Source organism: Paenibacillus sp. 4624 (genome assembly GCF_050435065.1).
Classification (GTDB): Bacteria; Bacillota; Bacilli; order Paenibacillales; family Paenibacillaceae; genus Paenibacillus; species Paenibacillus amylolyticus_D.
This window is the reverse complement of record NZ_JBNDJR010000012.1, coordinates 1-57671: the sequence shown is the minus strand read 5'-3', so window position 1 is coordinate 57671 and position 57671 is coordinate 1. Positions and strand designations below refer to the sequence as shown.

Annotated in this window: 43 protein-coding genes and 1 riboswitch (1 of these 44 running past the window's edge); of the genes, 33 read left to right on the top strand and 10 right to left on the bottom strand. The window is 48.6% G+C overall.

Features of this window, described 5'->3' with window-relative positions; translation table 11 throughout:
• From ABIE27_RS24305 to ABIE27_RS24270, 8 genes are all read left to right on the top strand, one after another.
• Positions 1-1271 carry the 3' portion of an extracellular solute-binding protein gene (locus ABIE27_RS24305; protein WP_123066223.1) on the top strand. 364 nt of this gene lie to the left of the window's left edge, so the window shows 1271 of its 1635 coding nt (coding positions 365-1635); its start codon lies beyond the left edge, outside the window; the stop codon is at positions 1269-1271.
• A gap of 171 nt (positions 1272-1442) precedes the next feature.
• On the top strand, positions 1443-3668 hold the full coding sequence (locus tag ABIE27_RS24300) for a helix-turn-helix domain-containing protein (protein WP_429351709.1): 2226 nt from the start codon (positions 1443-1445) through the stop codon (positions 3666-3668).
• A 55-nt stretch (positions 3669-3723) separates the two neighbouring features.
• Entirely contained in the window at positions 3724-6039 is a 2316-nt protein-coding gene (locus tag ABIE27_RS24295) for a glycoside hydrolase family 3 N-terminal domain-containing protein (protein WP_123066263.1), read from the top strand.
• Positions 6036-9332: an alpha-mannosidase gene (locus ABIE27_RS24290; RefSeq protein ID WP_123066225.1), complete on the top strand. Its 3297-nt coding sequence runs from the start codon at positions 6036-6038 to the stop codon at positions 9330-9332. Before ABIE27_RS24295 ends, ABIE27_RS24290 begins: the two co-directional genes overlap by 4 nt.
• 318 nt (positions 9333-9650) lie before the next feature.
• Complete coding sequence (locus ABIE27_RS24285; protein ID WP_123066226.1) at positions 9651-10526, top strand: sugar phosphate isomerase/epimerase family protein; 876 nt, start codon at positions 9651-9653, stop codon at positions 10524-10526.
• A gap of 11 nt (positions 10527-10537) precedes the next feature.
• Positions 10538-11410, top strand: a complete 873-nt coding sequence (locus tag ABIE27_RS24280) for a sugar phosphate isomerase/epimerase family protein (protein ID WP_123066227.1) — start codon at positions 10538-10540, stop codon at positions 11408-11410.
• Positions 11411-11600: 190 nt separating this feature from the next.
• Entirely contained in the window at positions 11601-11828 is a 228-nt protein-coding gene (locus ABIE27_RS24275) for a DNA-binding protein (protein WP_090924231.1), read from the top strand.
• Positions 11829-12098: 270 nt separating this feature from the next.
• Positions 12099-12527 (top strand): VOC family protein, encoded by a 429-nt coding sequence (locus tag ABIE27_RS24270; protein WP_123066228.1) that lies wholly within the window; start codon positions 12099-12101, stop codon positions 12525-12527.
• A gap of 146 nt (positions 12528-12673) precedes the next feature.
• On the opposite strand, the gene ABIE27_RS24265 is transcribed toward ABIE27_RS24270, so the two are convergent.
• Positions 12674-13594 (bottom strand): hypothetical protein, encoded by a 921-nt coding sequence (locus ABIE27_RS24265; protein WP_123066229.1) that lies wholly within the window; start codon positions 13592-13594, stop codon positions 12674-12676.
• Positions 13595-13835: 241 nt separating this feature from the next.
• Here ABIE27_RS24265 and ytxJ point away from each other — a divergent pair, with 241 nt between their 5' ends.
• The 9 genes from ytxJ to ABIE27_RS24220 all read left to right on the top strand — a co-directional run bounded on the left by ytxJ (position 13836) and on the right by ABIE27_RS24220 (position 25694).
• Positions 13836-14375, top strand: coding sequence for a bacillithiol system redox-active protein YtxJ (gene ytxJ / locus ABIE27_RS24260; RefSeq protein WP_240037101.1), 540 nt, complete (start codon positions 13836-13838; stop codon positions 14373-14375).
• Positions 14376-14605: 230 nt separating this feature from the next.
• Positions 14606-15802, top strand: a complete 1197-nt coding sequence (locus tag ABIE27_RS24255; protein WP_429351708.1) for a helix-turn-helix domain-containing protein — start codon at positions 14606-14608, stop codon at positions 15800-15802.
• A gap of 321 nt (positions 15803-16123) precedes the next feature.
• On the top strand, positions 16124-16201 hold the full coding sequence (locus ABIE27_RS24250; RefSeq protein ID WP_090924284.1) for a potassium-transporting ATPase subunit F: 78 nt from the start codon (positions 16124-16126) through the stop codon (positions 16199-16201).
• Positions 16202-16296: 95 nt separating this feature from the next.
• Entirely contained in the window at positions 16297-17970 is a 1674-nt protein-coding gene (gene kdpA, locus ABIE27_RS24245; protein ID WP_429351818.1) for a potassium-transporting ATPase subunit KdpA, read from the top strand.
• 144 nt (positions 17971-18114) lie between these two features.
• Positions 18115-20208 (top strand): potassium-transporting ATPase subunit KdpB, encoded by a 2094-nt coding sequence (kdpB, locus tag ABIE27_RS24240; protein WP_429351707.1) that lies wholly within the window; start codon positions 18115-18117, stop codon positions 20206-20208.
• Positions 20209-20317: 109 nt separating this feature from the next.
• Positions 20318-20881 carry a potassium-transporting ATPase subunit KdpC gene (gene kdpC, locus ABIE27_RS24235; protein WP_429351706.1) on the top strand — a complete coding sequence of 188 codons (564 nt, stop codon included), beginning with the start codon at positions 20318-20320 and terminating at the stop codon, positions 20879-20881.
• A 143-nt stretch (positions 20882-21024) separates the two neighbouring features.
• Positions 21025-23358 (top strand): histidine kinase, encoded by a 2334-nt coding sequence (locus ABIE27_RS24230; protein WP_123066232.1) that lies wholly within the window; start codon positions 21025-21027, stop codon positions 23356-23358.
• A 17-nt stretch (positions 23359-23375) separates the two neighbouring features.
• A complete protein-coding gene (locus tag ABIE27_RS24225) occupies positions 23376-24992 on the top strand; it encodes an ATP-binding protein (RefSeq protein ID WP_240037103.1) in 1617 nt (538 codons plus the stop codon).
• Positions 24993-25694 (top strand): response regulator, encoded by a 702-nt coding sequence (locus ABIE27_RS24220; protein ID WP_429351705.1) that lies wholly within the window; start codon positions 24993-24995, stop codon positions 25692-25694.
• A gap of 121 nt (positions 25695-25815) precedes the next feature.
• Here the strand turns inward: ABIE27_RS24220 and ABIE27_RS24215 are convergent, their stop codons facing one another.
• Positions 25816-27114, bottom strand: a complete 1299-nt coding sequence (locus ABIE27_RS24215; RefSeq protein WP_429351704.1) for an alpha-glucosidase/alpha-galactosidase — start codon at positions 27112-27114, stop codon at positions 25816-25818.
• Positions 27115-27342: 228 nt separating this feature from the next.
• Here ABIE27_RS24215 and ABIE27_RS24210 point away from each other — a divergent pair, with 228 nt between their 5' ends.
• From ABIE27_RS24210 to ABIE27_RS24185, 6 genes are all read left to right on the top strand, one after another.
• On the top strand, positions 27343-28179 hold the full coding sequence (locus tag ABIE27_RS24210) for an AraC family transcriptional regulator (RefSeq protein WP_429351703.1): 837 nt from the start codon (positions 27343-27345) through the stop codon (positions 28177-28179).
• A 98-nt stretch (positions 28180-28277) separates the two neighbouring features.
• Positions 28278-28472, top strand: a riboswitch (cobalamin riboswitch).
• A 123-nt stretch (positions 28473-28595) separates the two neighbouring features.
• Complete coding sequence (gene nikB, locus ABIE27_RS24205) at positions 28596-29585, top strand: nickel ABC transporter permease (RefSeq protein WP_429351702.1); 990 nt, start codon at positions 28596-28598, stop codon at positions 29583-29585.
• Positions 29586-29588: 3 nt separating this feature from the next.
• Positions 29589-30422 (top strand): nickel transporter permease, encoded by an 834-nt coding sequence (gene nikC, locus ABIE27_RS24200; RefSeq protein WP_123066268.1) that lies wholly within the window; start codon positions 29589-29591, stop codon positions 30420-30422.
• Between the two features lie 18 nt (positions 30423-30440).
• Entirely contained in the window at positions 30441-32039 is a 1599-nt protein-coding gene (locus tag ABIE27_RS24195; protein ID WP_240037107.1) for an ABC transporter substrate-binding protein, read from the top strand.
• Positions 32040-32071: 32 nt separating this feature from the next.
• A complete protein-coding gene (locus ABIE27_RS24190; protein ID WP_429351701.1) occupies positions 32072-32860 on the top strand; it encodes an ABC transporter ATP-binding protein in 789 nt (262 codons plus the stop codon).
• The gene (locus tag ABIE27_RS24185; RefSeq protein WP_429351700.1) at positions 32853-33692 is read left to right on the top strand and encodes an ABC transporter ATP-binding protein; all 840 of its coding nucleotides are present in this window, start codon (positions 32853-32855) and stop codon (positions 33690-33692) included. Before ABIE27_RS24190 ends, ABIE27_RS24185 begins: the two co-directional genes overlap by 8 nt.
• A gap of 236 nt (positions 33693-33928) precedes the next feature.
• Here ABIE27_RS24185 and csaA read toward each other — a convergent pair whose 3' ends face one another.
• The 5 genes from csaA to ABIE27_RS24160 all read right to left on the bottom strand — a co-directional run bounded on the left by csaA (position 33929) and on the right by ABIE27_RS24160 (position 37961).
• Positions 33929-34258 (bottom strand): chaperone CsaA, encoded by a 330-nt coding sequence (gene csaA / locus ABIE27_RS24180; RefSeq protein ID WP_123066240.1) that lies wholly within the window; start codon positions 34256-34258, stop codon positions 33929-33931.
• 200 nt (positions 34259-34458) lie between these two features.
• Positions 34459-35091, bottom strand: a complete 633-nt coding sequence (gene udk, locus ABIE27_RS24175; RefSeq protein WP_429351699.1) for a uridine kinase — start codon at positions 35089-35091, stop codon at positions 34459-34461.
• A 191-nt stretch (positions 35092-35282) separates the two neighbouring features.
• The gene (locus tag ABIE27_RS24170) at positions 35283-36410 is read right to left on the bottom strand and encodes a DUF4179 domain-containing protein (RefSeq protein ID WP_123066242.1); all 1128 of its coding nucleotides are present in this window, start codon (positions 36408-36410) and stop codon (positions 35283-35285) included.
• Positions 36394-36930 (bottom strand): RNA polymerase sigma factor, encoded by a 537-nt coding sequence (locus ABIE27_RS24165; protein WP_123066243.1) that lies wholly within the window; start codon positions 36928-36930, stop codon positions 36394-36396. The genes ABIE27_RS24170 and ABIE27_RS24165 overlap by 17 nt, the downstream gene beginning before the upstream one ends.
• A gap of 347 nt (positions 36931-37277) precedes the next feature.
• The gene (locus ABIE27_RS24160; protein WP_123066244.1) at positions 37278-37961 is read right to left on the bottom strand and encodes a type 1 glutamine amidotransferase domain-containing protein; all 684 of its coding nucleotides are present in this window, start codon (positions 37959-37961) and stop codon (positions 37278-37280) included.
• A gap of 215 nt (positions 37962-38176) precedes the next feature.
• On the opposite strand from ABIE27_RS24160, the gene ABIE27_RS24155 reads away from it, so the two are divergent.
• On the top strand, positions 38177-38824 hold the full coding sequence (locus ABIE27_RS24155) for a TetR/AcrR family transcriptional regulator (RefSeq protein WP_429351698.1): 648 nt from the start codon (positions 38177-38179) through the stop codon (positions 38822-38824).
• A 176-nt stretch (positions 38825-39000) separates the two neighbouring features.
• Positions 39001-39468, top strand: a complete 468-nt coding sequence (locus ABIE27_RS24150; RefSeq protein WP_123066246.1) for a hypothetical protein — start codon at positions 39001-39003, stop codon at positions 39466-39468.
• A 97-nt stretch (positions 39469-39565) separates the two neighbouring features.
• Here the strand turns inward: ABIE27_RS24150 and ABIE27_RS24145 are convergent, their stop codons facing one another.
• Together ABIE27_RS24145 and ABIE27_RS24140 are read right to left on the bottom strand one after the other, a co-directional pair.
• Entirely contained in the window at positions 39566-42604 is a 3039-nt protein-coding gene (locus ABIE27_RS24145) for a DEAD/DEAH box helicase (protein ID WP_429351697.1), read from the bottom strand.
• Positions 42601-44346, bottom strand: a complete 1746-nt coding sequence (locus tag ABIE27_RS24140) for an SWIM zinc finger family protein (protein ID WP_161557008.1) — start codon at positions 44344-44346, stop codon at positions 42601-42603. The genes ABIE27_RS24145 and ABIE27_RS24140 overlap by 4 nt, the downstream gene beginning before the upstream one ends.
• Before the next feature lie 324 nt (positions 44347-44670).
• Between ABIE27_RS24140 and ABIE27_RS24135 the strand changes: the two genes are divergently transcribed.
• Positions 44671-45495, top strand: a complete 825-nt coding sequence (locus ABIE27_RS24135) for an endonuclease/exonuclease/phosphatase family protein (protein WP_123066248.1) — start codon at positions 44671-44673, stop codon at positions 45493-45495.
• Positions 45496-45758: 263 nt separating this feature from the next.
• Here the strand turns inward: ABIE27_RS24135 and ABIE27_RS24130 are convergent, their stop codons facing one another.
• Positions 45759-46586, bottom strand: coding sequence for a methyl-accepting chemotaxis protein (locus tag ABIE27_RS24130; protein ID WP_123066249.1), 828 nt, complete (start codon positions 46584-46586; stop codon positions 45759-45761).
• A 361-nt stretch (positions 46587-46947) separates the two neighbouring features.
• Here ABIE27_RS24130 and ABIE27_RS24125 point away from each other — a divergent pair, with 361 nt between their 5' ends.
• From ABIE27_RS24125 to ABIE27_RS24095, 7 genes are all read left to right on the top strand, one after another.
• Positions 46948-49260, top strand: coding sequence for a glycoside hydrolase family 88/105 protein (locus ABIE27_RS24125; RefSeq protein ID WP_429351696.1), 2313 nt, complete (start codon positions 46948-46950; stop codon positions 49258-49260).
• Between the two features lie 223 nt (positions 49261-49483).
• Positions 49484-50815, top strand: a complete 1332-nt coding sequence (locus tag ABIE27_RS24120) for an ABC transporter substrate-binding protein (RefSeq protein WP_429351695.1) — start codon at positions 49484-49486, stop codon at positions 50813-50815.
• Positions 50816-50948: 133 nt separating this feature from the next.
• Positions 50949-51899, top strand: coding sequence for a carbohydrate ABC transporter permease (locus ABIE27_RS24115; protein WP_240037110.1), 951 nt, complete (start codon positions 50949-50951; stop codon positions 51897-51899).
• Positions 51896-52744, top strand: coding sequence for a carbohydrate ABC transporter permease (locus ABIE27_RS24110; protein WP_123066251.1), 849 nt, complete (start codon positions 51896-51898; stop codon positions 52742-52744). The genes ABIE27_RS24115 and ABIE27_RS24110 overlap by 4 nt, the downstream gene beginning before the upstream one ends.
• A gap of 27 nt (positions 52745-52771) precedes the next feature.
• On the top strand, positions 52772-54661 hold the full coding sequence (locus ABIE27_RS24105; RefSeq protein ID WP_429351694.1) for a cache domain-containing sensor histidine kinase: 1890 nt from the start codon (positions 52772-52774) through the stop codon (positions 54659-54661).
• Entirely contained in the window at positions 54661-56265 is a 1605-nt protein-coding gene (locus ABIE27_RS24100) for a response regulator (protein ID WP_429351693.1), read from the top strand. The genes ABIE27_RS24105 and ABIE27_RS24100 overlap by 1 nt, the downstream gene beginning before the upstream one ends.
• Positions 56266-56450: 185 nt before the next feature.
• Positions 56451-57005, top strand: a complete 555-nt coding sequence (locus ABIE27_RS24095; protein WP_123066254.1) for a GNAT family N-acetyltransferase — start codon at positions 56451-56453, stop codon at positions 57003-57005.
• The last annotated feature ends 666 nt before the right edge of the window (positions 57006-57671 follow it).

The window sequence follows — 57671 nt, the reverse complement described above, 5'->3', positions numbered from 1 at the left end:
AAGACCTGATCAAGCAATATGGCCCGAACCTCACCAAAGTGATGGAAGAGAAGCCTTATTTTAAGGATGCCATAACGGCACCGGACGGTAACATCTATGCACTGCCTATTTTTAATGAATGTTACCACTGTACGTATGCGCAGAAATATTGGATCAACAAAGAATGGCTGGATAAGGTGGGGCTGAAAATGCCAACGACGACCGACGAACTGTATACCGTTCTGAAGGCGTTCAAAACCCAAGACCCGAACGGCAACGGCAAAGCCGATGAGATCCCGCTCACAGGTGCACCGAACAAGTATGTGTGGAACGGCAACATTGATGCTTACCTGATGAACAGCTTTATATACAACGATAACGATAAATACCTGATCGTGAACGACGGCAAGGTCAGCTTTGCCGCCAATCAGGAGGGATGGAAGAAGGGGCTGGAGTACATGCACAAGCTGTACGCGGATGGCCTGATCGACCCGGCTTCCTTCACACAGAATGACCAGGCGATTGGTCAACTGGGGAATAAAGAAGGCGACGAAGTGGTTGGCTCCATTACAACGGCACTGGTCAGCTATCTGGTGAATACGTATGACAAAAAGATTACCCGTCACCAGCACTGGGAAATCGTGCCTCCACTCAAAGGGCCGGATGGTGTGCAGACGACGGGAGCAACGCAAAGTGTGGGTGAATTTGAATTTGCCATTACCAACAAAGCGACCGAAGCACAGCAGATCGCAGCCATCAAAATTGTAGATTACATGTTCAGTGAAGAGGGTGCACTCTACGCAGAGTATGGCCCGACCGAAGGCAAGGGATGGAAGAAAGCAGACCCGGATGAGAAGAACATCAATGGGGAGCCTGCCAAGTACAGCTATTACAACCTGCCTGAACGTGATCCAAACGTGGTTGTGAACGAGAGCTGGTCACAGATCGGTGCGCATGACTTGTCCAACACGTTCCGTAACTTGTTTGCAGAAGGTCAAGACCCGCTGTCTGCTGAAGGATACGGTACAAGGCTTGCTCAGGCGACGAAAGTATATGCTCCATACGCTCCCAAAGAAGTATATCCTGCCAACGTATTTATTCGTCCAGAGGATACCGAGACCGCGGCTCAGCTGACCACCGCAATCAAAGATTATGTACAGACGAATATGGCTCAGTTCATCATCGGCAGCAAGAGCATTGATAAGGATTGGGACTCGTACGTGAAAGGTTTCGATGGACTTGGATTGAGCAATTATCTGGATATTTATCAGCGTGCAATTGAGAAAAAGTAGTATATACGGACTGTCCCGCCTGTCACCCGTGACCGGGGCAGTCTTCTCCTATGACAACCCCACGTCATTCGATATAATGAACGCATAATTATGAAAAATTTGTGAACAGAGGCAAGGTGCAAGTGGTTTGTCGTCATGCAACATGAAATGGATTGGTGGGGGGGCGCGGAGATGAACAACAATTGGTTCAGACGTTTGCTGTTATCGTATTTGCCTATTTTTTTTATTGTGACGACGATTTTATTTTTTATTTTCTTTCAGGTATTTAACGAACAGAACCGAAGGGAAGCACTTAAGGCCAATGAATTTTTGGCTTCACAGGTGACACAGTATCTGGATAATTCCTTGCGTTCCATTGATTTCAAGGTACTGCGCGAGATTTTGACCAACTCTAATCTGAAAAATTATTTCTCGGTATCTGGCAGCGAGGATGTCTATGCCGGCATTCAGGCAGTTAAGGTCATCGATGAATTGAAGATAGAATATCCGCTGATCGACTCGGTCTACCTGGTCAGGTACAGCGATAACACCGTTTTTAGCAATGGCAAGGCCGTTCCGATCAACGAGTTTCCCGATGCAGTCTTTATTGCAGACAGCCGGACGAGAGATGAGCAGAAGTGGGTCGGCGCACGGTCATTCAAGGCGTTTCCTTCCCAATCGGCGGAGCAGGTCATTACGATTGTGCGGAATGTCGGGAACGGTAGAGGTCTTGTAGTGACCAACGTTGAGTTGAACACGCTACAAAAATCTATTATGCAGATGTACGACCCTGAATTTACGTTTGTGAACATCTATAACCGATCCGGTGGAAGTCTCTGGCATGGTGGTGCGCCTGATGCTGAGATGCTTGCTTCCAAGCCAGTTTCCGCTTCGGGAGAGGTATTCTCTGAATTCACGTCCAGCTATAGTGGCTGGAAGGTGCAGACGGGGCTAAATAACGGGAAAATCATCAAGTTTACGCTGCAATTTTATAATATCTGGTTTATTTTCGCTGTCGCTGTTGTGCTGATCGGGGTTGTATGGGTCGTCTATGTGACACGCAGAAACTATAAACCGATCCAGCAGATTGTTACCTTAATTCAGACTGTATCTTCACAGAAACCGTCAGCATTGAACTATGGCAAGGAGAATGAATTCCGTTTCATTCATACTACACTGGAGCGCATGATCGACCAGACGAAGCAATATCAGGAGGAGCATGAAGAGAATCTGATTTTGCAGAAGAAGGTCTTCTTTCAGGAACTGCTGGAAGGTACGCGGGATTACACATGTCATGAGTTATCTGCGGAGATGAGCAAGTTCAAGCTGCCGGAATTAGAGCATCGCTGGGCTGTGATGGTGGTGGAGATGGATCGATACGATGTATTTATGGATGAGTATCATCAGCAGGATCAAGCCCTCCTGAAATTCGTGCTGTCGAGCATTTTGCAGGAAAGTGCACGGCAAGAAGGAACCGAGGTATGGGCGGAGTGGGTTTCAAGTCAGCGACTGTACGCCATCCTCTGGCTGCCTGAGACGGAACGGTCGGAAGAGACGGAAAAGCAGTTGCTCAGCGGATATCTGGATCGGGTTGGTCAGTATTTGAACTTTACCGTCACGATTGGTGTGGGCAGGGTTGCCGTGGATATTCGCGGACTTCGGGCTTCGCTTAAAGAGGCTGTGCATGCCCTGGAGTACAAGGCGGTTCTGGGCACCAATCGGATCATACCGTGCGGAGATGTACCGAGTTCGACAAATGATGTGTATGAGTTTTTAAAGACTATCTCCTTGCTAGTGCAGGCGATGCGGCTATCAGACGATGCTTGGGAACAGCATTTTGAACGGCTGTTTAAGCAGATTCGCGAGTCCGTTCTGTCTCGTCAGGAGATTATGAACACGGTCCAGCTGTTGTTCCAGCATTATAATCGTGAATTTGCCGAGCTTCCACGCGAATATCAGGAGTCATGGGCGGCGATATTTACGCCATTGCTGCCACGGCTGGAAGGTTGGGAGACGCTGGATGATCTGCGCGAGCTGTGCCTGGAAGGGTTCCGTGAACTGGCGCGGCAGATGGAGACACTGCAATGCTCTCGTAAACATCGATCACATATTCTGGAGATTCGCAAATATATCGAGGAGCATTACAACAATCCCGATCTGTCGCTGAATTACCTTAGTGATCTGTTCGATATCAATCCGAAGTATCTGAGCAAGCTTTTCAAAGATGAGATTGGCGAGAAATTCGTGGATCTGCTCATCAGTCACCGGATCGAAAAAGCGAAACAGCTCATGCAACAGACGGACAAAGCGATCCAGGAGATCAGTGAGGAAGTGGGATATACGAACTACAATTCCTTCAACCGTGCTTTTAAAAATGTCGTTGGCATGGCTCCAAGTGACTATCGAAAGGCGATGTAAGCTCCACGTATGACCAACTCACAGGCAGGAGGAGAATGTGCATATGCAAACGCAAATGGGCTACAAAGATGTATCACTTCCCATTCAGGAGCGGGTACAGGATCTGCTCGAACGAATGACCATCGCGGAGAAGATCGGGCAGTTGATCCAGCCTATGGGGTGGAAAACGTACAAGAAAGCGGCAGATGGCTCGGTGCAGGTGACGGAAGAGTTCGAGGCAGACATGGCGCGGGGTGGTGTCGGCTCATTGTATGGTGTACTCAGGGCAGATCCATGGACGGAAGTAACTTTGGGGACAGGGCTAACGCCCCGGCAAGGTGCGGTGGCAACGAATGTCATTCAGCAATATGCGATAGAGCGTTCCCGATTAGGGATTCCGATTCTGTTCGGAGAAGAGTGTTCCCACGGGCATATGGCAATTGGTGCAACGGTCTTCCCTGTGCCGCTCACGGTAGGAAGTACGTGGAATATCGATCTGTATCGCAGGATGTGCGAGGCGATCGCTGTGGAAACCCGGAGTCAGGGCGGTGCAGCCACGTATTCTCCGGTGCTGGATGTCGTTCGTGACCCGAGATGGGGACGAACGGAGGAATGTTTTGCCGAAGACGCTTATCTCATCGGGCAGTTTGCTGTGGAAGCCATTCATGGATTGCAGGGAGAGCGGCTTGATTCAGATCGAACGGTAGTGGCGACACTCAAACATTTTGCGGCGTACGGCAGTTCAGAGGGCGGGCGCAATGCAGCGCCAGTGCATATGGGAATGCGTGAATTGCATGAAATCGACCTGCTTCCGTTCAAACAAGCGGTGGAAGCCGGAGCCTGCTCGGTCATGACGGCCTATAACGAGATCGATGGTGTGCCGTGTACGTCCAGTACGTATCTGCTTCATGATCTTTTGCGGGAGAAGTGGGGTTTCGACGGATTTGTCATTACCGATTTTGGCGCGATCCAGATGCTGGTGAACGGACACAACACGGCAGAGGACGGAGAGCAAGCCGTGGCGCAGTCCCTGCGGGCAGGTGTAGATATGGAGATGTCCGGATTCATGTACCGCAAACATCTGGCACAGGCGCTTGAACAGGGTTTACTGGAAGAGGCAGAGCTGGATGTGGCGGTGCAACGGGTGTTGGAGATGAAATTCAGGCTCGGTTTGTTTGAGCAGCCATATGTTGATCCTGATTTTGCAGAACAGGTTATCGGGTGTGAGGAGCATGTCGGGGTTGCGCGGGAGGTGGCACAAGAGGGAATTGTCCTGTTGAAAAATGAAGGACATTTGCTTCCGCTTGCTGCTCAGGGAACCAAACTGGCTGTGATCGGGCCGAACGCCAACCATATCTATAATCAGCTCGGAGACTATACCTCGCCGCAGCCAAGGGAGCAGATTGTGACGGTGCTGGATGGTATCACGCGCAAACTCGGTGGGACGGATACTGCTCAGGTGCTGTATGCACCCGGATGCCGGATCAAGGGTAATTCGAGAGAAGGCTTTGCACAGGCGCTTGCATGTGCGGAGCAGGCTGATGTCATCGTTATGGTGATGGGCGGATCGAGTGCTCGCGATTTTGGCGAAGGTACGATTGATCTGCGGACAGGGGCATCCGTGGTAACCGATGATCCGTGGAATGACATGGAGTGCGGGGAAGGCATTGACCGTTCTTCATTGAACCTGATGGGTGTACAGCTGGAACTGGTGCAGGAAATACATAGACTGGGGAAACCGGTCGTTGTGGTGTATATTAACGGGCGCCCTATTGCCGAACCCTGGATCGATGAGCATATTCCGGCCATTCTGGAAGCATGGTATCCGGGGCAGGAGGGGGGCAATGCCATCGCAGATGTACTGTTCGGGGACGTGAATCCATCGGGACGACTGACCGTATCCATTCCTAAACATGAAGGTCAGCTTCCCGTGTACTATCATGCGAAACGGACGCGCGGCAAGCGATACTTGGAGATGGAGCTAACGCCGCAATATGCTTTCGGACATGGGCTTAGCTACACGGATTTCAAGTACGACAATGTACGAGTGACACCGGAAGTGATTGAGCCGAACGAGGAGGCACAGGTGCAGGTCGAAGTGACGAATGTGGGTGCCGTGGCAGGCAAAGAGGTCGTTCAGCTGTACATTAGCGATGTGTCGGCTTCCGTTACCCGGGCTGAAATCGCCCTGAAAGGTTTTTGTAAAATCCATCTGGAGCCAGGTGAGACCCGAACCGTAACGTTTCCTGTGCAAAAAGAACATCTCGCACTGATCGACTCCCGTCTTCAGTCTGTGGTGGAACCGGGTGAATTCAAGCTGATGGTCGGACGCAGCTCTGCGGACTGGACGGCTTGCAGTCTGCGTGTACAACAGGTGGAGGTGAAGGAATGATCCGAATTCAGCGGTTTATCGAAGATTTGAAGCAGAAGCAGTGGCTGGAAGTCGTTGAACTTCCCGAGTGGCAGATGCAGCGCGCTCGATATATTCGGCCAGGAGAATACGAGTATGAGCTGGAAGGAAACGGAGCGATCCAGCCTTTAAATCCCTTGAACAGCACGCACGGAACGACGTATTTTCTGAGCAAAAGAATTGAGGTTCCCCAAACATGGCGGGGTGAGGCTATCGGATTCATTTTTGAAGCGGGTGGGGAAGGGTTGTTGAAGGTCAACGGTGTTCCTTATCACGGGCTGGATCGCAACCATACCTTCGTTCCCCTACCGATAGAACGTGTGGGATTAGCGCCGAAGCTGGAGATCGAGCTGTATGATCCCATCCCGGAGCCGCATGATCCCTTGAATCGACAAGCGGTGATCCAGCCTCCGATCCAGGGGATACGAGCGGCACTGGTGCATGTGAATCAACCGTTGCAGAGCCTGATGTACAGCATAATGGTGCTTTCCGAGTCGTTACAGGCTTTACCGGAGAAGGATCTGAAACGTATAACACTGTTACGGACCATGCATCAGGTGATGGATGAGATGTATCATGATCCGGTACGCTGGCAGGATGGCGTGTGGTTGCAAGAACTGGAACAGAGGATAGCCCAGACTGTGGAGCGGGAAGACTCCGAGCAGCACCGAAGCGGGTTTATGCATCTGGTTGGACAGTCTCACATTGATGTGGCCTGGCTTTGGCCTGTTCGAGAGACCGTGCGCAAATCGAGCCGGACGTTCTCTACGATGTGTACGCTAATGGATACGTATCCGGATTTTGTGTACTCCCAGAGCCAGCCTCAACTATATGCTTTTGTAAAGGAGCATTATCCCGAGCTGTATGAACGGGTGAAGGCACGTATTGCCGAAGGGCGCTGGGAACTGGTCGGTGGCATGTGGGTGGAGCCGGACTTGAACATTCCGAGCGGCGAGTCCTTGGTGCGCCAGATTCTGTACGGACAGCAGTTCTATCAGTCGGAATTCGGCAAACGTTCAAATATTGAATGGCTGCCGGATACGTTTGGATACTGCGCTTCACTGCCTCAGATTCTGAGGCTTGCCGACATTCCTTATTTTATGACCACCAAATTGAACTGGAATGATACGAATGTGTTTCCGTATGATCTGTTCGACTGGGTGGGGATTGACGGTACCTCGGTGCTGTCTTACCTGAATCATGGTGTAAATGAACATACGCGTCCCAAAGATATGCATGAACACTGGCAGTCCTACAAGCAAAAAGACGTTCATGCGGAGCAGATGCTACTTTATGGACACGGCGATGGCGGCGGCGGTGTGACGAATGAGATGGTGGAGTTTGCGGAGCGTTCTCACCTGATGGCAGGGCATCCGATCAGTCAATTCAGCACGGCGGGAGCCTTTTTTGAAGGGATTGCAGCGAGTAAACCAACACTGCCGAAGTGGCATGGTGATCTGTATCTGGAGCTGCATCGCGGTACGTACACCACCCACGCGCGGAATAAACGCAGCAACCGCAAGGCCGAGGTGCTCTATCGCGAAGCAGAAATATGGAGCCAGTGGGATCAGAAACGCAGTCGGATGCTGGATCACAAGGAAGTGCTCGAAGAAGGCTGGAAGCTGATCATGCTGAATCAGTTCCATGATATTATTCCGGGTACGTCGATTCCCGAAGTGTATGTAACTTCTGCTGAGGAGTATACGAAGGTGTTTGCGCTTGGTGATGAAGTGCTGCAGGGGTCACTCGATGCTCTCACGGATAACATTGCAACGAATGAAGTACCAGGTAAGCCGTACGTTATATTCAACAGTCTTGGCTGGGAACGAAATGAAGTGATCTGCATCTCAGGTGGAGCCGAATTAGCTGCATTGAAGGCGTATGACCGTCAGGGGAAACGGTTGATTAGTGAAATTGAGCAAGGTGCAGATGGGGTTCGTCTGCATGTTCTTGTTCCTTCGATTCCTGCCTTTGGGTATAACACCATATGGCTGCGCGAGGCAGAAGATGAAATACTGCGTGTAGAAGTAGGGGGAGCAGAGCTGGAAGCCGAAGCAAAAGAAGAAGTAGAACGATATGCAAAAGAAGAAATAGCGGTAACCGTAGAACAGGGAGCGGATAGCGCATTAGGAGCAACAGGTGAGGTCGACATCCCAGTAGGGAAAAGAACAACAGATGCAGTTTTAGAAGTGGGTTCAGCGATCCCAAAGACGGCTAAGCTTGAGCAAATACCTGCATGTTGGGAAACCGAGTTCTATTTGCTTGAATTCAACGACTTGGGTGAGATCACAAGATGGTATGACAAGACCGTAGGGCGTGAATGGTTGAAGCCGGGCGACCGAGCGAATGAGTGGCAGTTTTTCCATGACAAACCGACGTACTGGGATGCATGGGATATAGACCCCCGGTTTGAATCTCAACGTGCGGGGGGTGTGCAGCTGATTTCCAGAGAGGTTGTGCAACGCGGCTCTGTACAGGATGTACTGCGGTTCCGCTGGAAGCTGAATGATTCCGAGATTAGCCAGGATATGATTTTAGTTCATCACCAGCGGCGCATTGATTTCAAAACCCGGCTCGATTGGAAAGAAAGTCACAAGCTGCTCAAAATAGCGTTTCCGGCAGATCTGGTGGCGGCCAAAGCAACCTATGAGATTCCGTTTGGCGCTTTGGAGCGGGCAACGCATAACAATACGAGCTGGGAACGGGCACAGTTCGAGGTGTGTGGGCACCGCTGGGCTGATCTTTCGGAGGGCAATAGTGGTATCAGTTTGTTGAATGATTGCAAGTATGGCTACGACGTTAAGGATCGCACCATTCGTCTTTCGCTGCTGCGAGCGCCAAAATGGCCGGATATACATGCCGATCAAGGGCAGCATGAATTCACATATTCCGTGTTGCCGCATGAAGGAGACTGGCGTCAGGCGAATGTGGTACAGCGTGCGATGGAACTGAATCATCCGGTACAGGTGTTTGCGTCTACACCACATGCGGGCGAGAAGTCTTCAAAACACAGCTGGGTTCAGTTCGACAGTGAGCATATTATTTTGGATACGATCAAGGTGTCGGAGGACGGATCAGGAACGGTACTGCGTTTCTATGAATCAACCGGAGGCCGGGAGACAATACAGGTGCAGTGGAATGAGCAAAATGTGAGTGCGTCTATCATCAATCTGTTAGAAGATGAACTGGAGTCGCTTTCTTGCGAGGGTGGAGCGTTTAAACTGACGTTTAAGCCCTATGAAATCAAGTCGGTAAAGCTTGTGCCATCAAGTTGATACGATATAAGTTGAACTATTCATTTACACTATAACGGAGAGGACAGAAAAAACCTGAAAAAGCGAAGCGCTCGCCTAAAAGCTTTCTGCAAGAAAGCTACATCGGAAGCATATGCTTATCACCGGATTTCCCCTTTGGAAAAGGGAATCAAAAAAATCTGGGGATAACAGCGATTGGAATGTTATTCTGTCATCGGAGTGTTCCGTGTAAAAACCTTTAGTTCAACTTATATAGCATGATTTTTGAATTCACGGATGCACGATGGATTGAAACGTCAAAGAGCGGCATAACTCATCTAATCTCATGGGAGGTACGACATGAAATTAACCAATAAGATCGGTGTAATCGTGGACAGTTTTGGCGTAGGTGTGCGGGAAGGACTGTTGAAAGCCAAGGATGCAGGTGCAGAAGGCGTTCAGATCTACGCGGTGAAGGGGGAGATGGACCCGGCAAATCTGTCGCTTGCGGCTCGTAAAGAGCTTCGCAGCTATATAGATGGTTTGGGTCTTGAGATTTCAGCCTTGGTTGGTGATCTGGGCGGTCACGGCTTTCAAGTGAAGGAAGACAATGCATGGAAAGTGGAAAAGTCTAAGCGAATTGTTGATCTGGCTCTTGATCTGGGCACAAATATTGTGACCACACATATCGGTATTGTCCCTCATGATCCTTCTTCCAAAGTATACGAAACACTGTACGCTGCCTGTGAGGAGCTGGGACAGTACGCCAAAAGTGTAGGTGCCTACTTTGCCATCGAGACGGGGCCGGAAACGGCTGCGGATCTCAAAGGTTTTTTGGATACCCTCTCTACGAACGGGGTATCGGTTAACTTTGACCCGGCGAACATGGTAATGGTGACAGGGGATGAGCCGGTGCAGGGTGTGAAGTTGCTCAAGGATTATATCGTGCATACCCATGTGAAGGATGGCTTGCGTCTGAAAGAGGTTGATCCACGGGACGTGTACGGTGCTGTGGGTTACGCTCCGATGGATCATGAGAAAATTGCCGAAATGGTAGCTTCCGGTGCTTTTTTCCGCGAAGTACCGCTCGGTGAGGGAGCTGTTGATTTTGATGCTTATTTTGCCGCGCTGCAGGAGATTGGTTACACAGGGTATCTGACCATTGAGCGCGAAGTAGGAGACCAACCGGAAGTGGATATTCGCAAAGCCGTGCAGTTCATCAAACAATATCGATAGGAGTGGAGCGGATGAAGGTAGGTTTGAGCACGTACAGTTTGTTGAATGATCTGAATTCGGGAGCCATGACGGTACTGGATGTAATCGACTGGATTGCAGCGAACGGCGGCGAGCACATGGAGATGGTTCCCTACGGATACACGGTGGAGGATAATCATGAACTGGCGGATGCGATTCGGGAGCGAGCCGCAGCAGCTGGGATTGAACTGTCGAATTATTCGATGCCGGCCGACTTTGTGCAGGAGACAGAAGAGGCTTTTGAAGAAGAGATGGCTCGGATTAAAAGACATGTGGATGTCGCACACCGGATGGGTGTCAGGCATCTGCGCCACGACGTTACTGCATTCAGGCTGCCCAAGGAGAGCACGACCATTGCCTGGTTTGAACAGCACCTGCCGCTGATGGTTAGGGGAAGCCAGATCATTGCCGATTATGCTGCACAGTACGGGATGATCACAACGATTGAGAATCATGGGTTCAGTGTGCAGGCTAGTGATCGGGTTCAGCGTGTGCTGCAAGCCGTAGATCGGCCAAATTTTAAAACAACACTGGATATTGGCAACTTCATGTGTGTAGATGAAAACCCGATTATCGGTGTGATGAAAAATCTGCCGTACGCTTCGCTTATTCATTTTAAAGATTTCTACTTCCGTCCGTATGATGAGCATCCGGGGGAAGGGGAGTGGTTTACCACGACCTATGGTAACTTCCTGCGGGGTGCGATCGTGGGTCAAGGGGATATCCCCATTCGCAAAATCGTCAAGCTGATCAAAGATTCCGGTTACGATGGCAACATCACGGTGGAGTTCGAAGGCATGGAGGAATGCAAAGCCGCTTCCAAAATCGCCATGGACAATTTGCGCCGTTTCTGGGATGAAGCATAGAGGGAACGTATACAAGGGATTAGGAACAGAGCCGTGTTTTTGCGGCTCTTTTTGTCATATACAGCATACGAATTAGGAGATCATTTCGTAGTGCCATAAAGAGGAATAAGTGACGATAATCACAAGTATGCTATACTGAATATACGCAGCCTGAAAATCACTGGCTATGGATAGGAGAGATCGTGAATCTATGCAGGTATTTGAGGACTGGAACCAAAAGGTAAAGAAGACGTTCAACGCAACGAATCCCGAAGTGGTATTGACGGTAACTGAGGCGGGCAGCCTGCTAGGGCTGAGTAAAGACCAGATGAAGTTATACGTGGATAAAAACAAACTCACCAAAGTACCTATTATGAGAAGTGTGCATCGATATCTTTTGTTAAAAAGTGAAATTGATCGCATTGTGCAGGCACAATAAATGAGTAGGAAAAAGGCAAACAGTCTTAGTTGACCGGGGTAATAACTGAATAGAACATTTATAGCCATTTGACCGACAGTTCTCGGGAGAGTGGCTTTTTTCTTGAATAGAGCAAAGAATGGGAGAAGAAGATGTTGGGAAATATAGCTCAGTAACGGTCACCGTATAGAGTGGAAGTTTGTGCTTGTCAAAGGGCAATTCGTTCCTATATACTCATGTCGAAAGTGGCCTGACCCATAAACTACACGAATCCAAGGAGATGAACAATCCATGGCAATTAGCTTGAGTGTGTACCTTGTAACCAACGGTAACGGGCGTGAAGCTGTCGAGTTCTATAAAAATGCATTTGGTGCGGAAGTGCTTGCGATGCAGACGTTTGGAGAAGGACCATCCAGCCCGGATCATCCGATTCCACCAGAAGCCAAAGACTGGATTATGCATGCGTCTCTGCAAATCGGCAGTTCGGTGCTGATGTTATCGGATACGCTACCTGGTATGCCTCACACCATTGGGGATAATGTCACAATTACGGTCAATACGGATACGGCTGAGGAAGCGAAGAACATTTTCGGTAAACTTGAAGTGGGCGGTAAAGTGCATTTGCCGATTCAAGAAACGTTTTGGAGCCCGGCTTACGGTAATGTAACCGATAAGTTTGGTGTGCTATTTCAAATCAGCGCAACTCCTGGACAAGCGTAGAGACAGTTATAGGCCGGGTATATGTGCTAAATATCAAGCATCGAACCATAAAATACGTAATAACTAAATAACTAGCTGAAAAAAACCTCCAGTCGCTACATAATGCAGCGTGGAGGTTTTTTGTGTACTTTTTTTATAAAAGAAAACTAATCTTCCTTCTGAATCTTGGACGGGTTATTGATTTTGTATGGTACCGGATTACGGGTTAGTTTCTTTTTGATGATTTTAGCTTCAAAGGTTAGCACGTCGCCAACTTCTAATTCCTGTTTCTTCATCGTTGCACTGTGACTGGACCAAGCCTCTCCAACCTCAATGACATCAGGCTCCGTAATGGTTACAGACTCATAAATGATAACTTCATCGTCATTGTCCGAGAAATGGTTGGGTACTGTCGTAAACTCCTTAACCACTCCGCTCATCTTCACTTTGCCTTCGGGCAGATCGATTTTAACGGCTTTTGTTTTCGGTGCAGCTTTGGTTTTGGGTTTGGTTTCTGAAGTCGCATTGGCATTGTTCCCTGCCTGAGGCCCAATGTATTCCTCCACCAATCCGTCAGGATCACCTTTGAGCTCGGAGAAGGAATCTAGCCCATCCATGTCATCCTCGGGATCAACCAGCTCGGCTGGCGAGCCGTCCTGAGCAGATGTTTCAGCGGGATCAGGGGCTTTTGCCGTTTTAGGTTTAACGCCTGCAGCAGTAGCCGGTTCTTCAACTTCATCTACAGCAGCTATCCCATTACTTTGCTCTGCGTAGCCCTGTTCCGTTCCCGTCTCTGCTCCCGCTCCGCTTAATCCTCTGGTGCTGTAGCCCGAAGCCTGCATTTCTTTGAGATAGGATGGGTGAATGCAATGTTTTTGCCCATGATCCAGCTCGATTACAGCTGTCATGTGATCCACAAAGCCTAGAATGGTGCAGGGCAGATTCAGCCCGTTGCCTTTATAGTAAAATGTTTTGAGCTTAGTCGCTTTGGCCGAAATTAGACCCCATTCCTGACACTTGGCAATTAACTCAGGCTCGTTCTCCAGTGAATAATATTCCGGTGGTTCAATTGTAAAAGCGTATGTCATATTGGATTTCCGCCTTTCAGTTGCTCTTATGTTCATCGTTTCCAAATTACCATCAGTGTAACACAATTATGTACCCGAAAGATGCAGATTCTGAAAGCTTGTGTGCAGGGCTGTGCTATAATTTGAACAAAATATCAGATAGAAACATGATCATTGGAATATTCAGAAAAAGCCTTTTTAGTCATTTGATTTATATAGCTTCGAATCGCTTGATTCATACGTAGAGAAAGGATGACTTGATGTGGAGAAAAAGGTAAATCATCAGGCACTTTGGCTCGGAGTCGGTGTGGCACTTGGTGCAAGCTTTGGTACAGCTACGGGACAGATTGGGCTGGGCATTGCTTTTGGCGCCGCTCTCGGCGTGGTGATCGGTTCCGTGGTCAGTAAACGCACAGGTGCCGATTCACATGAGATGTTAAGCGAGCATGTTCTGGAACTGCATAAAATGGAGGATTGGCAAGAGGTTCTTCATCGTTCGCAGGAGCATCCGGTGCTGCTTTTGAAACATAGCACGACTTGTCCTGTAAGTGCGCGAGCATATAGAGAGTTCATGGCTTTTGTCGGCACGAATGCATCTGATCCCAAACAGACGATGGAATATCGTATGGTGAAAGTTATCGAGAACCGTCCATTATCTCGCCGCATCGCGGAAGAGACCGAGGTTCGCCATGAATCGCCGCAGGTGCTGCTACTCGATCAGGGGCAGGTTATCAAACACGCTTCACATGGACATATCACCAAAAAACGACTGACGCAATGGGCGCAGAATCCGTTTGGGTAGGGATAACTTATTCCATAGGTCTATATAAGTTTAACGAATTTTTTACACAGAAACGGAGGGGACAGAAAAAACCTGGAAAAGCGAAGCGCTCGCCTTTATCAGCGGATTTTTCCCGTTAAAAAGGGAATCAAAAAAATCTGGGGATAACAGCGATTGGAAGGTTATTCTGTCATCGGAGTGCTCCGTGTAAACATTTTTGTTTAACGTATATATTAAAGGAGGAAAACCGTGTGTTCATGGGTGAAAATCTGACCAATCTGCGCATTATGCATGGTTATTCGAGAAAGGAACTTTCCGAAAAACTGGGTGTGACCGAGCAGGCGGTCTGGCAGTATGAAAATGCGTACACTTCCCCCAAAGTCCCTATCGTTAATGAATTGAAACGTATTTTCAGTGTAAAGAGCAAGTACTTTTACGAGAAGGACAAATTAACGGAGCGTAATAACCAGGGTAACATCAACGTGATGAACATTGCGTATCGATCCAAAGTGATGAATGTGATCTCCAAGACACAGACAGAGGCAAAACATGTGGAGTATCTGGATACCTTTGTAAACTATATTACTGCTCGGATCAGCCTTCCCACCTTGAAGATTATCCAGCTCAGGGAAGAAGCGATCCAGTACATGAATCACTCGCAGGATGATCGCAAAGCCCAGATTCAATATGTTGCAAAGCTTGCGCGGGAGCGACTGAATCTGGAGCAGACAACGAATGAAAACCTGATGTTCTGGATTGAAAAAAGCGGAGTGTACGTCTTCGAGAAGGCTATTGGCGAGGGGATCGATGCCTACAGTCTGTGGACAAAAGAGGATCGCCCTTTCATCATCTTAGGCAACATTAAACGCTCGGCCGTGCGTAGAAATTTTGATATCGCTCATGAGCTTGGTCATTTGTTGCTTCACTATCGTCTGGAGTTCATAAATCTGGATCGGAAAGAGCATAAGGCCATTGAAAATGAAGCCAATCTGTTTGCAGGTGCATTTTTATTACCAGAAGAAGAATTTACACAGGATATGCAGGCCATCTCCCAACTAACCAATCCCGACCAATATCTTGATTTAAAAAATAAATGGAAGACATCCTTGCAGGTGTTAGGATACCGTGTAGCGGATCTGGGATTGATGGATGCCAAAGCACGCCGTAATTTTTATGCTGCCATGCATCGAAGGGGATATTTGGAGAGAGAACCGTTTGATCAGACGATTCCTTTGCAGACACCTATGCGGGTTCGGACGATCATTGATCTTCTTGCTAATAAAGGCCTGGTTGATATTCGGAATATGGTCGAGCAGGATTGGAAAGTAGAGACATCTTTCTTTCATCATATGACCGGAATCAAGCCAGAGTTTTTCAACAAATATATGAAAAGTAGCCCGAATGCCAAGATTCGTGATATGCAGGGCAAGACTACCCGCAGTTCTTAAAAAAGGGATGACCTAATCCATGTAATCCTAGATGGATATGCATCCACGAAAGACCCGTTCTTTCAGCTGATCGCTGAGAAGAACGGGTCTTTTTTACGCTTTTTTTACAGCATCGGTAGCATTTCTTTACCCCCTTTTTACAGCGATTCGTATTACGATTTTACCTGTAGCAAACAAGGTGAACGGTAGAGAAGAGAGGGATGAAGGGCGCATGGTGAACGATGCAACGATGATTGGACTGATCGTACTGCTGTTTGCGGTGTTTTGGGCGTTTGTAAAATTTTGCGAGAAGGCCTGAGGGCAGGAAGGAAGGGCGAAAAGATGATTTTCATCGGCGTAATTGTCATGGCTCTGATTGTCTATCTCGGGTACGTGCTGGTGAAGCCTGAGAAATTTTAACGTAACTGTTCAGATAATGTGCTTTTAGCTGAGATAAATAGCAGGTTAGTAGGAAACACCAAGGTTGGAATTAGGGAGGACATGCAGATATGGGTATCGGTGTAGTGCAAGTAGCGGTCACGCTACTCATCATATTGCTACTGGTGAAGCCAGCAGGCGGTTATTTGGTGAAGGTATTTGACAGGCAGCGAACGGGACTTGATCGTGTATTTGGCGGGCCGGAGCGATTATTGTATCGGCTGATGGGTGTACGGGAAGATGAAACGATGGGGTGGAAAAAATATCTGTCTGCCGTGCTCATCTCCAATGCGGTCATGCTGATCCTGATGTTTCTGGTGTTACGGCTGCAAAAGTTCCTGCCCCTCAATCCGGATGGGATCGATAATATGCCGGCAGCGCAGGCCTTTAACACAGCCGCCTCGTTTATGACCAATACCAACTGGCAGTCCTATACGGGCGAGAACGCTCTGTCGTATCTGTCACAACTGCTGGCGGTAACGTTTCCGATGTTCACCTCGGCGGCAACAGGATTTGCGGTAGCGATTGCTTTTATTCGCGGATTAGTAGGCCGCCGGGATGATCTGGGTAACTTTTATGTCGACGTGGTTCGGTCGATTACTCGTATTTTTTTACCGCTCAGCTTCATCGTGGCCTTGTTCCTTGTATTTCAAGGGGTACCGCAGACGCTGGCCGGTGCGGTGAACGCAACCACGCTGGAGGGTGCACAGCAGACCATTACCCGCGGATTAGTGGCTTCGCTGGAGTCGATTAAACACATTGGAACCAATGGCGGGGGCTGGTTCGGCACCAATGCGGCGCACCCCTTTGAGAATCCAACCGCACTGAGCAATCTGGTGCATATCGTTTGTATGATGTTGTTGCCGACAGCGCTGGTGTATGCATTTGGCATGATGGTGAACAACCGAAAACAGGGCTGGGCATTGTTTGCCGCTATGGGATTGTTGTTCCTAGTGATGTTGACAACGGTGTTTGTATCCGAGTATCACGGAGTGCCTGCGCTGGATGCAAATGGACTACAAACCAATATGGAAGGTAAAGAGGTCAGGTTTGGTATTTCCGAATCGGCTTTGTTTACGGCTGTAACTACGGCGGCAACGACGGGGTCGGTGAACAACATGCATGAGTCACTCACTCCGCTTGGGGGATTGGTTTCTCTTGCTCAGATGATGCTGAACAATGTATTTGGCGGCAAGGGTGTAGGTTTGTTGAATGGTCTGCTGTATGTGATCATTGCGGTCTTTATCTGCGGGTTGATGGTCGGCCGGACACCGGAGTTTCTAGGCCAAAAGATTGAAGGCAAGGAGATCAAGCTGGCCTGTATCGCGCTGCTGATCCATCCGTTGATTATTCTTGCTCCAACCGCACTCGCTTTAATACGGCCGGAGGCCGTAGCTTCCATTTCCAATGGCGGTACACATGGGCTAACCGAGGTACTGTACGCTTTTGCATCAGGTGCGGCCAATAACGGATCGGCTTTTGCCGGACTGAATGCCAACACGGACTTTTACAACATTACTATAGGGATTGTCATGTTGCTGGGAAGGTATATCTCGATGATTGCCATGCTGGCGATCGCAGGTTCACTTGCCGTGAAACGGGTTGTCCCTGTCACCACAGGAACGTTGCGGACGCATACACCGCTATTCGCTGGCATTCTGGTCATGATGATTGTGGTCGTAGGCGCGCTGACATTCTTCCCTTCGCTGGCTCTTGGTCCTATTGCAGAGCATTTGGCGATGGTGCGATGAGTGGCAGGTGAACGATACGAGGTGGTGTTAGGTGAAAAAGCGGCGAATGAGTAAGCCAGCGGAGCGACAGCGACACACCCAATAAATATGGAAGCAAGGCAAAGGGTTGAAGTAAGCACGTATAGTATGGAGGTGGCATTCACAATGAATGCATTGAAACAAAACAAAGAACAAATTCATCAACGCCACAACCGCGTTCAGCATCATTCTGGGTCGAAACGATCTTTAAATAAACCCATGTTGCTCCAGGCCATGCGAGATGCATTCAAAAAACTGAATCCGATGGTCATGATCAAAAATCCAGTCATGTTTATCGTGGAAGTCGGCACATTCATTACCTTGCTATTATGTATTGACCCCAATCTATTCACCGCGTCCGATGCAGGGCGAGGATACAATGTGGCTGTATTTTTTATTTTGCTCTTCACGTTGCTATTTGCCAATTTTGCCGAGGCACTGGCTGAAGGGCGGGGCAAAGCACAGGCTGACACCCTGCGTAAGACCAAATCGGATACGATAGCCTATCTAATGCAGAAAGACGGAACTGTGAAACAAGTCGCTTCGACAGAGTTGAAAAAGGGAGACCTCGTCCGTGTGGAAGCCGGGCAGCTCATTCCAACGGACGGTGAGATTATCGAAGGTTTGGCCTCTATTGATGAATCGGCCATTACAGGGGAATCGGCCCCGGTAATCAAGGAAGCCGGAGGCGATTTCTCTTCAGTCACCGGAGGTACACGGGTGACCTCCGATTACATCATCATGCGGGTGCAGACCGATCCCGGCGAATCATTCCTGGATCGAATGATCTCTCTCGTAGAAGGCGCACAACGTCAGAAAACACCAAACGAGATCGCCTTGACTACCTTGCTAGCTGTTTTAACACTAATCTTCCTGATCGTCATTTTGACGATGGTTCCTATGGCAAATTATCTCGGCATCCGGCTCGATCTGGCTACCTTGATTGCTCTGCTTGTCTGCCTGATTCCAACCACCATCGGCGGCCTGCTGTCCGCCATCGGGATTGCTGGCATGGATCGGGTGACACAGTTTAACGTGCTCGCCATGTCAGGGAAAGCAGTGGAAGCGGCTGGCGATATCGATACGTTGATTCTGGACAAAACAGGCACGATCACATACGGCAACCGGATGGCTTCTGAATTTATTCCGGTTCAGGGCGTGACTGTACCTGAGATGACATTGACGGCACTTCAAGCTTCAGTGCGAGATGAAACACCAGAAGGTCGTTCCGTCGTCGAACTTGCAAGTAAGCAGGGGCAGAGCTGGGAGGAAAGCAACTACACAAATGCCGATCGTATCGAGTTTACTGCGGAAACACGTATGTCTGGTCTGAATCTGAGTGATGGAACGAAAATCCGCAAAGGCGCGGTAGATGCAATCAAGCGGTATGTGACCTCCGAAGGTGGACGTGTACCGGGTGATCTGGACGAAATCGCGACACGGATTGCAAAGGCCGGGGGGACACCGCTGGCGGTAGCGATCCATAACCGAATTTATGGTGTGATTTATTTGAAAGATACCGTGAAACCCGGTCTCAAGGAGAAATTTGCCGAGATGCGTGCCATGGGTATCAAGACAATAATGTGCACCGGTGATAACCCCCTGACAGCAGCGACGATCGCACTGGAGGCGGGGGTGGATGATTTTATAGCGGAAGCGAAGCCTGAGGACAAGATTGCGGCGATCAAAAAAGAACAGCAGGAGGGCAAACTTGTCGCCATGACAGGCGACGGCACCAATGATGCTCCTGCTCTGGCGCAGGCCGATGTGGGCCTGGCGATGAATTCTGGAACGATGGCAGCCAAAGAAGCGGCCAACATGATTGACCTGGACTCTGACCCGACCAAGCTGTTGTCGGTAGTCTCCATAGGCAAGCAACTGCTGATTACGCGTGGCGCACTGACCACCTTTTCCATATCCAACGATATTGCCAAATACTTTGCCATCATTCCAGCGATGTTCATTCTCGCCATGCCACAGCTTCAGGCACTGAACATTATGAATCTCTCTTCACCGCAATCTGCAATTCTGTCGGCATTGATCTTCAATGCGATTATTATTCCGTTGCTCATTCCGATTGCGATGAAAGGCGTGAAATATCGTCCGATGTCTGCCGAACGGCTGCTGAGCCGCAACGTGTTCATCTATGGTGTTGGCGGTGTGATTGTACCGTTTATCGGGATCAAGCTGATTGACCTGGTTTTGTCAGGTTTGATGTAAATTTCATTGTAGCTGTGAAGTACAGGTGAGATGTCATTCATTCATGGTGAAGATGCCGTGGTTGTCCCCTTTTGATAAATACATTAAATCCATTCAGGAAGTGATTTGTATGAAGATGTTATTGCCCGCGTTGCGGTTGTCTGTTGTGCTCATGTTAGTCTGTGGTCTGCTCTATCCGCTTGTCACAACGGGGGTGGCCCAGTTGCTGTTTCCTTCACAGGCAAACGGCAGTCTCATCATTCAAAATGGGAAAATCATCGGTTCATCTCTGCTTGCGCAGGAAGTGAAGTCACCGGAATTGTTCCAGCCCCGCGCTTCAAATGCGAATTATGATCCAACCGCTTCGGCAGGGTCTAATCGAGCTGTGGCCTCACCGGAGTATATCGCAGAGATGAACCAAAAGCTAGCCGCGCTCCGTCAGGAAAATCCTGCGTTGCCGTATCAGGTCCCTGCCGATCTGGTTACAAGTTCCGGTTCAGGACTTGACCCCGATCTGTCCCCTGAAGCGGCTGAGGCGCAGATTCCGCGGATTAGTCAAGCGACAGGACTCAGTAAGCAGAAGTTGGCTCAGCTCATTCAGAATCATACACAGGGTCGCCAGTTAGGCATATTTGGTGAGCCGCGTGTCAATGTGAACGAGCTGAATCTGGCACTGATCGCAGCCGAGAAGTAGAAAAGAGGAGTTTTCGGAAATGTGGCGGCCCACTTAATGCCTTCTTCCAATCTGGAAGGGGCTTTCTCCATTTATTGCGGTAGGGAATAGTACTACTACATCACATGTTTGGAAGTAAAGCTTGAGGGAAGGAGGACAGCGGCATGGAGGACAGCTTCAAACGTAAATCACCGGAAGAGATGCTGCGCATGATTTCGAAGCTGCAAGAGGGCACGTTTAAAATCTACATTGGCCCGGTCAGCGGTTCAGGTAAAACGTATCATATGCTCAGAGACGGCAATCATTTGCGCGAGCAGGGCGTAGATGTCGTCATTTGTGCAGTCTCCACGATGAGAAGGCCGGAAACAGTAGAACAGCTTGGTGAGCTTGAGCGTGTGCCCAGCATTCACTGGATTCGAAGCAGTGACGGAGCGGAGATGAAAGACTTGAATCTGGATGCGTTGCTAGTTCGCAATCCGGAGGTTGTTCTGGTCGATGGGTTGGCACATCGAAACCGTGAGGGGGCAAGACATACGACCAGATTGGAGGATATCCGTTTTCTATTGCACCATGACATCAGTGTCATAACTACCGTGAATGTGTATGAACTGGAGGGGTATACCGAACTCGCCAGACAGCTCACGGGAATTAAGGTGGCACATACCGTGCCGGCAGACACACTGGAACTGGCGGATGAAGTAAAGCTGATCGACGTTACGCCAGAAACCATTTTGAGTCGTCTTGCGGAAGGTCATCTGCAAGGTCACGGGAGTGCGGACGTTTTCCGCCAGGGTAATCTCGGGATTTTACGTGAGCTGGCACTGAAACTTGTTGCAGAAGGGGTTAACGAGTCTTTACGTGAACATCGCGAGGAAATGGGTCTTCCGCCCGCAACAGGCATTATGGAACGTATTCTTGTCTCCGCGCAGTACCACTGGAACGGTTCGATCTACATCCAGCGCGGACAGCAGATTGCCCGTCGGTTGAACGGGAGCTTGCATGTCGTTGTCTTCCGTCCAATGAAACAGCCACTAACGAGGGAAGCGACGGTATTCCGCCGCAACATGATGAAACTGGTGGAGAAAATCGGCGGACACATGGAGGAACTTCCTGTCATACATCACCGCTATATCCCGGCAACATTGGCACAGTATGCGATCAAACAGCAGATTACCCGGATTGTTATGGGGCATTCGCGTCGTACACGCTGGCAAGAGTTATGGCAGGGCTCCCTCATTAACTCACTACTTCGCAAACTGCGGGGTGTAGATTTACTACTTGTTGCGGATCGGTCAGCGCGGGAGGGCGAACGGGTTGTGCCGGCAAAAGTAAATGACACGGAGCAGAAAAACTATCGCAGACTCAGTGAGCAGGAGATGAAGGAACAGATTGGACTGATTCGGCGTGGTACGTTCAAAATCTATATTGGAGCTGCTCCGGGGGTGGGCAAAACCTACATGATGCTACGGGAAGGTAATGATCTGTTGCGCAAAAGCATCAACGTGCATATCGGGTTGCTGGAAACCCATGGACGAGCGGACACGGTGGAACAAATCGGCTCCTTGTCCATCATCCCGCGAGCGCAGCGTGTATATCAAGGCACATGCTTAGAGGAAATGGATACAGAAGCGATATTGCAATTGCATCCCGAGGTGGTGCTTGTGGATGAGCTTGCGCATACCAACGTGCCTGGAAGTGCGCGGCAAAAGCGTTACGAGGATGTACTGCAGCTGCTGGACGCCGGCATATCCGTCATTACAACCGTGAACGTACAGCATCTTGAAAGCTTGAATGATGCCGTTGAGCATATTACGGGTGTTCGGGTGCGAGAGACGGTACCTGATCGGATCATGCAATTGGCGGACGAGGTGCAGCTGATTGATGTCGCTCCCGAGGCCTTGCGGCAGCGCATGCGAGAGGGTAAAATCTATGCAACTGCCAAGGTGGAGCAGGCGCTTGCGAATTTTTTTAAAATGGGTAATCTGATCGCACTGCGTGAACTGGCTCTACGCGAACTTGCGGACGATGTGGATGAGCGGCTTGAATTGCAATCATCCGCGCGTACATTACGGGGCCCGTGGCGCCGTGAGGAGTCCGTTTTTGTGTGTGTCAGCAGCGACCGTCACGCCGAGCGGTTGATTCGCAGAGGTTTTCGCATGGCTTATCGACTGAAGGCATCCTGGCATGTCCATCATGTACACATCGGCACAGGCATGGCAATGACTCCCGAAGTGAAGGAGCACCTGGCAGGTTTGGAGCGGCTCACTGTGCGGCTGGGGGGTCATTTTCATATCCATCAAAGTGCAAAGTTGCGGGAGGTACCAGGTATTTTGGATGCAAAGGCTACGGAAGCGAAGGCGACACAACTGGTGGTGGGGCAAGCGAAACGAGTATGGTGGCTGAATGGTCATCGCGGCTCAGGCTCGGTGGTTAATCAGCTTGTCCGTCTTTCGAGACATCGCGATGTGTTGATCGTAGCTGATGATGATTATAAATAAAGCGGGTGGAATTAAATTTGTCTGAACATATGGAAGAGGGCAAAGATCAGGAAAGCTTACAGGTAATCTCTCGTTGGAAAAGGGTTCCCGCCTATATATGGGTAACACTTGCCATCATCCTGTTAACCTTACTGCTTCATATCATTGGGATGAGTGATGATTTGGTCAATGTTGCTCTGGTGTACCTGTTTCCCATACTGATCAGTGCTGTATATTGGGGAATGGGGCCAGCAGTATATGCAGCGACCCTCAGTGTTGTAATGTTTGATTTCTTTTTTGTGCCACCTTATCTCAGTTTTACGGTAGAGGATTTGCGATATCTCATTTCGTTTGGGGTGTATTTGGCTGTTGCCATCATGACGGCAAGTCTCGCCGGACGTTTACGGCAACAGCTGGGTCGGGTTAAATCTCGTGAAGCCACAACGAATGCCCTGTATGATCTTAGTCGACAGATCACTGCAATTACCGATCTGGATAACTTATTGGATAACATGACGAGCCAGATATCCCTTATGCTCGGAAGTCCAGCTGCCATATATCTGCCAGATCAGCAGGGTGAACTGAAGCTTTGGACGAAACAGGGATCCGCGTCTGAGATCGGGACAGAGAAGAGTGCCTGGGGAAGTCGTTCTTCGGAGCTGGCTATCGCCGATTGGGTCTATAAACAGGGGCAGATCGCAGGTAAAGGATCACCCAAGCTTGGGGAGTCGGCGGGGCTGTATGTTCCGCTGCGAACAGAGAATCATATTCACGGTGTACTTGCCGTGCACATGACAACCAATGAGCCGGAGAAGCAGCAGGAACAGCGCCAGCTGCTGGAAGCCTGCGGAAGTCTTGCGGCAGGTGCGATCGCCCGGGTGAAGCTGGCTGAGGAAGCGCGTCTCGCTCAAGTTACCGCCGAATCAGAGCGCATCCGAACTGCGCTGCTGGATTCGGTATCCCATGAGCTGCGTACGCCGTTAACCGTCATTATCGGTTCAGCCACAGGGCTGATGGAGAATGATACTCTTTTTACACCCGAGGATCGCCTAGAATTGACAGGAAATATTCGTGATGGCGCGTTGCGTATGAATCGTCTCGTGACCAACTTGCTTGGCATGGTGCGGCTGGAGAGCGGTATGCTGCAACTAAATCGCAAATGGTGTGATGTAGGAGATATGATGAGCATTGTTTTGGCAAAAGTCAGAGAATTCAGCCCTCACCGTGAAGTTACGGTGCAACTGCCGGAAGACCCCGTCTTTTTTGACGGAGATGAGGTGCTGCTCGAGCAGGTGCTCGTGAACATCGTCAGCAATGCAATCAAATATTCACCCGATGAGAGCATGGTGATCATAAGGGTTAAGAATGAACCGAGTCAGAGTTGTGTGACCTTCATCGTAGATGATCAGGGTGTTGGTATTGAGGAACCGGAGCGCACTCGCGTGTTTGATAAATTTTATCGCTCACCCTCCACGCAGCATATTACGGGAACCGGACTGGGCCTCGCGATCTGCAAAGGGATTGTGGAAGTTCACGGAGGAACGATCCAAGCTGAGGGGAATCCGGATGGAGGAACAAGAATACGTATAGAGTTGCCTGTGGGAAGGGATGGAATGCCATTTTCCTATACAGTGCAAGGAGAGGTTGGAGATTAAATGAATGCCGCATTAGGGGCTCGCATTCTGGTCATTGATGATGAACCACAGATTCGCAAACTGTTAAAAGTGACCCTCCAGGCTCACCAATATGATCATTATGAGTGTGCTGATGGAGAAGAGGGTATTATGCAGGCAAGTATGGTGCATCCCGATCTGATTATACTGGACCTGGGTTTGCCGGGCATATCTGGTATGGACGTGCTTCACCGCATTCGGGAGTGGTCACAGGTGCCGATTATCGTGCTGACAGCGAAGGATCAGGAGGCTGATAAAATTGCCGCACTGGATGCAGGTGCAGATGATTATGTGACGAAGCCGTTTGGCATGGGTGAACTGGTTGCCCGAATTCGGGTGGCGCTGCGGCATGTGGCCAAAACAACGGATGAACCCATTTTACGATTTGGCTCACTGGTTATCGATTTGGCTCTCAGGCAGGTTGAACTGGATGGAGAGCAGATCAAATTAACGCCGACAGAATATGAGATGTTAAAGGTACTTGCTTCAAATGCAGGCAAAATCATTACCCAGCGCCAGCTTTTGCAACAAGTATGGGGTGCGCATCATCATGAGTCGGACAGCCACTATTTGCGGGTGTATGTGGGTCATTTGCGTAAAAAATTGAAGGAAGATCCCACACGGCCATCCTATATTCAGACGGAACCGGGGATTGGATATCGTTTTCTGCTGCCTGCGGAGTAATCTGAACTAAGTGAAAAAGAGCACCGTCCCCTTCCATTTCGAAAAGCACGGTGCTTGGTTTGTATATTTTGGTCATATATCTTGGATATAATCTTTGTTTGTATATGTCTTGTTGGTTATATTATGAGAATTTTGGCAGCCAGTCGCCATGAGCTTCAATCAAATCGTCGCACATCGCCACGATGTCGTCCATGGACAGCTCGGCAGCCGTATGCGGATCAAGCATAGCCGCGTGATAGATATGCTCCTTTTTGCCTGTAATTGCGGCTTCGATGGTGAGCAATTGGGTGTTGATATTGGTACGGTTCAGCGCTGCCAGCTGTGGCGGCAGGTCACCAATATACGTCGGGCTGATGCCGGAGCCATCGACCAGACAAGGAACCTCGACACAAGCTTCGCGTGGCAAGTTGGTGATGAGCCCGTTGTTCATGACATTTCCGCCAATTTTATACGGACGGTCTGTCTCCATCGCTTCCATAATGTGCGAAGCATATTCATGGCTGCGGGTATGCTGAATATTTTCACTCGCGAACAGCTTCTCTCGCATTTCCTTCCAATCAGCAATCTGGTTTACACAGCGGCGTGGATACTCATCGAGCGGGATGTTGAAGCGTTCGATCAGTTCCGGGTAGTTGCGTTTGATAAAATACGGATGATATTCTGCACTATGCTCAGAAGACTCTGTGACATAATAACCGAAGCGATGCATGAGTTCATAACGTACCATATCGTCGTGAGTCTCCTGCTGTTTCTGTCTCGCACGACGTTTGATCTCAGGATACAGATCGACGCCATCTTTTGTTACTTCCAGGAGCCATGCCATGTGGTTAATGCCAGCAATTTTGGCAACGACACCAGTCTGGTCAATCCCCAGCGAATCGAACAGATGTGGTACGCAGACTTGTACACTGTGACACAGACCAACCGTTTTAATTCCGCCATGCACGTTCATGACATTGGTGAGTACAGCCATCGGGTTCGTGTAGTTCAGGAACCAGGCGTCCGGGCATACTTCCTGCATATCCTTGGCGAAGTCCAGCATCACCGGAATGGTACGCAAGTTACGGAAGATTCCGCCAATGCCGAGCGTATCGGCAATCGTTTGACGCAGGCCATATTTCTTCGGAATTTCAAAATCGGTAATCGTACACGGGTCATACCCGCCCACCTGGATGGCATTGATTACATATTTAGCTCCGCGGAGTGCTTCCTTGCGATCAACGTATGTTTTAACAGAACAGCGGCTTCCGAGCGACTGGGCCAAGCTTTGTAACAAACGCTCCGAGTCACTTAGACGTTCAGCATCAATATCAAACAAGGCCAGTTCGAAGTCCTGCAAGGCCTCCGTCATCATCACATCACCCAATACATTTTTTACAAAAACGGTGCTGCCTGCACCGAGAAACGTAATTTTGTTCATCTCAAGTTCATCCTTCCCGAAAAAAATGTTGTACCCCAACTATAGGCCGAACAGGCTCATATCACTATGGCTCAAACCCTCTCGAATATGGCATAATCCCATTTTTGTTTTCGTTTTCAGCAAGATTTCCTTTCTTCCACCTGTTATAATTTATTGTATGAACAGATAAGAGAATATGTGGGCTCGCCTTAAGATGTCTTTAACCTCATCGTCGAAAGGAGGGGAAACATGAGTCGGAAAGTTGAAATGAATGTGGTCTCTGCCGGCTGGACGCAGATGGAACTGGTTTTGTTATTTTACGGCTGGGAGGCATGTGATCCTGCCCACTATTGGGGGCCGGGAGTGCGTGATTCCTATATCGTGCATTACGTACATGAGGGTCATGGTACGGTTTATATGGGAGATCGTGAATATCCTCTGAGCGAGGGCCAAGGATTCCTCATTTTACCCGACACGGTCATTCATTATGAAGCCGATGCAGAAGAGCCTTGGACATATTCATGGTTTGGCTTCAGAGGTGTACAGGCGAAGGCTTTTATGCAGCGTGCGCAGTTAAGTGAGGAGCACCCGGTGTTCACTGCTCATGAACCGAATATGATGGCAGCGCTGTATGACGAGATGCTTCAGGCTGGAACGAGTTCCCTTCCAGGAGGGGATGTAATGCATCAAAGCCTGTTATATCGACTTATGGCAGCATTAATTGCATCCTCACCGATCAAAGAAGAAGAAAACCCCCTCCTGTCGACGAAAGAGACTTATATTCGGCAGGCTGTGCGGTTTATGGAGAATCGGTATAGTCAGCGTACCACTATTCTGGATATCGCACAGGCTGTCGGGTTAGATCGAACGTATTTATCGGGGTTGTTCAAAGAGCGATACGGCAAGTCGCTACAAGCCTTTTTCCTGGAGTATCGCATGAATCGTGCGGCGGAACTGCTTCGCAACCCGATGTTGTCTGTGAGTGAAGTAGCCCACTCCGTTGGATACACTGACCCGTTACTCTTTTCCAAAATGTTCAAACGTGTGACAGGGGTGTCACCCAAGGGTTCGCGAGTACGGTATTAGCCGCATTTATGATTTCAATTTTAAAAGAAAAGTTTTGAACATTATTCCGTATGCCGCTATACTGATACAGAAGTGTAACAGATACCAACTTTTAGTGAATTGAATACGTGGAACTTGGTGCTCTACCCGCTGGGGTAGAAGCTTAAAAGGGAAGTCCGGTGTGATGCCGGCGCGGTCCCGCCACTGTAACAGAGGAGTCAGGCAGCATATCCACTGGTCTGGAGAAGACCGGGAAGGAGCTGTTATGGCAATGATGCTGAAGCCAGGAGACCTGCCAGGTTGGACAAACACAGCAGTACCCTACGGGAGATAGGAAGGTGTTTAAAGAGCATGATTTTTTCTGAAAATCTGTTTATTTAAGGCGTCCTTATCCCGTGAAACGGAGAAGGGCGCTTTTTTGAATTGGATTGAAATAAATGAGAATGATGGCGTACACGCGCATTAAACCGGGGAAGGGCGTTTTATTATTGGGCAGATATATCGTTAAACGGTTAGTACAACTGGTCGCCGTTCTGTTTGGAATCACCTTCCTGACATTTCTATTAACGTATCTGTCTCCTGGAGATCCCGCCAGACTGATGCTGATGTCCACTGGAGTTACACCTTCGGATGAACTGGTCAGACAGGTGAGGTCAGAGCTCGGGTTGGACAAGCCGTTTCTTGTTCGGTATGGAACCTGGCTAGGGCAAGTGGTCACCGGAGACTTTGGTACGTCGTATAAATACGACCGTCCCGTACTGGATGTGTTAATGGCCCGCCTTCCAGCAACGCTCAAGTTAACCGGGAGTGCGATGTTTCTGGTGATTTTGATTTCCTTTCCGCTGGGAGTTCTTTCGGCTGTACGCCGGAATCGATGGCTCGATTATGTCATTCGCCTGTTTTCGTTTGCCGGTCTATCCATGCCAAGCTTTTGGCTGGGCATGCTGCTGATGCTCGTATTTGGTGTACAGCTGAAGCTGTTACCCGTTATGGGTAATTCCGGCTGGCACAGCCTGATCCTGCCTGCGGTCACACTGGCTATTCCACTGATCGCCCAATACAGCCGGCAGATTCGTGCAGTCATGCTGGAGGAGATCGGCCAGAATTACGTGGTGGGAGCAAGAGCGAGAGGTGTGAAGGAATCGATGATCATTTGGCAGCATATTTTGCCGAATTCACTGCTGCCGATTGTGACACTTCTGGGCATGACAACGGGAGCATTACTTGGCGGAGCAGCGATTGTGGAAAGTTTATTCGTATGGCCGGGGGTAGGCCAGATGGCGGTGGATGCCATTTTCACTCGGGACTATCCCCTGATACAGGGGTATGTGATTTGGATGGCAGTCATCTATGTCACCCTGAATCTGATCGTGGATCTCTGGACACATCTGCGTGATCCGCGCATTCAACTGGATGTGGATGTGTAGATGATGATGAAGATTCGAGCATACCTGACACAACGTCGTCTATTTATTTTTTTGCTATCCCTGACTGCGGGTTGGATCGTTCTGGCTTTGATTGCGCCGCTTCTGGCACCTCACGATCCACTTGCCACGAATTTTGCCAAAGTGTTGCAACCATCCAGCCCCGAATATCCACTCGGCACGGATCAGCTTGGGCGATGTGTCCTGTCCCGACTTTTATATGGAGCACGCACATCTCTGTTGCTCACCTTTATGATGATCGGTATTGTTTTCAGCTTAGGTGCAGCGGTTGGTGTCGTTGCAGGTTTTCTGCGAGGACTGGTGGATACGATGCTGATGCGGCTGTGCGATACGTTGATGGCATTTCCTGGTTTGATTTTTGCGATTGCCGTAGTAGGGATGTTAGGGCCGGGACTATTTAACACGGTGGTTGCACTCTCCGTCGTCTGGTGGGCAAAGTATGCACGGATGGCCCGAAGCCTGGTCATTTCTCTTCAGCAAAAAGAGTTCGTCACTGCCGCTGCATTCAGCGGTGCGCGTAAAATTCAAATCATTAGCAGAACGATTCTGCCGAATATGTTGCCCCCTTTGATTGTCATGGCAATGATGGACGTGGGCGGCATGATGTTGTCGATCTCGGGACTGTCTTTTCTCGGGCTGGGTGCACAGCCGCCTGATCCTGAGTGGGGAGCGATGTTGAATGAAGGCAGAAGATATCTGCAAACAGCGCCTTGGCTGCTAATCTATCCGGGGCTTGCGATATTTAGCACGGTTATCATATTTAATTTGCTGGGGGACAGTCTGCGAGATGTGCTTGATCCCAAGAAAAATACAGTGTAACTGAAGGGAATGGGAAGCATGAGCAAGGTTCAAAAAACATGGTTGCTGGCTATCATATCAATGATGATTATTCTGTTGCTCGCGGCTTGTGGTAAAGACAACAATTCAACACCTTCATCATCAGATGCTGCGGGGAAACCTTCTGGTGTGGATGCGAGTGGTGCGGCTGGTGAGGGCAAGAAATCACATCTGAATGTGGCCTTGTTCTGGCTGGGCAGCAGTCTTGATCCTGCCGATGAATGGAATGGCTGGACGCTGACGCGCGCGGCTATTGGGGAGACGCTGGTTCAGTTTGACGAGCAGATGAAGATGGTTCCCAAACTGGCGGACAAGTGGGATCGGATCGATGATACAACTTGGCATTTTCATATTCGGGACGGGGTAACGTTCCATAATGGCCATCCCGTGACTGCGGATGCGGTGAAAAAATCAATCGAACGCTCCATCTCGCTGAATGAGAGAGGCCAATCCACACTGCCAATTAAGTCAATGACTGCCAAGGGGCAGGATCTGACGATCAAAACAACACAGCCAGATGCCTCACTGTTAGGCAATATTGCAGAGCCGCTGTTTATTATCGTGGATACGAGTGCAGATACGTCAAAATTCAAGAGTGAGCCCATCGCTACCGGGCCATTCATGGTTACAGGATATAAGCCCGATCAGGAGATACAGGTCAAGAAGTACGATAAATACTGGGGCGGCGCGGCCGATCTGGATACGATGACACTGAAATACATCAAGGATGATAATACACGGGCGCTGGCGCTGCAATCAGGGGAAATCGATGTAGCGAGTAATGTGGGACGCAGCCAGATGCCTCTTTTTCAGGATCAAACACAATACACCATTGACGAAATTCCGAGCCTCCGTACGCAGTTTGTGTGGTTTAACACGACCCATTCACTGCTAAGTGATGTAAAGGTTCGGCGCGCCATTTCTTACGGAATTGACCGCGAAATGTACGCGAATACGCTGGTGGGTGGACAAGCAGCCAAAGGGCCGTTTACCTCTGCATTACCTTTTGGGTATGACAAAATTACCGGATATGATTACGAACCTGCGAAGGCAAAACAATTGCTGGATGAGGCTGGATATAAGGATACAGATGGAGATGGCATTCGGGACAGGGATGGGAAGAAGCTATCGTTACAACTCATCCTTAACTCAGCTTATGAATCCGATTCCGTTGTGGCTGCTGCGATGCAGTCCCAGCTTAAAGAAATTGGGGTTGGGCTGGAGCTCACCTCATATGAGGATCTCACCGACCATCAGAAAAGTGGAAATTATGATCTGGCTCTGACGAGCATTAATACAGGCATCACAGGTGATCCGCAGTATATTCTCGACTTTTATTTCAAAACAGGTGCGGAGTGGAATGTTGGCGGATACAGCAATCCGAAGCTGGACGAGCTTATTGAGCGTCTTCACTCGGAGTTTGATGTGGAGAAGCGTTATGCCCTTGCGGCAGAAGCGCAGCAGATTATTCTGGATGATGCAGCTTATATGTTTTTGACATATACACCGATTAATATCGTCGGCAAAAGTAATGTAAAGGGTGCAACGATGTACCCGATCGACTTCTATCTGCTAGATCGCAACATTAAGGTCGAGTAGTGATGACGTCCTTGCGTGGGGGGAAGACATCTTTGCTTGTTGAGCTGAAGAATCTGTCTGTAAGTTATAAGGAAGGAATGCCTTCCTTGCAGGATGTATCCTTTTCGATGAAGCCGGGAGAAATCATTGGCATTGTGGGGGAAAGCGGCAGCGGGAAGTCGACCCTGATCCGGGCTTTGCTGGGACTACTGCCTGTAGGCGGACGATACACCGGAGGAGAGATTATTTTTCGGGAGCGGGTGTTGCTACGTAACTCGCAACAAGATTGGCAGGGGATGCGTGGCAAACGAATCGCGATGGTATTTCAGGACAGCGGTTCGTATCTGAATCCGATTCGTAGTATTGGAAGTCAGTATGTGGAGGCCATTCGTGCCCACCTGCCTATGTCCCGGAAAGAGGCTTGGAGATTGGCCGTTCACACACTGGCCCGTATGGGGCTGGATGATCCAGAGCGAGTCATGCGTGCCTATGCTTCTCAGCTTAGCGGGGGGATGAAGCAACGGACAGCGATTGCGATGACTGCTGCGTTGGAGCCGGAACTGCTGCTGGCGGATGAGCCGACGAGTGCGCTGGATGTTACGACTCAAAACGAAGTGATGAGCCAATTGAGCAGGCTCTGTGCGGACAAGGGAACGGGCATGATCCTCGTGACGCACAATATGGCGGTTGCGGCCCATATGGCTGACCGGATTGGTGTGATGTTAGACGGCAGGTTGGTGGAACTGGGAGATACACTGCCTGTCATATCGAATCCCACTCATGAGTATACTCGCAAGCTGCTGCATGCTGTACCTGAACTGGAGGTGAATGCGCATGACTGATGACAGATCACCAATTCTGAAACTGAGTAACGTATGTAAAACGTACGAGTTGAAAGGGCAACAGGCTGTTCAGGCATTACAGAATGTGGATCTGGCATTATATCCCGGGGAGTGTCTGGGCATTGTCGGGCAGAGTGGAAGTGGCAAAAGCTCACTGGCCAAGTGTGTAACCCAGCTGGAACAGGCGACTTCAGGAGAGATTTGGTACCATGGGCAGGAGATTAACCGTTTGAAAGGTGAGAAGCTTCGTCAGATGCGCAAGCAAATTCAGATGGTATTTCAGGAGCCTGCGACGATTTTTAACCCACGCATGAAGGTGGGCATGTTTATCGGTGAGCCTCTGTTGAATTATAAAATGATGAAAAGGCAGGCGGCTGCTCAGGAAACACGCAAATTGCTGGAGCGAGTTGGATTGTCTGCTTTGGATGCGAATAAGTATCCGCACGAATTAAGCGGCGGGCAACAACAGCGAGCCGTCATTGCTCGTGCGATTGGTGTACGGCCCGAGATCATTTTGTTTGACGAAGCTACCTCTGCCCTGGATGTTTCCATCCAGCAGCAGATTTTGGATCTGCTCATGGAATTGCGTAGGGAGACAGGAGTTTCCTCCATATTCATATCACATGATCTTGCGGTGGTGCAGCAGGTGAGTGACCGTATCGCAGTCATGCATCAAGGGAGAGTAGTGGAGGTTGTGAACAGTTCCAAGCTTACCAGTTTGGCAAATCATTCGTACACCCGAAGTCTGATGTCCTCCGCTCTGTCGCTTAGAGAGTTGAAGGGTGAGATGCAGATGCGGGAGCGTGTTGAGATTTTGGCGGGCAGCAGATGAAGTAGAAGACAAGCAGGGTTATGCATAAGTTATAAGAGAACAGGGTTATCTGTAGTGAATTCTTTTGATGGATGAATTCACACTCCGGATAACCCTTTTGATATTCTCATCTATACGGAAATGAGCTGGTCTGGTGAAATCCTCTAACTGCCACTGATTTATAAGTGAAGCATGGATATATTGTAGATGCGGTGCCTGTGTATTGCCGTTACGTAAACTTTCGATATTAGTTGAATTCAGGCAATCGGCGTTCCATTGGGTAACGGATGATCTGGGGAGAGCAGAACGACATCACCTTCGCCGGGAACACCGCCCAGTACAAGTACCTCGGACACGAAACCGGCAATCCGCCGAGGTGGGAAATTCACGACAGCAACGACCTGTTTGCCAATTATCATCTCGGGTGTGTAACGGTGGGTGATCTGGGCACTGGAATTTTTTAAACCGAGTGGTCCAAAATCTATTTTCATCTTAATCGCAGGAACACGAGCCTTCAGAAAAGGTTCAGCCTCCACCACGGTACCTACTCGAATATCATGTTGCATGAACTCTTCAAAAGTAGCCATAGATAAACTCCTCTCAACGAACGATGTCATATAGTATAGATGATATATCTGTCCCCGAAAACAAAAAATCCAGATTACGCTGTATCGTAACCTGGATTTCCGCCTAAAATCTTCTGATGGGATTTTTTCCAAAGAAATGCTCGAAGTCATATTTCCTAAAAACCCCTGAAAAACCCCTGTTATCCCTTATGCAACTGTGATTAAGATCTGTTCCAGTTTTCTCCCGTGAGATACTTCTCAGTAAGAATGGACAGCATCTGAATCCCTACTTCATTATGCCCGCCCTCAGGGATGATGATGTCCGCATACTTTTTGGACGGTTCGATAAATGCATCATGCATCGGTTTTACTGTTTCGAGATACTGTTTGTACACGGATTGAATCGAGCGTCCACGCTCTTCCATGTCCCGCAGTACTCTGCGCAGAATGCGTACATCGGAATCCGTATCTACAAATACCTTGATATCCAGCAGTGTACGAAGGTGCTCATCAATCAGTACGTGTAACCCTTCGACAATGACGATGTGGTTCGGCGCAAGCTCAATCGTTTCGCCTGCAATGCGGTTATCTATGGTGAAGTCATACACGGGAGCAAATGCTGGTTGGCCCTTTTTCAACAGGGTAAGATGCTCAATCAACAGATCGTTATCAAAAGCAAACGGGTGATCGTAATTCGTCAGTCTGCGTTGCTCAGGTGTGAGGTCTGACTGGTCTTTGTAATAATTGTCTTGGGATATGAATGTAACTTTGGCTGATCCCAGACGTTCAATAACGGAGCGGGCTACCGTTGTTTTGCCGGAGCCGGTTCCTCCGGCGATACCAATAATGAGCATGGTTGTTCCATAAACCTCCCTAAAGTGGCAGCATGATCAATCGATAAAGAGTGCCCAAAATGTTTTATTTTTAAGCGCGATCTGCATGTCTGTCTGCGAATACACAATTCCCTCATTGTACCACAGCTCGCTGACTTTTTCATCTTAAGGAACAGACCATGTTTTGCCTTTAAGAAGGAAGCTCATTTCTGCTATGGCAACTGAATTTTTATTTCCATCCCCTTAATGAATTGATCGTCTTTGACCACTTCGGCAAAATCATCTTTCACCTTAAAAGGTTTTACAACCAGGTATTTCACGTCCTTGGCTGTGGTGGCATAGATGCTTTCCCAGTTCAGCTGGTTTGCTTCATACATACCTTCACCGCTCAGTGCGGTCAATTGTCGGCCTTGATCATCATAGACAGCAAATCTGATTTCACGCAGCTGTTTCTCTTCTTTGTTACTTAACGTTTCTTTCCCTTTTAACGCGATCGACGCAGTTAGACGAGTCGTAATGGGTGTGACCTCGGCTTTGTTCACAGTGACCTTGTACAGATCATTTTCTATCGTACTATTCGGCTGAACGTTGTGAGTGTCCGTTGTAGATTTGGTAAACGGAACTGTCAGTTCGAACTCATGATCCATACCTTGTAGCGTCAACTTCACCTTAGCATCAAATTGATCCGGGATGACACCCGTATGGTCTGTAGGAAGGACCTGTTCAAAAAGCAAAGTATCAGGCTCGTTCGCCCCGGCTGAACTATAGAACAGACCGCTATCTGGACGAGAACCGTTCACATCAAAAAACACATTGTCAACACCGCTGCTTAGCTTCACGATGTCCTTGCCATTGTCATACATGCCCTGATGGAGATTAGGCGCAGTGACATGAACGAGAAACGCCGCACGTGTGCCGTCATAGACCGTTTCCAATACCTTGAATTTCACATCCTGATAAGCAAACGAGCTGTTCACTGGCGTAGTCAAACCTTCGTTACCCGCTGTTCTAAGACCCATATCGGCCTCAATGGAGCTGAAGAGACTGCCTACAAACGGAATACTACGCAGAGAATCAGCCATTGCTGGAGAGACAAAACCGGATGCAAATACCGTTAAACCCAGCACACCTGCGGCGACAGCGACTCCTGCAGTGCGGCGTAGTCCTTTATGAACACGTCGTGGATGATGAGACTGAAACGACTCCATGTTCATTCGGCTAGGTGATTCGGTAAGGGAATCTAGTGTAGCATCAATGCGGTTGCGCACAATTTCAGACATGGCAGGACGCTCCTTGGCTTGCTCTTTTAATTTTTGATCGAGATTAAACGGGTTTGACATGTAATTTTACCTCCCGATAGTTTTTGAATTTCTGATAAAGATCTTTCCTTGCGCGGCTCAGCCTCATCTTCACGGCGCTTTCGGACAGGCCCAGTGTATCTGCGACTTGACGCAGGCTCATATCTTCAAAGTAATGAAGTACAATCACAATGCGTTTGGCTTCTTCCAGCTGATCGACGGCTTCCCGCATATCCACCTCATCGTATGGACTGGGTTGTGCCTGATGTTCTGCGGGCACTTCTGCGTAAGAAGTGGAGAGAGAGCGGCGGGATAACAAGGTATTGCATTCATTGATGAGAATACGGAACATCCATGTTTTGAAATACTGCGGTTCTCGAAGAGTATGCATGGATTTGTAGGCTTTCAGGATCGTTTCCTGAATCGCGTCCGCGGCATCTTCCTCTTTGCGCAGCATGGATATGGCGGTATTGTATAGGGAATTTTCAATCTCTCGGATCAGCCTGATGAAAGCTTCACGATCTCCCTGGATAGCTTGTGTAATGAGATCGGGTAAATCCATAGTTAACAGCTCCTTTCGTAACGGTTTATATCGTGTTGGAGATACATCTCTTGGCCGGTTTTACATAGATTAGACTGCCGAGTGAGGCAGATGGTCACATGTATTTTGAGGGTTTGGGAAAAAAGTCAGAGTGTGCACCGAATACCAGACACTTCGTATGTTAGACGTGTAAGAGGATGGCCTACCCTTAACTCGAAACAGTATTAGGAGAGGAAGCGATGCCTTGACGCTCCTGGAGAACATAAGGAGCATCACAAAAAAGCACGTACCTGTCAGATCATGACGGGTACGTGCTTTTTTGTGAAGTACTCATTTATATAGAAAGCTCATGGGGGAGCTGAGATATCTTACAGACCAAGCAACTCTTTAACACTTTCAGCTACGGCCTTGCTAGATTGCGGATTTTGTCCCGTAACTACACGTCCATCCGTAGTTACATAGGAAGTGTATGGAGAAGATTTAACATACTCGGAAGCACGTTCGCGCAGAGCATCCTCCAGCAAGAAAGGAACATACTTTGTTTGTTGTGCCAGTTCTTCTTCCTCGTTCGTGAAGCCGGACACTTTTTTATCGTTAATCAGAAGCAAGCCAGTGGACAGCTTCACATTCAGCAGGGCAGTAACCCCGTGGCACACGCCGGATACCACGCCACCTTTTTCATAAATATCACGTGATAGCGCTTGAAGTTCGGCATTCTCCGGGAAATCCCACATTGTACCGTGTCCACCCGTGAAGTAGATTGCATCGTAGTCGCTTGCGTTTACTTCACTCGGTTTCAACGTGTTTTTCAATTTATTCATGAAGGATTCGTTTTCGAAATAAGCTTTGGTGCTGGCATCCAGAGAGTCACCCAGACTTTTCGGATCAAGTGGCACGTTGCCGCCGTTCGGGCTAACCAGATCCATCTGCACATTTTCGTTATGGTCGAACTCTTCGATGAAGTGAGTGGCTTCACTCAGCCACAGACCTGTAGGTTCATCCTTGGTTGCATATTTATCGACATTGGTCAAAACAACTAATATTTTTTTCATCGTAAAAAACCTCCTGCATATGCTCGTTATTTAAATTGTGTAAAATATAATTGTTAACAACTTCATGCAGACAATATATCATACCTGTCTTTCAAAGTAAACTAAATTAATAAAATTCGTATAGTTTGTTTATTACGTCTATTTTGTCCAGGCATGGTATACTCATTATATTGTCCAATTTGGAGCAATTGACGCAGCATGAAGGAGGCACCCCTTTGAAACGTTTGGAAAATTCACAAAAACTACTGACCAAAATCATTCCGGTTCTGCGTGCAAAGTCCATCAGTTCCCTGCGCATGGATGACATGGCGAAACATATGGATATTAGTAAGGCAACCCTATATAAATACTTCTCATCGAAAGAGGAAATTATCCAGAACGTTCTGAACGTATATATCGAAGAGATTCATGATTCCAGGGCGACAATGGAGGATGATATGATCTCGTACGAGCGTAGATTTCAGATTGCCTATGAGCATGCGATGACCCATGTGTTATATCTGCCCGAGTTCTTCTGGAGCGAGGTGAGGAAGCTTTACCCAGTACTATACCAAGAGATTGCTTCTGCTCTGCGGCATCATAGTGAACAGTTATGTTCCTTTTTTGAAAAGGGAATGGCACAAGGCACCTTTAATCGTATTAGTCCGGTGCTGTACATGATTCAAGATGAAGCGGTGATCCGCAGAATTGCTGAGCCGTCGTTTTCCATTACGCATGATATGACAATCCGTCAGGGCCTATTTGACTTCTACATCCTGAAGAAACATCAGTTACTCAGCCCGTCACGAATCGAGAATCTGGATGATCAGCCAGTAAAAGCCTACATTAGCGAACTGATTCAACAGTTATCACGGACGATGTAAAGAGCGGATTGGAGAGGGTTATTGGATGGTCAGCTCTGGATATAACAACGGGGAGTATATATTTCAGTTCAAATTTAAAATAAATAGATTTAAAGTCCTGGGTCTTCTGATATAATCATGTCGAAAGATGTCAATCTTCACCAGATGTCTTCTACATATTTTGGGAGGTCTACCCTATGAAAAAGTCAACAAAGCTTCTATCTTCAACAGCTATTGCTGCAATTGCAGCTGTATCGGTTGTTACTTCTGCATCTGCAGCAAGCAGTTATGCGGCTCAACCGATATCTTCGTTATCCAATGTAGACATTTCTTCAATGGATATTGAAACGGCATTGATGATGGTGCAGCAGGAGCGCACCAGATTGCTGGATGCTCAATTGCAAGCGCAAATTCAAGCGGTACAGAACCGCAATCAACAGATTGCTGATCTCAATGCAAAGTTGCAAGTGGCTCAACAGAACGGGGATCAAGCAGCGGTGCAAGCGCTGAAGTCTCAGATCGATGCGGCGAGTAATTCACAACAAATGGATATGCTTCGTTTGCAATCCATGTCTAACAAACGGAATGAAGCTTTTGATCTTATGACTAATTTCATAAAAAAAATGCAAGAATCCAGATCCTCCATCATCGGTAACATGCGTTAAGACGGGGATCACGAAACACAACGTTACAAAAGCAAAAAGAGCAAAGCCGGAATCCAAATTCCTAAGCTTCGCTCTTTTTTTATTTTGTCCGGCCAGCTTAACCCGACCAGTCCCGGCGACGCGTGAACAAATCCTTCAGCTCATCGGTCGACAGTTCGGTAATCCAGTTCTCGGAGCTGGTGATGATGTTGTCGCTAAGCTGCTGCTTGCTCTCCAGCATCTCGTCAATGCGTTCCTCCAGTGTACCGAGAGAGATAAATTTGTGCACCTGTACATCTTTGGTTTGTCCCATTCGATACGCCCGGTCAGTTGCCTGATTCTCAACTGCAGGGTTCCACCAGCGGTCAAAGTGAAAGACGTGATTGGCTGCCGTCAGATTCAGGCCAACACCGCCAGCCTTAATCGACAGAATGAATACCGAAGGCTGTTTCTCCGCAGGCAATATGCGAGACTGGAATTCCTCAATCATGCGATCCCTTGCTGTCTTCGACGTGCCGCCATGCAGGTAGAGTACAGGCTCTTGCAATTCCTGCCGCAGCACTTGCTGTAACATCTGCCCCATACCGATATATTGTGTGAAGATAAGGCAGCGTTCGCCCTCGTCACGCAGCTCACGAACAAGCTCCATCAGCCGTTCCAGCTTGGCCGAGCGGCTGATCAGCATCGCCATGTCCTGCGGGCTGTACACATCATAGGTTGATGTTGCCGGGTCGTCCGCAGGCAGCTCTTCAGGCAACGTTTCCTTAGTAAGCAACAGCGGATGGTCACACAGCTGCTTCAATTGGGTTAACGCGGAGAGAATCGCACCTTTGCGCTTGATGCCCTCCAGCTCTTTCATTTTATCCATCAGGGCTTGCACCGATTGATCATATAATGCACTCTGTTCACCTGTGAGGTGGATATATGTTTTCATCTCATTTTTGTCCGGCAGATCAAGCTGGATATTGGGATCTTTTTTCTTACGGCGAAGCATAAACGGTTTCACGAGCTGTTGCAGGTCCTGCATACGCTGCTCATCCTTATCCTTTTCAATCGCACTGATGAAGCGGGTTTGGAATGCGCGAGCACTGCCCAGATAACCCGGATTAATGAAATCGTAGATCGACCACAGCTCGGATAACCGATTCTCGATTGGTGTACCTGTGAGCGCAATGCGATGTTTGGCCGGGAAGCTGCGTACAGCCACGGACTGTTTCGTCTGGGCATTCTTGATGTTCTGTGCTTCATCCAGACAGATGGCAGACCACGTGTAGGTTTCCAGCAGTTCCTGATCCAGCGTCGCTGTGGCGTAGGAAGTAATGATAATATCCGACTGTTCGGCTTGCTCCCGGAATTCTTCTCCGTTTAACCGGCGTGCCCCGTAATGCAGACTGACACGGATGGAAGGAGCAAAACGGCTGATTTCCTTCTGCCAGTTCCCGAGGACTGACGTTGGACAGATCAGAAGGGCAGGTGCTTGTCCCGGCAGTCTTGGCTCATGATCCTTGATATGCAACAAATACGTAATGAATTGAATCGTTTTCCCAAGACCCATATCATCAGCAAGACAAGCGCCTAAGCCGAACCTGCGCAGAAAACCAAGCCAAGCAAAACCTTCTTTCTGGTAGGAACGCAGCTCTGCATGAAGTCCATCGGGGACAGGCAGGGAAGGGGCTCCCCCTTGTCCGCCGCCAAGCTGAGCGATGACCCGGTTCAGATGTTCATTCAATTCCACCTCAAGCCGGATACTCTCGCTAGTCTGAGATGACTCTGCTTCCTGTTCGCCCTCAGCCTGTTGACCTTCTTTCCATTTCTGCTTGGCATATTCTCGCTGTTCATTGTGAAGCAGATGCAAATGCAGAATATCTTGGAACGACAGTCCTTGCTCCCGATTCACACCGCCCATCGCTCTGCGAATTTGCTCCAGCAGATCGGGGTCAAGCGGCACCCATTCGCCGCGGAATCGAACGAGTCGTTCGTTACGGGCGACGAGATCCGCAAATTCTTCTTCACTAAGATCGGCATCCCCAATGGCGATACGCCAGTCAAAATGAATAATCGAGTCCAGTCCGAAGAACGATTGGCCTCGCTCGCTGCCTTCTTCCGCTTTCACTTTGGCTCGCAGCTTCGGTTTTTTCTTCCGGGCGGCTTCCCACCAGCCCGGCAACAGGACTTGCCATCCGGCGGCTAGCAAGCGACCGCTCTCCTGGGTCAAGAACTGCCAGGCTTGCTGATCATCCAGCGGATCGCTCAGGATATCCCGTCTGCCGCTGATGGAGCTGCCAAGACGCGGCAGTTGCGCACGGAGCTGATCCAACCAGCCAGCCGAGCGATCCAGAATAAATGGCGTCCAGCCGTCGGGCCACTCGCCCTCCAGTCGTCCGCGTGAATCGAGCATGACTGGCACGAGAACCGCAGCGTCCAGCTTGTTCTGCAATACCAAACGCAGTCGCCAGGAGAAGTCGTCCTCGTCCGGCTCCTGCAATTGCAGCATCGGGCGGAAGGGTGCGGCATCAGCTTTCCAGCCGATGGACACCAGCCATGACCGAGCATCCAGGCCTCCTGTCCGCGGAAGCACTCCGCGCTCGGGGAAGAGCTGCGGGAATTCCCGCCGCAGGTCGGTGGCTGCTTCTTCGGAGCTATACCAATGTTGGAACACAGCGGCGGAGTAAGCTGCGCCAAGTCCTTCAGCGAAACTCTCGTCCGTCTGCTGCATGGCTTGGTGAAGGGCAGCCAGATCTTGCTTCTTCAGACTATCCGAGTCCCACGTCCATTGCAGCTGTCCGGCACGATAAGCCTCAAAGCTGGGTACATACTTGCGATGATCAATAGACGAGGACAAAATTGGGGCTAGTCGGATCAGGTACTCAGCCTGCTCATCCCACTTCCACTCAATATGAATCAGGGTCTTCATCTCTGCAAAGAATGAGATAACCTCTTCCGCAGGCAGCACGACAAGCTCAATCTCTTCAATCTGCCGAATTTCAAGCTCCGTGCCATAGAAGGAAGGAGCATGCCAAGCGAAGAGGCGCTGTTTCAACGACTGGCCTGACACAAAGTGATGTGTATTCAGGGCGCCGTAAAATAGCGCATCGCCATAGCCGGTCAAAGCCACGTGTACCTCAATCGTTTCCGTGTAAGGGTGAATTAGACTCATGGAATCAGTTTACCTTTCCGAAGCTCCTCCTGCAGGGCGCGCAATCGGCTGTTGCGAACAGCCAGTGCAGTAATGAACTGCTCCCACGGCTCCTCTCGCTTCATTTTTTTATATATTTTGGACAGTCGTTTCAGCAGCTTCACAGCGGCTTTATAACCATCCCTGTTCTTGTGTGCGATATAACGCTCTACCGCCTGATGATAGAACGGCAAAAGCAACTCAGGGGCATCTTTCTCAATAGGTTGCAATACGGCTACTCGGAATTCGAGAGGCTCAGTGCCTGTACTCAGCTGAAAATCAATCCACCTGCGCCACTGCCCACGAGAATGCATGGCATCCTCATAAGCAGGCCTGGAGTGGGGAAGCATGCTGACGAGCGTGTCCCACATCCGGTGCTCAGCTTCTGGGACATGCTGGATCGCGATATCCCACAATCGCATGTAATCCTGTAAAGGAGCGTTGCGGCGATTGGCCAGCAGGGGGCCAAGCTGAACAAGCCATTCGGACAAACGTATCCATTCAGCTGCATCCGTTAGCGTATGGAGAAAGTACAGCAGGTATTCTGGAGGAATACCATAGGCTGAACTGCCATGGACAAGTTTCTGCCAAGCCGATGAATCTTGTTCCAGGTGGTAGTACATCCAGCTCTGTGCCAGAACAAGCGGTAAGGGTAAAGTTACTTTTCTGACGTTCTTCTCTGTGCCGGGCACACCTCCTGCAGACGAAACGATCTTCGCTTCTGCTTCGTTCAGTAGATTTAGTTCTGACTCCAACATCGCCTGTTTACCTTGAAGCCAGGGCACAATCCAGTTTAGCCACAGCTTTGAGTAAATAGGCGTGAAGAACATCATATTAGCTGTCTCCGGCAACATCTCTGTCCGCAAATAAGCCGAAGTTTCATCCAGTCTTGCCCAGACTTGTTCAAGTGCCGTACCTTTTAATCCGGACAAGTCCAGGGACTGGAGCAGCAAGGCTTCAATTCCTTTTTGGAGAGCGTCTACCGCCAGCTGGGCAGGGTAACTTAAATACACAGGAGTATGCGTAATAGAATTGCGCGCGGGCGGTATACAGTAACGCATGAGGTAAAGCTGAACATGCAGCTCAAACAGCTGATCCATCGCCGCTGACATCCTGGGTTTGATTGTGTACAGTTCATCCGCAGCTTCCTGAACGTAGGCCGTCGTTGCTGTTCCTGTGCCGAGTCGTTTGAGGCTCGCTCGAAATAGTTCGTGCCATTCAGTAATGTCCATTCCGGCGAGTTCGGCTGCCCGCTCTTTAATCGCGGTATACTGGTAGCTGTTTGAAGAGTTGTCTTGGAGAGCCTCCTCTTGTTCCGTAACTTCGCTGAAGCTATAAGCTCTCGCAGACGCCGAACCTGCCGGTTTGCTGGTTTGCTTCAAGGCAGTACTTGCATGTGCATTGACTAGTGCAGGAACGGGGCGTCCTTGCTGTTCAGCATAACTCATCAATACAGCGGCCATATGTTTGCATGGAGAGTTAACCGGGCAGGCACAATAACTGGTGGACAAGTCCTGCATACGGAGCACAACCTCGTAAGATTCTGATCCTTGTACCTCGGCAATAATGGCCTGAGCATCGTTGAAGCTTATTAATCCAACACGTTTCTGTTTATAATATTGGAATCCACGCATGATTGTCAGGTTGTTAAAAAGATCTGCAACTTCACGAATCAGTGCTTGCCACTGCGTGTCATCCATGATCTGATCCTTAGGTATGTTCATCATTCCATCTCCTGGGGTATACATGGTTAACTAATGATGACGTCCTCGACGTCACGGCCTAGATTTGTAATGCTTCTATCCTAGCTTCTATCCTAGCTTCTATCATATCAGTTCTGGAGATGCTCGTGCAGACGTCATCGCAATCTACATAGTCTTGCTTTGTGGAGAAAAGGGATGATTTGGTCCCTTTCATATCTGCACACATGCATGAATACTCCATATTGTGTATGCTTGTCTTATAACGTATGTATTCATTTCAGGAGCAGTACTGGCTGCGCGGCAGCCATGTAAAGACTATATTCAACAACAGGAGCGAGCATAGAGATGAAAATTCTTACATTAAACGTCCACGCCTGGGCGGAAGAAGACCAACGAAACAAGATCAGTCAACTGGCTGAATTTATCAATACACATCAATTTGATATCATATCGATGCAAGAGGTGAACCAGCCGATTCATGAATCGGCACTACCTCAAGAGGAACTGCAGACGTATGTAGCAACCGAAGCGGATGTGACGATCAAAAAAGATAACTACGCTCATGTCCTGCTACAGCAGTTAACCGAGACGTATTACTGGACCTGGATTCCAACACACATCGGATTTCGTACATACGATGAAGGGTTGGCGATTCTAAGCCGGACACCAATTACTCGTTCATTTAGCGAATACGTGTCCCACATGCGGGATTATAACAACTATCGAACACGCAAAATCGTCGGGATTGAGACGAGCCTGCAAGGAGAGTCCACATCCACATGGTTTGTGAATGGACATTATAACTGGTGGGATGATGCACAGGAACCTTTTAAGGGGCAATGGGATTTGACCGAGCGTGTGCTTGTACCTTATATGCACCAACCGTTGTATCTGATGGGGGACTTCAACAATGTCGCGGAGATTCGTGGACAAGGCTACGATTACATGATGGAGCATGGCTGGAATGATCTGTACACGACAGCCAGGCAAAAAGACGATGGAGCTACTGTAGTCAAAGCGATTGCTGGGTGGGCGAATAATGAACAACCGCTAAGGATTGATTATATTTTTTCTAATCGTCCTGTTCAGGCGCAAACCTCCAACGTTGTGTTAAATGGTACAAACGGGCCTGTCGTATCCGATCATTTCGGTGTTGCGGTAGAGATATAAGGATCTTCCGAGTTTAAGCTTTAGCGCACGCATTCTCTTTCTCGTGTAAGCCGGAATATTATATTCGATTAAGCAGATGAAAGCCTCCGCTCATTTCCTGGACAGGGAATGACAGCGGAGGCTCTTGGTGTTTCCTTAGTTGTGATTATTCCTTATGTAAATCGTGATGACTAGGGTTGCTTTTCTAACATTCAAACTACCATTCGCTTTAGATCGATATGTTTATTTATACCTCTTGCCCTGTCTAACTCCATCTACAATAGTTACTCAAGCGCGAGCATCTGTTGCACAAACTTTTTCAAATTTGCACCGGTCTCACTCAGTTGTTCAATACTCTGCATAAATTCAGTCACAAGCTTGGCCTGATCTCCAGTTGCTGTCGTAATCTGGCTAATCTCTTGTTCCATATATTTCATGGAATGCTGCACACTGCTCAGAGAGGTCTCGATATCCGATGCAGCTTGTTTCGTATGATCGGAGAGTTTGCGAACTTCACTAGCTACGATGCCGAATCCGGCTCCTTGCTCACCGACACGAGCGGCCTCGATCATTGCGTTTAATCCAAGCAGATTGGTTTGCTCGGAGACTTCACGAATTACGTTAGTGACTTTTGTGACGTTAATCGAATTTTCGGTTGCCTTTTGAGAATTTCGCAAAATTTCCTCCGAGGTTGCTGACAGCTGCTCCGAATGGGCTGCAATTTGCTGAATGCCGCCAACAAGGGAGTTGATTGTTGTTTCACTTTCGCTAATTAGCGATTCCAGTGTCAGGTGATTATCAAGTGCATAGTTGACCCCCAGGATGCCGACAACTTGTCCGTTTTCTTTCACAGGAATGAGGATGGAATCGAAAGGCCTTCCCTGAAGATCGCCAGGCATACGCACAACGGTGCGGGAGTCCTTGTTGCTTAGCATTTTGAAATGTTTGTAATCATCATGTAGTTCGTCACCGGCTTTTACACCAATATCTAGACTTTGGGCTTCGGAGAAATATAATACCTTTTCGTGATCATTGATCGATATGGAGATATCATCACGGAACATTTGACGTACAAAAGGCATCGCATTGACCAGAGATTCAAGCGTATTCAATATTAATCTGTCCTTTCCAAAATAATATGGGTTGTTATTAAACTACCTAGTATATATCGGTTATGTTTTGAATTTGTTTAAACCATGACTGGACTTAGTTCCACATTTATCCTTATTATATGGAGGGCTAAGTGAAAAATTGAGACTGTAGTGTAAGCGTAAACAAAAACCTGTAGCCACCATGGTCTATGTCAGTTATACTAGGATTATTAATCGGTATGAATGGTAAAAGTAATACTTTTGTCTTCTTCACAAAGGGGTATCCTCACTGAGGTTAAGCGCTATATCTGTATCCTGAAAATAGGTGAACAACGTCCTGTAAACAAGCATGGGCTTTTATAAGATGGAGAAGTATTTCAACATGAGAGGAATGTGGCATTCAATGACGACGTATTTCAGTGAACCGCAGAGCATGTATTATCGATTTGGAGAAGATCAGGAGCAGGTATTGAAGGTGCTCGCTGAGAGATACATTGGGGCTAATGCACAGGCCGATTTCGTATATCGGGCGTTTCAGCACTCCGGAATTTTGCAAAATGAAAAAGGACTTTATGATTTGAATCTTGGTAAACGCTTTCCAGATGCGCCGAAAGATCATATTTCCTATGCTGCAGCGCTGGTCTGGGGGGATGAGAACCGTAATCTCGATGTGCTGGTAAGTTGTTATGGACCGGTCCGCTTTTATTTTAACAACGAGTTGATCTACCGTTCTACGGTCATTGATGAGATAACGCCAGATGCCACGGTGAAGCTTGGAATCGACATTCAACCTGGCTGGAATACCGTTTGGCTGGAGATGAAAAACACCCCTGCCGGATTCGGATGCCAGTTCGGTTCTGATGAAGGCAAAGTGCGTATTCTGAATGTATTGGCTCCGTTTCAGGAGCGTTCAGGACAAGCGGGATGGGTCTTCTCCGAACCCGTTGCATCCGGGCACGCACAGCCGAACCTGCTCGCAGGTCAAGGGGAGAGTGATTTGAAGTGGCTACCTGAGGTTCAATGGTCTGCTTCGGATCGGAATAAACCGGCTCTGGAACGAATCTACGGACTTCTTCCCGGCAGACATGCTTATGCGTGGACTCATCTGAACAACCGTGATATATCCGGAGGCTCGGTTCGCTTGTCTGGACAATCCTCCGGTCCACTTCAGATATGGCTTGGTGGCAGACCGGTTGCAGAAGTGAAGCAAGCCGGGTCATTTGAAGTGGAAGTAGCGGCTTCATTTGGTCGGAATGATCTTTTAGTTCGAAGTGAATGCCAGGCTGGCGCTGGCTCATGGGGGTTCGATCTGAAAGCATCTGTTGGCTCGGAGTCACTACCATTGGAGCTTCCACAGCGAGTGCAAGGGGCATTGGATGAAAGCTGGCTCTATGCAGGCCCTTTTGAATCCGGGGCTGAGCCAGAACTTACAGATTTGATGCGTCTGGATCGCGTGTACCGGACAAGTGCAGGGCACCAGGGCGCAGAGGCGAGTAGTGCTTCAGCTGGAGCAGAACGGACATATTGGCGACTAGACCGGCCGGATGCATTCATCCGACCTTATTATGAGAATGCGATGCTGAGCAATAAATGGACAGTGGGCAGTGTAACCAACTACGGACGTTGGGATTACCCGCTTGGGGTTACCGTTTACGGGCTGCTGCAGGCGGGACGGTATATGCAAAGACCGGATATCACGTGTTATGCGGCAGAACATGTGCAGGCATGCACTCAGATGTATGAGTATTCTCTGTGGGATCGGGAGCAGTACGGCTTCCCTGCAATCAATCAGCAACTGATCATGTTGAAAATGTTGGATAACTGTGGTTCCTTTGGCTCAGCGATGCTGGAGGCTTATAGCGAATGCAAGGAACCGACATTCCTGCCGATTGCTGATCGAATTGCAGACTTTATGCTTTCCCGCTTGGAACGTCAAGCGGATGGGGCGTTCTATCGCACATGTGCGGGTGAATATGCGGAGAACACGATGTGGGCAGATGATCTATATATGAGCACACCATTCTTGGTGCGCTATGCTCGTGTGACAGGGAAGTCCGAGGCGCTCGACGAAGCAGCAAAACAGTTTTCACTGTATCGCAAATATTTGTTCATGCCTGAGTACAAGATCATGTCTCATGTGTATGATTTCAAATACGAACAGGCTACACAGATTCCTTGGGGGCGTGGCAATGGGTGGACACTGTTCTCCCTGACGGAAGTACTGGAGGCATTGCCGGAAGACCATCCAGAGCGTCCCGCTCTAATCGCTTTTTTCAATGAGCTGTGTGAGGGTTATGCCGCACTGCAAAGTGAGAGCGGGCTCTGGCATCAAGTGTTGAATCATTCGGAGACGTACCTGGAAGCCTCCTGTACAGCGATGTTTGCCTATGGTTTTGCGCGCGGTGTACGTTTTGGCTGGTTCAAAAACCCTGGGGCTTACGTTAAAGCAGCTCAGCGGGCTTGGAAGGGACTGGTTAGCAGCGCCATTGACCGACAAGGGAATGTGCACGGTGTATGCAGTGGATCGAGATATGCTTTCACTGCGGAATACTATGATCAGGATCTACGTACCGTAACGAATGACAACCATGGGATTGGAATCATGATGCTGGCAGGAACAGAGGTAGCTAAGATGGAGAGATATTTGTCGGAGCGCACGGCGAAGTCTACAGCTTCTACTGTGCATTCTGGATAGAACGAGGTTGTACCATCTTCCTACCTGTTTCATTTTTTAGCGTTGTTCATAATGAAGGGTTAAGCGCCACCGGGAATGTGGTTTCCGGTGGTTTTTCTTTCCTGCGAACCCCTTACTTTTTTGACAGGATAGCTTACTTTTGTTTATGTCATGTACAGAGACAGGCGATTACAATAGTTTTGTAAGCGATTTCATATAAGCAAAAAGGGGAGGAAATTCATTCATGATCATCACCAAAAAGTGGGTAACCCTGTTCTGCCTGTCCCTGTTATTATTCGCTACAGCCTGTTCTGGAGGAACCTCAAGCACACCAGCATCTTCCGGTGAGTCAGGTCAAGGCGGTGCGTCTGACAAAATTGAACTACGCATGACCTGGTGGGGATCACAGACCAGACATGATCTGACAACCAAAGTAATCAAACTGTTTGAAGAGAAACATCCAGGCATCACGATTAAACCTGAATATTCGGGATGGGATGGTTATTTTGACAAGCTTACAACACAGGTCGCTGGCTCCAACGCTCCAGATATCATCCAGATGGATTATGCGTTTCTGACGGACTTTGCACGGCGCGGTGCTTTGCTCGACTTGACGCCTTATGCAGATAAAGAACTGCGTATTAAAGATCACGACAAGAGTATGATTACAGCCGGATCGATCGACGATAAATTATATGCCATCACCCTGGGGGTCAATGCACCAGGTGTCATATATGATGCAACATTATTCCAGCAGCTCGGCATTGAAGAGCCAAAGGAGAGCTGGACATGGGAGGACTTCTCAGCGACTGCAGCCAAGATTGCGGCGGCGAAGGGAGAGGGGTTCTACGGCTCCGCTGACATTTCCGGTGCCACCAACATGTTTGAGGTATTTGTACGCCAGTCCGGCAAAGGACTATTCGAAGATGGCACCATGACAGCCACAAGTGACCAATTGAAAGAGTGGTTTGATATGTGGGCCGCCCTGCGTGAGAACAGAGGAGCTACGTCTGCAGAAGTCGCAGCTTCGACAACGAATGCACTCGAAACCAGACCGATTTCTTTGGGTACAGCAGCCATGGATTTTGCATGGTCCAACCAGTTGCTTACGTTCCAACAAGTCAACAAAAACCAGGATCATAAACTTGGCATTCAAGTGTTGCCACACGGTGTGAACGAACAACGGATCGGTGAGTATCTGAAGCCGGGCCAGTTCCTGTCCGGTTATTCCAAATCGAAACATCCCAAAGAAGTGGCTATGTTCATTGATTTCATGGTAAATGATCCAGAAGCAACAGCGATTCTTGGCTCGGAGCGCGGTGTGCCTGTCAATGCAAGCATCCGTGAGCAGATGCAGCCAAAGCTGTCAGAGGGAGAGAAAGTCATTTTCCAATTCATTGATACCGTATCGAAGCATTCCAGTGAGATTAGCCCGCCATACCCGCAAGGATTTGCTGAAGTAGACACGAGTTTCAAAAGTGCAAGCGAACAGATCGCTTTTGGCCAAGGTAGTATGACAGACATCATTGCCCAATTTATTGAAGGCGCCAAAGCAACGCTTGGATCAAGCCAGTAAAGAGAATATAACTTGTAGCTAGACGAGTTTAACCTGTATTTGTATCTGTAAATATATCGCGCAGATATATTTACAGATACAACTGGCAGAAACCGTTCCAATGAACTTCAAATATTGCGGGGAGGTTGCGAAAATGACGACATCACAGGTCAGTCAAGCCAGAATCGAGAAAGTAGCCGCCCGGCGCGTGAGACGTCGATACGCCCATAATGGAGCCGCACTGCTTTTTCTCGCCCCTTGGCTTGTCGGATTAGTATTCCTGACCCTGGGTCCCATGCTTGCTTCGTTATACATTTCCTTTACCGACTACAGTATCCTGGCCGCCCCGAATTGGGTCGGTCTGGATAATTACGTCACAATGTTTACTTCTGACAAACTGTTCGGCAAGTCACTTCAGGTGACATTTACCTATGTAGCGGTATCTGTTCCGCTTAAACTGATTTTTGCTTTGTTTGTTGCTATGCTGCTCAACAAAGGCATTCGCGGACTTGGCATATATCGCACCGTGTATTACATCCCGACATTGCTGGGAGGCAGCGTAGCTATTGCGATGTTATGGCGGAAAATGCTCGGCGGTGACGGGTTGCTTAACAGCGTGCTTGCAATGGTAGGCATTAAAGCGCCGGACTGGGTGGCTAATCCGAAGTACGCATTGTATTCCATTGTTCTGTTGTCCGTATGGCAGTTTGGCTCATCCATGATCATCTTCCTGGCCGGACTCAAACAGATTCCACCGGAGTACGATGAAGCTTCAGCCGTAGATGGTGCGGGTCCGATGCGGAGATTTTTCTATATCACATTGCCGATCCTGTCGCCAGTGATCTTCTTTAATCTGGTTATGCAACTGATTACGTCCTTTCAATCGTTCACGCAGGCCTTCATTATCAGTAACGGTAGCGGTGGTCCGGTGAATTCAACATTGATGTACTCTCTGTATCTGTACAAAAAAGGGTTCTCCTTCTTCCAGATGGGTTACGCTTCCGCCATGGCATGGGTGCTGGTAATCCTGATCGGCGTATTTACATTGCTCGTATTCCGCAGCAGCAAGTTGTGGGTACACTATGAGGATGGTGGAAAATCATGATTGGACAACGGAACTCTGCAGCATGGATTGTCACCAAACATGTTCTAATATCAGGCATCGCCTTTGTCATGCTCTATCCTGTTCTGTGGATGCTGGGCAGCTCGTTCAAACCGGGACATATGATTTTTACGGAGACCTGGTTCTGGCCGAAGGAGTGGAATTGGCAAAATTATATGACGGGCTGGTCTGGTGCTCAGGGCAATGCTTTTTCCAAATTTCTGACCAACTCCGTTGTTCTGTCGGTGGGAGCCGTACTAGGAAATGTAATCTCCTGTTCAATGGCGGCCTATGCATTTGCCCGGCTGAACTTCCGCTTCAAAGCCATCTGCTTCGGGTTGATGCTAATGACGATTATGCTGCCGCATCACGTTACGCTGATCCCGCAGTATATTCTCTTTAATCAGCTGGAGTGGGTGAATACGTACCTGCCGCTTGTTGTGCCGAAATGGCTTGCGACCGATGCGTTCTTCATCTTCCTGATGGTACAGTTTTTCCGGGGATTGCCGCGAGAACTGGACGAAGCAGCGACGATCGATGGTTGTGGACCGGTAAGAATCTATACCAAAATCATTATCCCGCTCGCTTTTCCGGCACTGGTAACGACGATGATCTTTACGTTCTTGTGGACATGGGATGATTTCTTCAGTCAGTTGATCTACCTGAGCGACGTGAGCAAGTACACCGTTCCGCTGGGACTGCGCCTGTTCCTGGATTCGAGCTCACAGTCCGATTGGGGTCCGATGTTTGCGATGTCTGTTTTATCCCTTGTGCCATGTTTTATCGTATTTATCGTGTGTCAGAAGTACTTCGTGGAAGGAATCGCGACCTCTGGGCTCAAAGGGTAATTCCAAGACGAAACGAGTTGATTCCGAGTGCGAAAAACAAGATGGTCTGCCTACATTCTTCAAAAGCTGCAACAAAGCAAGCTCTCCACATTGATGGTGACTTGCTTTATTGCGTTTAATTTGTTGCTTGTCTCCATTATTGTATGGCTGGCTTACCAATCCTTCTCTGCGGTCACATTTACCGAAATCAGCAAAGCACGTCTTGCTCTTTTGAATGAGAGCACTAGGCGGGGCTTTGATTTTATTACAGGGGTAACGGGCACGTCCTATGGGCTCGCAAGCAACAGGGAGTTGTCCAACTTGCTGGATACGTCCAATACGGGCAGGTTGGCACAGATTCATCAGCGGAGAGAAGTTACGCGAATTCTGGATCACACCATGGTGGTGAGTGAAGGAATTACCTCGATTGAGTTGTATACCGATGCCTTTAATGAAGTAACGGTTACGATGGCTGACCATATTTTTCCGGTAGATGCTATATCGAATGATTCATGGTTTGCCGCACTGGAAAAGGCGGACGCAGCCTGGGTTCCGTTACGTGAGAATGAATCGGGCCAATCCTTGGTTGGATATGCACAGCGGATCTATGACAGTCGGGGTGGGACGGTCGCTTATGTGCTCATTCGTCTAAGCAGGGCGGATATCGTACGCAGATTTGCCGATGTTCCTATGGTGCTCGATGGCCAAGTGCTGCTGGTCGATACCGCAGGCAATGTGGTAATGCGAATGGGGAAAGCCGATCCGTCAGGAGGAAGTACGGGTCAGTCTGATCGAGAAGATCAATCAAGTCCTGGAGAAAAGCAGACTATAGCTCAAGGAACGGTGGAAGGAACGGACTCATCTTCTTCTATTATAGATAGTGCCTGGATTCAGGAGCATGCGCGACCTGGAGAAGATGGATTCGAAGTGGTATCGGGTCAACCGGGTGGAGCCCAATTGGTGCTGTATTCCAGGCCTGCTATGCTTCAGTGGCGTCTTGTGCAGACGATTCCTGTCTATACTTTGTTATCCCCGGTGCGCCAAGCAGGCTGGCAGATTCTCGGCATCGCCGTGCTTGGATTGTTATGCTCGGCTGTGCTTGCTTATTTGTTTGTAAGGCAGATTATTCGGCCTCTGCGCCAATTGATCAAACGAATGAGACAGCTCGAAAAAGGGGACTTCGATACGCGTGTAAAACTGTCGTTTACAGAGGAGTACGCGCATCTGGCATATGGGTTTAACCATATGGCTTCACAGCTTACGATGCTGATGGAGCAGGTCAAGGAAGAGAGTCGTGCGAAACGGGAAGCGCAAACCAGCTTGCTTGAAGCGCAGATCAAACCCCATTTCTTATACAATACGCTGGATATGATTCACTGGCGTGCACTTGATTATGAAGCGAAGGACATCAGTCGTATGATTGTGCAATTGAGCAAGCTGCTGCGGATCGGGCTGAGCGGGGGCAGGTTGTTTATCCGTGTAAGGGATGAATTGGAGCATGCCCGTTGTTACGTCAGTATTCAATCTGAACGCTTGCCATTCTCCATTCAATATGAGGAGCGTATCGATCCGCGTATACGTGGGTGTCATATCCCCAAGATCATTTTGCAACCCTTTATTGAAAATGCTGTGATGCATGGGCATCCATCGGAAGGGACGTTGCGTATCCACGTATGTATTGCCCCGGCGGAAGGGTCTGTTGCTGACATCACCATTCGAATCACGGATAATGGACAAGGTTTGCCGGAGGGGTGGAACATGGAGGATGCACGAGGTATCGGTGTTCGTAATGTACATCAACGCATTCAGTTGTACTGCGGACAAAGGTATGGCGTGCAGTTAAGTAATGGAGGTTCAGGCGGTGTCGAAGTGGAGATTACACTACCGCGCATTGAGACCGAAGAGCAATTAAATCTGTGGCTGGACGGTGAAAAATGATGAAAACCATTATGCTTGTCGATGACGACCCGCATATTATTAAAGCGCTGACCGAGCATATCAACTGGCCCTCCCTGGGCCTGAGTATTGCTGGTACAGCGGCAAACGGGGTGGATGCACTTGAGCTGTTCCACCGCGTACGTCCGGATCTTGTCATGACCGACGTATACTTACCGGGTATGACCGGACTTGAAGTCACGCAGGAGTTGCGGCGTGACTATCCCCACTTGCCGATTATCATCCTTAGTGGATATGACGAGTTTGAAAACGCTAGAGCGGCTATGCGCTGGGGCGTGAATCACTTTTTGCTAAAGCCAGCGGAGGTGGAGGAGATTGAGTCAGTGCTGCGGGAAGTGATGCTGGAACAAGATGTGCGAGAGCGGCGAGAGCGACTGGAGCGGACGTACAAACAAGAAGCGGGACGAGTGCTCCCTTACCTGCGCAAACAGTTCCTTCATGAGTTGCTGACCACACGTTATCGAGCAGACGAATTACCCGAGGCACGGATGGAGTATATCGGGTTTCAAATCTATGATAAGGTTCGTGCAGTCAGTTTGCAGCTGAATCGTCCGGGTTTTATGACACGTATGAAAGAGCGAGACTGGCAACTGTTACGTTATGGAGCGGCAGATATCATTCAGGAAACAGTGAAGCAACAGACTGCTGGGATGGCGAATTGCCAAGTGGAGGTTGTGGATTATTCGGATCAGGTATTTGTGCTCGTGATGCTTGGAGACAAGGATTATTTGGAGGACTTGCAGGATCTCGTAGGTCGGATGATTGATCAGATCTTTACGTATCTAAAAATTGAAGTTAGCGCCGGTATTGGCCGGGTGAAAGATCATCCCTGCGAAGTCATCGACTCTTATCTGGAGAGCAGGGAAGCGGTAGAACGAGCGGAGTTTCAGGGCGGGAACCGCATTTATCATGTGGAGACATCGGAAGGGATGGAGCGGAGTGCGACAGATTATTCTTTGTTGCTTCATCAATGGGATGAGGCGTGGGCTGATCTGCGGGTTAGTCAAGCGGAGGAGGTCTGGCTTCAATTATTCCAATCGCTGCAAGAGGGGAACTGTGCAAGCATTCAGGATGCCCAGGTGGTAGCAGTTAGTTTATTTGATACGATGATGCATAGCTGGAAAAAGCAACATCCGATGCTGACACCGCCTCTCACGATGAGCGACTTCCTGCGTGAAATACAGTCGAAATATGCTTTGCTTGATCTGATAAACTGGATGGATGGCGTCATTAAGGGATGGCTGGAGCAGATCCGTAAGGAGATGGGGGAGAAGAAAAGCAACAAGCTTATCGCTCAAGTGAAACATTACGTTGAGGAGCATTACGCAGAGGAGATCAGTTTCGAGGCTATCGCAAAAGGTCTTTTTGTGCACCCCAAGTATTTAAGCCAGCTATTCAAAAGGGTAACCGGAGAGAATTTTGTCAGCTACCTGAATGGGTATCGGATCCAGCGGGCAGTGGAGCTTTTGCAGTCGGGACATTATATGGTTTACGAAGTCAGTGAGATGACGGGGTTCCGAAATGCGACGTATTTTAGTCAGGTGTTCAAGATGTTGACGGGGAAAAGCCCATCAGAGGTGGGTTGAGGTGGTAGAATTGTCAGTTAAGTAAGATGAAGATTTGGGATTCTAAGTCAGATCGAGTTAGGTGAACGCCCAGAATAGAGTACTATATAGTAGAGGAAGAGGTAAGGCGAGTATGAAATGCAGCTTATTCCAGAGAGTAGATGATGTTGTTTAATGCTAGTCATGAAAGGTGTGAGAGGGGCGAAATGATCATTAATGACCAGGATTATCGTGTCAAAGGGATGCATTATACCATTCGTTCAGCCATGGAAAAGGATGCTGATAAGTTAAGTTCACTTCGTGTGCAACTGGACGGGGAAACGGATAACATGGATCGTGAAGCGGGAGAAGCCTTCATTGATGTTGCTGGTTTCAGAGAGCTGATTCGCATGGATACCGCAAAGCGTAACCATCTGTTTCTGGTTGCTGTGGCATCAGGTGACATTGTCGGGTACTGCAGGTGTGCTGGATCTGAGTTAAAGCGTTTTTCGCATCAGGTTGAGTTTGGGGTATGTGTTGCCCGTTCTTTCTGGGGATATGGCATAGGAAGAGAGATGCTACAATCGTCTTTACAATGGGTAGATGAACAAGGAATTGAAAAGGTAACGTTAAAGGTACTTGCAACGAATGATAAAGCGATACGATTATATGAGACAAGCGGTTTTGAGGTTGAAGGTGTATTCAAGCGAGATCGAAGGCATGCGGATGGCCGGTATTACGATACCGTGGTGATGGCCAGATTTGCTGATGGAATGAGGTAGGATGGGGAAGTAAGTGCGGTTGTTTAGAGACTAGAATAAATGGAGTACATGCTACCAAGGATCGTTTTATCTATAATAATGGATGAGAGGAGTATATGATGGATGTAGGCTAGAGGATAATCATTAAGGAAACACTGGTCTGTTCATTCTATTCTATTCGGACTACATGTTTAAATATTAAGTTCTTCTGTAAGGTATAATTGATGTGTAGTTGCAGTAAGTAAGGTATTTAAAAGAATGCAGAATATTAGCGTAGCATCAAATGTCGTTATACAAGCGTGTAGAAGTTGATATATGATACTAAACTTATAGAAGAATACTATTGGGATATTTTACAAGTTGTCAAAGAGTTGTATGTTATGATATATTCTATATCCGGCCAAGAAAACACAGTTTATACGGTGCGGCAAGCAAATGGAAATAAGCTTCGACAGAAACTTGAAAAAAAGAGCTTGCAAAGTTGGTTCGGAAGTGATATGATATAAGAGTTGCTGGAACGGAATGGTTTCGGTAGCGAGAAAAGTTTGATCTTTGAAAACTGAACAACGAGTGAGTAACGATCTTGCTTGCAAGATCGACGCTGGAAAAATTGGTACACGTCTTCGGACTGTATGATTTTGAAAGCACAATGAGATTTTTAATCTCGTCAGATTCAAAATGAGCTTA

Bases quoted from the DNA above. Each gene is read 5' to 3' on its own strand.
- ABIE27_RS24275 (WP_090924231.1), top strand. From the start codon at position 11,601: ATGCAGGTATTTGAGGACTGGAACCAAAAGGTAAAGAAGACGTTCAAC.
- ABIE27_RS24115 (WP_240037110.1), top strand. From the start codon at position 50,949: ATGACGACATCACAGGTCAGTCAAGCCAGAATCGAGAAAGTAGCCGCC.
- ABIE27_RS24120 (WP_429351695.1), top strand. From the start codon at position 49,484: ATGATCATCACCAAAAAGTGGGTAACCCTGTTCTGCCTGTCCCTGTTA.
- ABIE27_RS24110 (WP_123066251.1), top strand. From the start codon at position 51,896: ATGATTGGACAACGGAACTCTGCAGCATGGATTGTCACCAAACATGTT.
- kdpB (WP_429351707.1), top strand. From the start codon at position 18,115: ATGAATGCATTGAAACAAAACAAAGAACAAATTCATCAACGCCACAAC.
- ABIE27_RS24160 (WP_123066244.1), bottom strand. From the start codon at position 37,961: ATGAAAAAAATATTAGTTGTTTTGACCAATGTCGATAAATATGCAACC.
- ABIE27_RS24280 (WP_123066227.1), top strand. From the start codon at position 10,538: ATGAAGGTAGGTTTGAGCACGTACAGTTTGTTGAATGATCTGAATTCG.
- ABIE27_RS24140 (WP_161557008.1), bottom strand. From the start codon at position 44,346: ATGAACATACCTAAGGATCAGATCATGGATGACACGCAGTGGCAAGCA.
- ABIE27_RS24300 (WP_429351709.1), top strand. From the start codon at position 1,443: ATGAACAACAATTGGTTCAGACGTTTGCTGTTATCGTATTTGCCTATT.
- kdpC (WP_429351706.1), top strand. From the start codon at position 20,318: ATGAAGATGTTATTGCCCGCGTTGCGGTTGTCTGTTGTGCTCATGTTA.
- ABIE27_RS24185 (WP_429351700.1), top strand. From the start codon at position 32,853: ATGACTGATGACAGATCACCAATTCTGAAACTGAGTAACGTATGTAAA.
- ABIE27_RS24250 (WP_090924284.1), top strand. From the start codon at position 16,124: ATGATTTTCATCGGCGTAATTGTCATGGCTCTGATTGTCTATCTCGGG.
- ABIE27_RS24100 (WP_429351693.1), top strand. From the start codon at position 54,661: ATGAAAACCATTATGCTTGTCGATGACGACCCGCATATTATTAAAGCG.
- ABIE27_RS24135 (WP_123066248.1), top strand. From the start codon at position 44,671: ATGAAAATTCTTACATTAAACGTCCACGCCTGGGCGGAAGAAGACCAA.
- ABIE27_RS24210 (WP_429351703.1), top strand. From the start codon at position 27,343: ATGAGTCGGAAAGTTGAAATGAATGTGGTCTCTGCCGGCTGGACGCAG.
- ABIE27_RS24125 (WP_429351696.1), top strand. From the start codon at position 46,948: ATGAGAGGAATGTGGCATTCAATGACGACGTATTTCAGTGAACCGCAG.
- ABIE27_RS24285 (WP_123066226.1), top strand. From the start codon at position 9,651: ATGAAATTAACCAATAAGATCGGTGTAATCGTGGACAGTTTTGGCGTA.
- ABIE27_RS24215 (WP_429351704.1), bottom strand. From the start codon at position 27,114: ATGAACAAAATTACGTTTCTCGGTGCAGGCAGCACCGTTTTTGTAAAA.
- ABIE27_RS24265 (WP_123066229.1), bottom strand. From the start codon at position 13,594: ATGACATACGCTTTTACAATTGAACCACCGGAATATTATTCACTGGAG.
- ABIE27_RS24195 (WP_240037107.1), top strand. From the start codon at position 30,441: ATGAGCAAGGTTCAAAAAACATGGTTGCTGGCTATCATATCAATGATG.
- csaA (WP_123066240.1), bottom strand. From the start codon at position 34,258: ATGGCTACTTTTGAAGAGTTCATGCAACATGATATTCGAGTAGGTACC.
- udk (WP_429351699.1), bottom strand. From the start codon at position 35,091: ATGCTCATTATTGGTATCGCCGGAGGAACCGGCTCCGGCAAAACAACG.
- ABIE27_RS24095 (WP_123066254.1), top strand. From the start codon at position 56,451: ATGATCATTAATGACCAGGATTATCGTGTCAAAGGGATGCATTATACC.
- nikB (WP_429351702.1), top strand. From the start codon at position 28,596: ATGAGAATGATGGCGTACACGCGCATTAAACCGGGGAAGGGCGTTTTA.
- ABIE27_RS24220 (WP_429351705.1), top strand. From the start codon at position 24,993: ATGAATGCCGCATTAGGGGCTCGCATTCTGGTCATTGATGATGAACCA.
- ABIE27_RS24150 (WP_123066246.1), top strand. From the start codon at position 39,001: ATGAAAAAGTCAACAAAGCTTCTATCTTCAACAGCTATTGCTGCAATT.
- ABIE27_RS24165 (WP_123066243.1), bottom strand. From the start codon at position 36,930: ATGGATTTACCCGATCTCATTACACAAGCTATCCAGGGAGATCGTGAA.
- ABIE27_RS24230 (WP_123066232.1), top strand. From the start codon at position 21,025: ATGGAGGACAGCTTCAAACGTAAATCACCGGAAGAGATGCTGCGCATG.
- ABIE27_RS24290 (WP_123066225.1), top strand. From the start codon at position 6,036: ATGATCCGAATTCAGCGGTTTATCGAAGATTTGAAGCAGAAGCAGTGG.
- ABIE27_RS24170 (WP_123066242.1), bottom strand. From the start codon at position 36,410: ATGTCAAACCCGTTTAATCTCGATCAAAAATTAAAAGAGCAAGCCAAG.
- ABIE27_RS24270 (WP_123066228.1), top strand. From the start codon at position 12,099: ATGGCAATTAGCTTGAGTGTGTACCTTGTAACCAACGGTAACGGGCGT.
- nikC (WP_123066268.1), top strand. From the start codon at position 29,589: ATGATGAAGATTCGAGCATACCTGACACAACGTCGTCTATTTATTTTT.
- ABIE27_RS24145 (WP_429351697.1), bottom strand. From the start codon at position 42,604: ATGAGTCTAATTCACCCTTACACGGAAACGATTGAGGTACACGTGGCT.
- ABIE27_RS24295 (WP_123066263.1), top strand. From the start codon at position 3,724: ATGGGCTACAAAGATGTATCACTTCCCATTCAGGAGCGGGTACAGGAT.